We start from the raw sequence: 57,671 nt of genomic DNA, 5'->3' as shown, positions 1-57,671 counted from the left end.
TGGCTTTCAATATATTTTTACTATCCTGTCCTTGTCCTTGCTCCAATTCCTGTTTTGTAAGTGCTGCGAAAGTTGCTAACATATCTACATTACAGATCAATTGATTAGACACCTCACCACCATCAATTTTATTGGGCCAATGCGCTATAAAAGGAATACGATGACCACCTTCCCAAGCATCAAACTTAAAACCTAATAAATCACCATTTAATTTGTGTCCATCTTTCCAAGCTTTTTGACCAGTAGCATTAAACATGCCGCCATTATCACTTGTAAATATTACCAATGTATTATCGGCTTCATCCATTTCTTTCAAGGTGTTCATAACCTCACCAACAATCCAGTCTAGCTCATGAACAAAATCGCCATACAAGCCACTTTCACTAGTTCCTATAAATTGTGGTGCTGGCGTAAACGGATGGTGAATGTTTGTTGTAGCAAAATACAGAAAGAAAGGATTGTCTTTTTGCTCCTTCATCCAAGCCATTGCTTTCTCTTTTAAATGGGTTCCAACCTGATCATCAACATATAGGGCATGCGCCTCATCTGCTCCACCAATATGATCCAAATTCATTTTTTCAAAAACGTCTTTTGTTTTGGCTTTTTCTCCATATACAAATGGGTCGTCTCCTGTTAGTCCAACCACATTATGATTTTCAACATATACAAAAGGAGGATGGCTATTTACCACTGGAACACCGTAGTAATAATCAAAACCAAGTTCGTTGGGACCGGGAGCTAATGGTTTATTCCAATCTACGGGCTCTGTTGTTCCAAAACCAAGGTGCCATTTTCCAACACAGGCTGTTGTATAACCTGCTTTTTTTAGCAAGGAGGCCAATGTTTCCTTTTTGGTATCAATTACGAGTTTGTTTTTAAGAAAAACAGGATTGTTTAAATCCCCGTGTCGAATAGGGTACTCTCCTGTTAGTAAAGCATATCGCGATGGGGTACAAACAGCAGAAGCCGAATGCGCATCTGTAAACATTCTTCCTTCTTTAGCTAATTTATCGATGTTTGGTGTTTGAAGTTTTGTTGCTCCATAACAACTTAAATCTCCGTACCCAAGATCGTCGGCATTAATCAACACAATATTGGGCGGTTGTTGATTTACTTGTGCCAAGCATAATGGACTCCATATTGAAAGTATGCATAATATTAAACTAGCTTTTCTAAGGTTTTTCATATCCTGTGAAATGTTATAATTCTATAAGTTGTGTTGAAATAATAAATCCACGCTCATCCTCCAAATTCACATAATAGGTTTTACAGTCTTTTGGAAGTTCTACCACTACCGATTTATCTTTTGCATGTAATTTTAATGGTTTAGAAAACCAAGTGCCTGAATGCGGATGCTTTTCACCTTCTAATTTTGTATAGGTTAATGGCTCTTTTTGATAATACAAAGTGGCTTTCAAAACAGGTACTTCGGAAGCATATTTCACCACACTTTTTCCTTCTGAAGGTTGTTTTGTGATACGGCCTAAACCTGGTGATTTTCCTTTTAAAATATAATCTGCAAAGGCATAAATCTCTGGAACTTCATTGGGTCTCCACCCCGGAGGATGTCCATGCTTCATACCGTGATGAATACTCATAAACGCGTGGTCTTTGGTAACATCAAAGGAATGTGATGTAATATTTAATGAAAAATGAGCATCGCTATCACCATTTACCCAAAGTGTTGGTACCTTAGCTTTAGAAAATTGACGCGCAGGATCCCAGAATTTTTTCTTTTCAATAACTTCCGAACTATTATCGCCTTCATCTCCAAAATGTCCTTTTGACTCATATAGAAACCCCGCACCGTAAACCGGTATGGCGCATTGTAATCGGTTATCAACTCCAGATACCAAGCTGCTTAAAATTCCGCCCCAAGAGATTCCTGTTATACCAATGCGACTGGCATCAACCTCTGGCTGTGCTGCTAATAAAGAATGTCCTAATAAAATATCGGAAACGGCATGATACATCCATTGTTCCTTTAACGGTAGTTCTATATCATCAAAACGTCCTACACGTTGCGGGCCACTAAATTCATGCACAAATTTACCTGCGCCTTTATCGTCATGTACATGCCCTTCTAAACTCATCGCTATGGCTGCATAGCCTCTATCATTCCAAATTTTTACCCATTCGTAAAACGCGCGTCCGCCGCCACCATGTACCAAAACCATAGCTGGTACAGGTGTCTCACTTTCAGGAATCCCCATATAGGCAAAGGCTCTAGTGGGTTTCCCTTTATAATCGAGGGTTTCGTAAAAAAGCGCTTTGATATTGCCTTGGTCTAGTTCGGGTTTCCAATACAGTTTTGGTGTTTCAAAAACTGTAGCATCGAGTAATTTGGTTAATGGCGCTTCTTTATTTTGTCCAAAAAAAGTGGTACAAAACGAAAACACTATTATTCCTAATATTGATTTTAAATGGATATATTTTGATATGATTTTATTCATGTTCTGACTCTTAAAACGTCTTATTTATGTTTTTTTTCTATTATTATACTTTAGTGAACCACTAAATTAATCGGGTTAAAAACTTTTTTAAGTGGTTTTTTCATAACTTAAATTATACACATTAAATTTCTTCAACTTCAGTAAAATAGGCGCCACCAACTTCTTCTTTTTCATTATAAAGATAAGTTGTGAGCTGAGTTTTCCCCTTTGGAAGTTCGATTTCAAAAACAACACCCTTACTTCCAAATTCCACTTTTGATTCTCTTTCTAAACCAGCAATTTCAATTTTTGCTCGAACTGCTTTTACGACCTTATCAGCTTCCTCCGGAAACTGCCTAAGTGTAAGACGATATTTTCCCGCTTTTTTCACATTTATCATCCAAGGTCCCGTTACTTTTGGAAGTTTTTTGATAGAACCAAAATTCCACGGCGGATTGCCACTGGACATATACCAATCTTGAGAACATAACACCACTTTCTTTTCTGCTGGATTCCCAATATCAATTGAAACAGGAGTCATCCTAGGCGCAACAGACTCCCAAAAGGGTGGGTACAACTTACGTAGTTCTGCCACAATCTTAGGATTTTCTATAGCAACATCATTTGTCTGTGCTAAATCGGTCTTTATATTGTAAAGTGCTTTGCCATTTATAAGTCGCCAATCGTCTTTAATTATACAAGAATCATCCCATGGTTTGGGATCAGTTTTAAAATACGCCCCACCTTGAAATTGAACGATAAGGTGATTACGACTTGCTTTAGATTTTGGGTTTTCTAATACCGTTTTAAAAGAAATTCCATCTGGATGATGCGTCTCTGGAACAGATATACCACATAAATCTGCTAATGTTGGTAAGACATCAATATGAGCTGCTAAAGCATTTATATCCCGGCCACCCGTTAACTTTCCTTTAGGCCAATAAATGAAAAAAGGTACACGATGCCCGCCTTCATAAATCGAAGATTTTTTTCCACGCATCCCAGCATTATAACCTTGAATGGACTCACTATCAAGCCCTTTGAATTTACCACCTTTGGCTGTTCCATTATCAGACATAAATATAAGAATCGTATTATCGGCAATTCCCATAGTTTCAAGCTGGTTACGAAGCAAGCCAAGATTATAATCAAAATTAGCTATCATTCCATAAAATTCTGGCCCATTGGCCCAACTTGCTTTACCTTGGTAAGGATCGCTCCATTTTGAATCGACGAAATATGGCCCATGAGGTGCGTTTGTGGCCAAATAAAGAAAAAAGGGGTCTGTTTTATTTTCATTTATAAAACGTTTCGCTTCGTCAAACCAAACATCGGTACAATACCCTTTTAACGTTTCAAATGTTCCATTACGCTCATAAGTATCATCAAAATAATCATTCCCCCAATAGTCGGAAGCTTGCCCAACACCACCACTACGATGCCATACCACATCTTGAAACCCTTTATCTTGTGGACGATGAGGTGCATTATCTCCAAGATGCCATTTACCAACCATTCCTGTTTTGTATCCGTTCTCAGAAAACACGTTCGCAATGGTCTGCTCATCGGTATGTAACATCGTTCTTCCAGAACTCGTACGATATGCTCCAGTTCGTGCTGGATAACGCCCCGTCATTAAAGCTGCACGTGTTGGTGTACAAAACGGACTTACATGAAAATTGGTAAATCGAATAGATTCACTATGCAACCGATCTAAACTGGGTGTTTTCAAAACGGAATTGCCATGACAGCTAAGATCGCCATAACCTTGATCGTCGGTCATAATCAAAATCACATTAGGTTTACTATTTTTAAGGGCTTTGTTTTGGGCTAAAACGGAGCTCGGTATTATGGTTGTAAAACCTATTAAAAAGCACAAAAATCTAAACATCTTTTGCATCTTACCCATTATTTTTTGATTCCATTTTTAAAATACCCATAGCCTATTATTACTAATTTTAAAGTTGAACTTTCACGACTTCTCCTTTAAAAAGAAGACTTTGTTCATTTCCAATCCCTACTATTACAAGGGCATCATTCATTCATAACTAATACTTCAATCTATTTTCATTGGGATTAATTGTATACTTATTACCTTCGGACTTAATTCTGTAAAATTAGCAGTAACCTCGGCTGAAAGTGTATGCATACCAGCATGATTAATGGTTACTGTTCCTAGAATGGATTGTACACACTTCATTTCGGTAGCCATTCTTTGATTATCCCAACGTTTGTCCTCTATAAGTTTATTTTCAACCGAGTGTCCAGCAACAGTTACTTTCATTTTACCTTTAGGATTCCAGTGTTCTTGGTCTTTAATACTGCAAATCACCGCTACTTTATATGTACCAGGATTCATAATTCTAAAATCCCAATGCAACGCATCGCCCATCTGATTTAACCCAACCGTCATACCTCTAGCAGGCATTACACCAACTCCCTTTTTTGGAACGGTAAAAAGCCTGTGACCTATTGGACGCCGTGGCTTATTTGAAACCAACACTTTATCATGTATAGTAGCTCTAAAAGCATCTAAAATAACGGTTCCATCTTGTTGCTGTATAAATGCTTGATCCACTACGGGAGTACCTTCTACAACCATTTTTATCACAGAAACATAGGAATTAGGGGCTTTTTTAGGAATTTCAATTTGTAGTTTACTTATACCAGCATCAGCATTAAAATACCTGCCAAAAAGGAGTGGTTCCCCGCTATCTAAAAGCGAAACATTTAAAACTTTATTAGATAAGCCGAATAAGTTGAAGTCACCATCCTTTGGCCAATTTGCAACACTTAAGTATAGAATGGTGTTAGTTTCCATTTGGCGTGTGGTCATGGACCCCCAGTTAAATTCATAGGGGTATGGACTTGCTTTAGTGCCATAAATGGCCTCTCCATTTTTTTGTAGCCATTCCCCAACTATTTCAAGTCGCGATTTAGATTCCTCTGGAATAACACCTTTAGCATCAGGTCCAACATTTAACAAATAATTACCGCCATTACCAACGATATCAATAAGTTTTTCAAGTATAAGCTTGGGCGATTTCCAATGATTATCTGTGGGATTATAATGCCAAGAATTATTCATAGTTTGAGCCGATTCAAAATCGACACCTATGTTTCCAGATGGCGCCATATTATCACCCATCGATAAATAATTCACATATTTCAACGCATCGTCATCTCCTAATCGACTGTTGGAAATGGCACCATAAGAATTTAATAAATCCACCATTTCTTGTTGGCCTAATAATCGTTTGCGGTTTGGGTTTCTAAATCCACTAGAACCATCAAACCAAAATAATTTAGGCTGATAATTTTCACATAATTCCTTTATTTGCCCATACATGTAGTCCATATATTTGGTGATATCTGCATCTTTATTGGGGTAAAAATGAAACCCCTTACGGTTGCTATATTTCGGGTCGTACTCCGGATGATGCCAATCGGCAATAGAATAGTAAAAACCAAGTTTTATATCTGCTGCCTTACAAGCCGCAGCTAGTTCTGCCAATATATCACGCTTAAAAGGCGTTTGATCTATAACATCCCAATCTGTTAATTTCGAATCCCATTTACAAAACCCATCATGGTGTTTGGTTGTAAAAACGATGTATTTCATTCCAGCATTTTTTGCAATGCCCACCCACTTATTGGCATCAAAATCTACAGGATTAAATGCCTTTACTGCTGCCTCATATTTTTGAGTTCTAGTTAAGTCACTATGTTGTAAATGTTCGGGAGTCTCTGCTCCAAAATGAATAAACATGCCAAACTTTGCATCTCTAAACCACCCCATAAGTGTGTCATTCGATCTTTGGGAGGTTGTTTTTTGAGCACTTAACAAACTAGTTGAAAGCAGTAATACTGAAAAAATAAAATATATAGCTCCTTTTTTCATAGTATTATGTTTACTTCTTCAACCCCATTTTTGAAACATCCAAAGGTTCTATTCCTAATTTTAAAGCGGGACTCTCTGGTTTAAAACCAAAGTTTCCACCTTGAGCATCTATAAACATGGGGTTCCCAAATAAGCTAGAGGTTTCTTTTCCAATGGCTCGCATTCTTTCAAAATGGGCATCCATCCAATGTGGGTTTGACGGATTGAAATACAAATTCGAATCTATATCGACATCTTCCAGGTTAGGCAAATTCGTTATCTGACCTTTTCGGGGTCTTTCATTATTGGCTATACCTCCATCTGGGTGAGACACAATAATATTATGATGCACTTTCGAGCCTGCTACAGGCACCCATTCATAACTTAAATATCCTGATTTTGGAACCACTCGAGGTGCGACAATAAAATTGTTTATGATATCATTAACCCCTTTTGAAGCTATTCCAGCACTAACCGCATAATTATTATATAATACATTACCATAAATTAGGGTTTCATGCTGATCGTCGTCGCAACGAATTGGAGCTGGCATAGAATGCTCTAAATTATCATGCAAATAATTGTAACGCACAATATTTCCCGTTCCTGCTCCAGACACGTAAATACAATTCCCATCAGAAAGCAATTCTACGGCATGTGTTATTTCATTATACTCAACAACATTATGTCGCGAATGATTGTATTTTTCACGTGCTTTCCAACTGGCGTAATCCTCTTTGGTATTCGCAATAATTTCTTTAGAAATTTCATGATGGCGTATGGTTCTTCCGCCTTCGCCATTTAATTTTCTATCTGGTTCAACACGATTCGTTATTAATACAGCGGCATAACCACTATTATGCAGAAAATTATTAGTAATATGATTATACCCACTTTGCCAAGCCCAAATACCAGGTGAATGCCAAGTAATTTCACTAAAATGATGAATATTATTATTTACGATACTATTATGATGGTTAACATCTTTGGTTCCCGGACCGTAACCAGCTAGTAATATTCCCGCTTCTCCAAGGTGTGCGAACTCACAATTTTCGACCCTATTTCGTTGGGCATATAAATCGAAACGTACTCCCGAGCCACCTGAATTTGTAAAAGTACAGTTGGTTACAATACAATTTTCTGCACCTCTAAAACGCAGCATAGCTGTAGGTTTATCAAACATGTCCCAATCGTGTTGCATACCCCAACCGAGTTGGTCTGCATCATCCGTCCAAGCACGTCTATCTGCATGCGAAAAAGTTATTCCATTAAAAGCAATACCATAAACAGGTTTATCGATAGCACCATCATAATCAATCATGCCTTCCACACGAATTAATTCATTAATTGTTGGAACAAGAATACCTATAGGAGCACCATTGGCATTGACATATTTAGGCCATAAATAAATTTTTCGAGTTGAAGAGTTAACCACCCATTCCCCTGGTTCGTCTAATGCGTCTATCGTATTTTCTATCCATGCCGAATTTCCATCTTTAGTATGTACCCAATGCGCTAATGGCCCAATTTGATAAGTCGCTGAAACGGCTGTTTTAGCCATCTTATTTTCTTCATCAACAGAATCTAGAGGCAACATATTAATCGCCCAAGCTCGACTGGGGCGCACTTGCAATTCTACATCTTTTAAATTATCCCAGTTTTTAAGTTTGCCTTCCGGGAAATATACTGTTCGTTTGTCGCCTTCTTGCGTTGGCACAAAACCTTCGGAACGCGCGCGATTTAAACGTTCGTTGGTGTCGTATAATGTATAAAAGGTGTCCATACCTTCGGGGATATCTGCCACCCAAACTTTTCCTTTTGCAGCAGCTGTTAAATCTTGTAATTCGCTTGAAACTAATTGCCACCCTTCAACAGGAATACCCGAACTTATCACTGGTTTTTCATCGCCATATGCTGAAAACGTTAAGTAGGCATCTGGTAATGTTCCAGCGCCTACTTTTTCAAAATCCTTACTTTTTTCTGGAACAACATTTCCATCTTCCAGACCTAAAACTAAAGTTTCATTAAGCAGATGACGTCCTTCTCGTATGTAAATCGTAGCTGGATTTGTGTTTCCTTTTTTACGCAGATCACGTACTTCTTCAACAGCTTTTAAAATTGTAGCAAAAGGCTTTGATAAACTACCGGCTGCAGTATCACTTCCTTCAACAGAAACATATATAGCTATTGGTTCTTCCTGTTTAGCACACCCTAAAGTGGCAACTAGAACAAATAAGCCTATCAAATTTCTTTTTATTTTAAAACTCAATTTCATCTTAAATCTGATTAAATTGAGTTTATTTCTCCTTTAGGACCACGTTGTCCCAATAGGCATGTCCATAAAAATCTTCAGTAGTTGTGCAACGTAAATTCACGCTTTTAAGGGCACCACTGTTAAATGTTTCCTTGAATTTCACCCATTCACCTGAATTTGTTTTAGCATCCAATTCAATCTTGAAACTGGCATCTAAATTACCAGTAGTATCAAATACCACTTTTCCTTTTGTTCCAGGTTTAGCTTTAAGCATAACACTTATTTCATAATTTGTGTTTGGCTTTAACGTTACTTTTTGAATAATATCTTTTGGCGCACCTTTTCCTTCATATTGAAGCGAATAATATCCTGCACCCGTATCATCTACTCCACTTGTACATTGTACCGATTTACTATTCCAATATTTAACCAATTTTTGTGTTGTAATCTCAAAAGATGGATTTTTCACTAAGTTGTTTGAAGTCACTTTAGAAATTTTAATAGAAGTGATTACATTATCACAGCCAATTTCATTTAGATTAATTCTATCTTCTTTAAAAGTCCAAGATTTCCCTTTAAAGTTATCTTTCTCAAAACATTCCACTAAATAACCTTTTGGAACTTGAATAGAAGATATGGCGTTTGCCGAAATACGCTTCTTTTTTAAATCCGATTTCGTATATGCACCCACTGGTAAAGTCCCAAACATTTTATTAAAATTAATGTCGTTGTGGAAGGTTGGTAATGCAACACCTTGTGACTTCTTCACCATTTGAATGGTACCATCTTCATTAAAATTAATAGGATCAAAACATACGGAACGATTCGTTTCTATACCTCCTGACAATTCTCCTGTATGATAAAAGATATACCATTGCCCTTTAAATTCGACCATCGAACCATGCATGGTTATAATACTATTGTGCGTCATGATTGCCCCCTTAGGCTCCCATGGTCCCAGCGGACTTTCACCTATAGAATACTGCATTTCATTATACGGTTTTTTATGATCTGGATATATCATATAGTATTTTCCCTTGCGTTTAAAAACAAAAGGGCCTTCACGATGTTCGTCAACCCCTTTTTGGTGCACCATCTCACCCTCAATTTCCATCATATTATCTTTAAGTTTAGCCGCATAACATTTGGCATCCACTACGGCATATAGGTAAACTTGACCATCGTCATCTATGAAAACATTGGGATCACAAAATGTCTTTCCGCCTTTAACTATACCTTGGAGTTTAAATCCTGAAGCTGGCTTTTTACTCGTTGCAACTCCAAGTTCCCACACCATTTTTTTATTCTTATGCGGAAAGAAATAATAGTAGGTACCATCTTTGTACACACAATCGGGCGCCCACATTAGACCGCCTTTATCGGTACCCCAATCCACATCTCTAGAATGCAGAAATTCGCCGTGATCTTTCCAGGTTATCATATCATCTGTAGAAAAGATGTGATACCCGTCCATAGTTTGATAGCCTCTGGAAGGGGCTACATCTGTGGAAGGGTAAAGGTATAAACGGCCGTCGTCCCAAACACGCGCTGTTGCATCGGCAGTAAACATATGACTGACTATTGGGTTCGAACGACGGTTTTGAGATTGCACTTGTAATACTGGTAATAATACAAGAATCGCTAATAGAAATTTCAATGGATTTTTCATTTGTTTTTAGTTTAATTAATGTGTTAGGCGTTTTCCAACTTCTTTTAAAGTTATAATATCATCTGGAAAAACAGAACCGTTTGGTAGCGGTCCAATATTTAGTAATAAATTGGCTTTCATTTTTTTGGTATGATCTAACATTTCCATTACCTCATCTGGTGTTTTATGTCCCACATCGTTATCACGATCGTAGCCCCAAGCATACGGTTGCATGGTGTTACAAATCTCTAATGGCACATCAGATTCGCCTGTAAAATGACGCTCTGGCGCTTTGAAATCTTCGGTTCCTAGTACACCTTGTTTGTACGATACTAAAACTTGCGGTTGTAGTGCATGAATATGATCGTATAATTCTTGAATTTTTAATTCATCAACTTTTTCAGGCGTCGAATTCGGTACTGCTCTTCCATCTAACCAAATGCCTGCAACTGGACCATAATTAGTGAGTAGTTCGGTCATTTGATTTTTCATGTACTCCACATATAATTGTAGATCATGTTCTTCCCCATACTTATAGGATTCCTCTCTAGGATTATAATTTGGTTTCGGATTCCCACCCCACTCTTCTCTATTTGGAGAATGTGGATGTTTCCAATCGCGCCCGTGTGAATAATAGAAGAAAATCCCCAAGCCTTTTTTCTGACATTGTTCGGCTAATTCTGCTACCAAATCACGCTTAGCAGCACTGTTTGTACTTTTAAAATCGGTGTATTCTGTATCGAATAAGCAAAAGCCATCATGATGCCTCGTGGTGATATTGATGTATTTCATACCAGCATCAACTGCCAAATCGGTAATAAAATCTGCATCAAAATTTTCAGCAGTGAATTTATCTGCTAGTTTAGCATATGCGTCGGGTCTAATTAATGCGCGTAGTTGTACCCATTCAGCAGGTTTAGAATGTACATCTCCCCAATAGCCTTCAGTTAAACTAAAGAGTCCATAATGGATAAACATACCAAATTTGGCTTCTTCAAACCATTTTAGTGCTGCCGCTCTTGGGTTTTCAGAATAAGCTTCTTCATAACCTTTAAGATAGCTTGGTATTTCATTTTTACTTTGCTTTTGACAACTAGTTATACCAACTAACAGGATTAACATCCCTACCAATATGCTGCTTATATTAATTATTCTTTTCATCATTATTTTTATATTCTGATTTCATTTTACGTTGCTCTTGTATTAATAATCCTTTACAATGCATATTTTATTCTATGGCTGTAACCAAATACCAGTAGCTCCACTAGTACTCTCACGACCATCTTTTCCAACCGCCGTAATCTTGAAAGTCATTTGATCAATTTGTTTCAAGTCTGAAGCCTTACATATAAAATGAGTTTCCTTAACGTCGGAAGCTAACAATTCGTAATCTGGTGCATTGCCTACAGCACGATATATTGTGTATGATTTAGCTTCGTTACTCCCGTTCCAAGAAAGTTTAATGGTTTTATTATTTAGGTTGGTATCAAACTTCAAATTAGAAAGCGCAGTTAAAGCAACGACTTTCGGAATATGGGTCATGATATAAGTTTCACCTGCTTTAGATTGGATACTGATTTGATCGGTACCGTTCTTTTGAAATTTCACTTTTTTACCTTCCGACGTTTTAATTCTCGCTTCTGAAACCTTAGGATACCTCAACACAAGGGTACCACCTGATTTTGAAAACACCTCTAACTTATCCGCATGACCACTTGACCATTGTGCTGACACTTCAAAATTCCCACGCGCCAACAAACCTGTGTAGCTTCCCGAAGACCATGATTTTGGTAGGGCTGTAAGTGGGGCAATAACATAATCTTGACTTTGCATTAGCATTTCGGCAACCCCTGCAGTCGCACCATAATTAGCATCGGCTTGAAATAAAGGGTCGCCACGGTGGTCGTTAAACAAGTTATGTAAATAGTTTTCACTTAATAATTCTTTATAATAAGAATACGCCTCTTCCCCATCGTGTACACGCGCCCACATGGCAATACGCTCTGCACGTGCCCAACCGATATTGGTTTTATGATCTCGCTTTTGTAAACTCACTTTGGCAGCATCTAACCAAGCTGGTGTATTATCATTAATCAATTGCCCTGGGTATAACCCTAGTAACATGGAAGCATGACGGTGATTAGGATCTCCAATATCATCGAAAAATTCCTCCTGACGAAACTCTTGAATTTGTCCTGACTTCCCTACTTGAATTGGATCTAGTAAAGGCAATTGCTTTTCAAAAATTGGTAAACGTTTACCAGATTGCCCTAAAATTTCAGCACTCTTCATGGTGTTATGATGGTTTTCATAAAACATCTGCTGATCGAAGGTTGTACCAATCGTATTTCGTAGTTTTTGTTCCGGACTTGAAGATGGTTTCGCTAAAAGAGCACCATCGATTTCTTGTACAAAACGGGATACAAAATTTGCCTGATCGTAAAGTACCGGATAAACCGTTTTTTCTAAAAGGTTTTCGTCTTGCGTAAAGTCGTAATAATCCCAAAACAATAAGGAAATCCATGATCCTGTACCAAAACCAGCAACAGGCGATTTCTTCGGCACATTATACGGATTGCTCCAAAATGGTCCTGACCAACCATTATCGCCATTTGAATCAAGTTCAGAAGGGTTAAATTCTTTAATATACTGTGTTGCATATACACGTTGTCTAGCTTCAAAAGCCTTAAAATAATCGGCATAACAGGCAAACAATTCCGATAAATTGGTAGAAAACACAGGCGCATACGCCATTTGTAAATTCGTATCGTGTAGGTACTGAGAAGACCATGGTGGTCTTTCATAAAGATTCCAAATACCTTGTAAATGCGGTGGTAATGTCCCTTTTCTTGAAGAACAAATCAACATATAGCGCCCGTATTGAAACGCAAGTTCTTCTAGGTATAAACTTGTTTCCTTTGATGGATATGTATCAATGATTTTATTAGTAGGCATCGATGGTTCGATAGCACCTAAATCGAAATTCACACGATTATACAATGCTTTATAATCCGTTTGATGGTTTGCTAATAAAGTTTCAAAAGATTTAGCTGAAGCTTCTTTTATATAATTAGTGACCTTCTTATGTGGACCATCAAACCCGTCTAATTTTTTAGCAGGATCTTCGGTTAGAAAAACTTTAGGATCCAACTGATAATTGGTTCCAACGGCTATTAGAATTACGGCTTGATTTGCTTCTGAAACTTTAATTGTCCCACCCTTTGTTGACTGCATTTTTCCTCCTTCAGGAATCACTTTAAATTGCCCTTCAAATTTGATATTGAAATGATGCATCAAACCAGAAAGGGTGACTATATCATCTTTAGCCGTTACAGTTCCCGACTTTCCTTCTCCTATAAAAGGAATTGTAGGGCGCAGCGTGAATGCTAATTTTCCTTTTTTAGAGGCAGTCAATCGAATCGCCATCACTTTGTCCGGGTAACTCGTAATGTATTCTCGTTTGTACGTTACACCATCTTGCTCATATTCTACGAAAGCGGTTCCTTCATCTAAATTTAATTCGCGCTTGTAGTTTTTTGGCGATTTATGTCCGAAATCCATATAAACTTCAGCAAAGTTATTTAAACCTCTACGTCGCAGTCCACGATCGTTATCGCGTTCATATAAACTATTCTCTGTAATCTGAATACGCTCCGTTTCCGTTCCTCCGAATACGTTAATTCCCATATAACCATTTCCCATAGGGATGGAGCTATTAATCCAGCCTTTATCAGTATCTGGAGCTGGGGCATTATACCACAATCGCAGTGTTTTTTTAGCTGATATAGATTTCGTAGCCTCAACCTTATTGCGTTTCTCAGAATAGTCTTTAACCGATACTACAGCATCACCGCCTACCTGAGCACTCACAAAAATGGTAGCATTGAATATAAATACCATTAATAACCTTTGAGTCCAATAATTCCTTCTCGTTTTATTTTTCATAGTTTATTTGTTCACTTAAATTTTGTACTATTTTAATCATCTTACTTCCAATCCATTTTAACCTCTCTTTTATCTGTTGCAGGTTTAATGCCTATTTATTTATTAATAGGAATTAGTTCCACACCATAAAGTCTAGGCTTCGCTACATTAAAATTAGAGCTAACCTCTAATGTGAGTTTATATGTGCCAGAATTATCAATTTTCACAGTTCCTAAGCTAGAATATGACTTCATTGATTTAGGCATGGCTATTGACTTCATACGCTTGCTTTCTATTAATAGATTTTCCACAGACTGCCCTGCTACATTTGCCTTCATTTTACCATCAGACTCCCATTTTTTATTTTTAGGCACATGCGTAACAACTGCCACGTCATAACTACCCGGCTTATATATTTTGAAATCCCAGCTTAGCGCTTGCCCCTTAGTGTGGAAGCCTGAAACGGTAATTTCTCTGCTTGGCATAATCCCTTCATTCGGCTTCTTATACATTTGATAATCCCACGCACCCGTATAATTATCAGCAAGCAGTGGCCGTCTATCTGCCACAGTAAACATTTTCATATCTATTGCTTTGGTTGGTTTGCCAGGCACAAATTCTAAATCATGAATAGAGGCATTATACGCATCCAATAACACCTTGCCATCTGTAAGTTGTAAATGATTCTGATTCATTTTAGATTTACCTGATATTTGCAGTTTTATCACTGTAACATGGGCATCAGGCTGATTTCTTGGTATATCGAGTGTCAGGATTTTTTGACCGGATGCGGCATCGAATTTTGATTCAAATCTTAACTTTTCTCCAGTAGCTAGAAGTGATGCATTAAGCACTTTATTTTCTAATCCAAACAAAGTGAATTCTCCAGTATCCGGCCATTCAAGTACATTCAGATAAAGGTTGGTGTTCCCTGCTTCCTCACGCTGAGCGATTGACCCCCAACTTATTTGATAAGGATAAGGTCCTGCCTTGGTTCCGTAAATTGATTCTTCATTTTTACTAATCCAGTCTCCAACTTCCTTAAGTCTTGCTTCCGTTTTTGCAGGAATGACCCCATGGCTATCTGGCCCAATATTTAGGAGTAAATTCCCGCCATTTCCTGTAGCATTAATAAGTCGTTCTAAAATTTCTTCTACCGATTTCAACGTCTCATCGTAAGAGCGAAAATGCCATGATTCACCCAATTCTACAGCCGATTCCCAGTGTACCCCAAGATTTATTTCGGGAGCCATGTTATCATTCATGGTTAGGTAATCAACAAATTTTAATGCGTCATCATCGCCAAGTCTACTGTTAGAAAGTGTTCCAAAAGAGTGCAGCATATCAACCATGTCTTGTTGACGAAGTAATTTTTTTTGATCAGGGTGTCTGAACCTACGAGAAGCATCAAACCAAATAAGGATAGGCTCGTGTATTTCGCATAGTTCATTGATTACCTTATGTAGGTACTCGACATAAGGTTCAATTTCGCCCATAACATTAGGTTCATTATACAACGGGTTACCAGGATCCGCGATTGCATAATATGCTCCCATGCGCAAGCCTTCTTTCTTGCATGATTCTACCAATTCCTTTAAATAAGGTTGCCTAAAAAGTGTAACATCTGTAACATCTCTATTTGATACTTTCGAATCCCACATTTGGATGTAAGAAGATTGATGTGTGGTAGGCACCATGTATTTCATGCCAGCCTGTTTGGCTATACGTACCCATTCATCGGTATCTAGATTGTCTGGATTCCAATTGGTATGGTCTCTTCTATCCACATCAAAATGAATAAACATTCCAAATTTCGCATCCTTATACCAAGCTAAAGTACTGTCAGCTTTGGTCATTGGCGATTGTGAAAAGGCTAAAGTATTACTATATAAAAAGTATAGTGCAAAAAATAGAACTAGTCTCAATATGTTTATGTGTTTCCTTTTCACTTGTTTGGATTTAAAGTTCGAACAACTAAATTACGATAAGCCACTTGCATAACCGAACCATCATGAATTTGAAAGCCAATGCTTCCTTTTCGAGACCCTTTCGGATCCGTATCCACAAAGTCTAAAATTTTCACCGCGTTCATCCAATATTCTATGCGGTTACCTCGTGCTCGAATGGTTAATCGGTTCCAATCGTCCGCTTTATATAATTCGTTAATTAATTTTTGATCTGGAAATACGCGCAACTTAGGTCTGGCATACCAATCACCAAGTGTGCCACGCATGTTCTTTTTACCAGGGTGATGATAACCAGCATCAAATTCGTAACCCGAAGCCGCTACATAAGTTTTATTGCCTTTCTTTTGAATAAAATTTATGGGATGCATACGAAAATATAAGCCCGTGTTTCTCCCTTTATCTCCCGTTAATTTCATTTCACAGGTGAATTCAAAGTCAGAAAATTGTTGTTTCGTATAAATCCATTCAGGGGCAAACAATACTTTTCCTCCTGTATTTCCAATGATCGTTTTATCTACCAGCGACCAGTGTTTTGAAGGCACTTTCCAATCCGCTAATGTTCCGGTTTCAAGTAAATCAATACTATTTTTACCTTTCATATTTGGCTCGATGGCTTCATTTATATTTTGAGACCAAGAAGCCACTGGCATCACCCAAATAATAAGGAACGCCACAAATGTGGTAGCATTAAACAAGTTTTGGCTTTGTTTTACCATCTTAATTGCATTTTTTGTCCAGGAGAAAGTATTACGGTTTGTTCTTTATTTTTATATTTCACCGTAGTCTCACCACCTTTTTTTGAATACACACTCGACGCAATTAATTGTCCGTTTTTCCAGTCCATAGAAACTTCAAAACCACCACGAGCACACAGCCCTTTAACAGATCCTTCTTCCCAAACATCAGGTAAGGCTGGCAATAATTGAATACTTCCTTCATGCGATTGTAATAACATTTCTATCACACCAGCAGCACCTCCAAAATTCCCATCAATTTGAAATGGTGGATGGGCATCCAATAAATTCGGGTAAGTTCCGCCACCTTTACTATAGTTTGTATATAAACCTGAAGGCTCCACGTAATGTAACAAGGTTCGGTACATTTTATAGGCGTGATTACCATCTTTTAACCTTGCCCATAAATTGATGCGCCAGCCTTTAGACCAGCCTGTAGATTCATCGCCTTTGATTTCCAATGCTTTTTTACAGGCTTCGGCCAATGTTGGGGTTAATTCTGGGGTAATGTGATTTCCGGGGTGTAAACCAAATAGATGTGATTGGTGGCGATGTTGTGGTTTAGCATCTTCCCAATCGTGATACCATTCTTGTAAATTTCCTTTTTTCCCTATTTGGTAAGGATGCATGTTTTCTAAAGCGGCTTCTAATTCCGATCTAAATTTCGCATCAATATCTAGCGTTTTGGAAGCTTCAATAAGTTGTAAAAAGCTCTCTCTAATCATCGCCAAATCTGCAGTTCCTCCATACAAAGTAGCACCTTTGTATCCTTCATTTGTTACATAGGTATTCTCTGGTGAGGTGGCCGGAGAAGTGACTAACTTCCCTTTACTATCTTCTACCATCCAGTTTAAACAGAATTCAGCAGAACCCTTCATTAAGGGATATGCTTTGTTCTTAAGAAAATCTTTGTCTTTTGTAAATTGATAATGTTCCCAAAGATGAGTGACCAACCATGGCCCACTCATGTTCCAAGTTGCCCATTGTGTTCTTCCTTTACCAAAATCCCCTACAGGATTTGTCATGGCCCATATATCAGAATTATGACAAGAAGCCCATCCTTTATCAACACCATAAAAGGTTTTTGCAGTAACCTTACCCGTCTTAGCGAGGTTTTCTATAAAAGTTAATAATGGGGTATGCAATTCGGAAAGATTAGCAGTTTCTGCCAACCAATAATTTTCCTCTACATTAATATTCATGGTATAATTGCTACACCAAGGAGGTTGTACATAAGAATTCCAAATACCTTGAAGAGTTGCAGGCACATTTTTTGTTCTGGAACTTGAAATCAATAAATAGCGCCCATATTGAAAATACAATACTTCTAGATTTTTATCTTCTGCCCCTTTATAATACCTCTTCAAGCGCTCATCTGTTGGCAGGTTTGGAGCTTTTGTTTTCCCTAAATGTAATGCCACACGACCAAAAAGGTTCTGGTAATCGATGAGATGCTTTTCTTTTATTTTATCAAAGCCATGATTAATAGCCGTAGACAGTTGCTCTTCTGCTATGGTTTTATTGTTTAATCCCTCTTTAACGGGATCTTTGTCGAAACCATTAAAACTTGTTGCTATCGAAACATAAAGGGTTGCATCGGTAGCTCCATTCACGGTTAGCGTACTATCGGTAAAAGTTACATTTCCATCTTTATTTTCTATTTTTAAATAAGAAGAAAAACGGGTACCACGATTATTATCAAAACGCACAGGATCTTTTACATTCTTTTGAATGGTATGTGCTACATGGTATGGTGCATAGCCGTCGGCTTTTAAAATATTATTTTCAACACGTGTATTATATTTAAGTAAACTATTGAATTTCACACTAAAATTAAGCGCTTCTTTTTTATCTGCTGAAAGTTTAACCACCATGATTTGATCGGGATGCGACACCAAATATTCACGAGAAAAATTCACCCCATCCACTTGATAATTTACTTTTGAAATGGCTTTACTAATATCCAATTCCCTGAAATAATTTTTGGCCGTACCACTGTGTTTAAAATCAATAAATAAAGTTCCTAAAGGCGCAAAGGATTGCGAATATTTTCCTTGTACGTTTCTATTTAATTCATCGGCCAACTTGTAATCTTCATTTGCTAGGGCTTCTCTTACCTTAGGGATAAATTTATAAGCATCCGGATTCATGTTTGGGTCGACTGGCTCCCCAGACCATAAGGTCGCATCATTTAAATAAATTTGATCGGATAAAACACCTCCAAATATTGAGGCGCCCATTTTACCATTTCCCATAACAAGACTTTCCTCAAAATAAGTTGCGGGATTATCAAACCATAGTTTAGTTTCAGATTGTGCCCTTGCCAATTGCAAAGTCCCAACAAATAAAATAAATAAGAAGCATTTTGTGTTTTTCATATTAATACCCTTTTACAGCTTTGCGAACTTGTTTCATAATTTCTATACACTCCGGATTAAAAATGGGGTGCGCTTTAGTAACATCTGGCGTCATGGCTAGATTAATCGTAATAGGCATATTCGCCCGATCGGCATCTTTAAATATTTGGATGTATTTTTCTGCTGAAAACTTAGGTTTTTGGGTGAAAGTTCCGTTTCCTGTTCGGCTAGACCAGCCATCCATATAAAACCAACTCGCTGGATATTGCCCTTCTAATTGTCTGCCTTCTTCAAATAAAAATGCAGGCTGAATTTCAGGAACTCTTCCCGAACCATCAGACACAACCAAATCACTAAACGGTGTTAAGTTTGGAAATAAATTTTGGCTAAAGCCTATAGGAGCATTAGGGTTTCCCGCTTTAATCGCTTTGGCTAGTTTTTCCCACGGTGGATCCAATTGGTATACTTTCCAACCACCATCGTCAATATAACCTGCTGTTGTAGCTAAATCTTCGCCATAGCGTAAACTCACTTCGCGAAAATGATCTTCTAAAAATTTAAAATATCCAGACGGATCTGGTTTCTCTCCATTACCATAGGTGTTTCCGTATAAATCTTCCATACCGCTGTTCGGGTTGTAATACAACATTAAGCGAATATTGTGTTTTCCTAAACCATCTATAAGCTCTCTTATTAAATCTCTTTCGCAAGTAAACCCTGGTTTTATGGCATCAATAGTTTTGCTTGGGCCAGGCCAATGTTGTGTACCATGGGCACAGGTAAAAGTTACCCATGAAGCACCTATTTCGACGACATTTTTAACAAAAACATCCACATCAAAATCATTGACTAATTTTTGATATTGATCCCCTAATTTTGGTCCGCCGTTAAACGGTACCGAACCTGACGAAAAGTGTATAAACAAACCATATTTACCATCAACCATCCATTCTACATCAGCTTTCATTGCTTTTGCACGTTTTTTTATGGCTACTAGCGATTCTGGGCGTACCAATTCTATAGACCAAAAGGCAAAAGGGTTGGGTTTGATGTTGGCATTGGCTTTAATTTCGGCAAGCTCGGCTTCCGTCTTTTCTTTAGCAAAAGTGACGAGTCGAAAACTTATTTTATTGCCCCCTTTTTTTAGCTTCAAGTTTTGTTTTAGGTAATGCCTTTGCACAATAGGTCTTGTATCCCAGTTTTTAATATTGGCTTTTTCGACTATAGTTGTGTTTCCTGAAGTCACCTCAAAGGTGAATTGCGATAAGATTTCGTTACTGCCCGTATATAATAGGGCGATACTATATTCTGCTTCTTCAGGCGCTTCTACTTCCCAGGTCATCACATCATTCTTGGTATAAAATCCACGAATAAAGGCATTGTTAACCACCATAGGAGTTGGGCGCTCTAGGTGATTTAAACTCCCAGTTAGTTCTGCACGAAACCCCATAATGGTGGTGATATCATCCGCTCTTAGCTCCCAGGTTTTTGGCGCCCAATACGGATGACTCCCCCTGTTATTTTCTTTGACTAGATTCTGAGCTAATAATTTTGAAAAAGAAAACAATAGCAGACACACTAGAATTCCAATGGTTTTATTTCTATTTAAATTGCTCATATAGTAAATGTGGTTTTCTTGTTGAAATTGATTCAGAGTATAATAATGAAACCCTGTAATAAATTCAGGTGAACGAAAATCGCTATTTGCGTATAACCAGATTAATTGATAATAGATTCAATTTGCGTCCATCCTGCCATGCCTTCATTGGCTTGAATTTCTCCTGGTGTACTTCTACCATCAAGGATGATTTTCTTTAAGGCCGCTTTTAGCTGTACTGCGACTTCAGGATTTTCGTCAATAACATTTTTAGTTTCACCAATATCATCCTTCAAATTGAATAATTGTAAAGGCGGCAATACCAATTTATTTTTTATAATATCTCTTGGTCTTGGTGCACTCCATCCTCCAGAACCTGGGCAAAAGGCTAATTTCCAATCCCCTTGTCGAATAGCAAATCTACCGTCAATAGAATGGTGCACGGTATATTCTCGAATGGCATTATTACTTTCTCCAGAAATAAGAGGCAGCATACTATAGCTGTCTTCACCTTCAGAATCTGGCATATTATATCCAGCAATCTCAGCACATGTGGCAAAAAAGTCTGTGGTACAAATAACCTTATCTGAAGTTTTATTTTTCAATCCTTTTGCAGGCCACTCCACTATAAATGGCACACGATGTCCTCCTTCATAAATATCTGCTTTGTGTCCACGCAGTGGGTTACTTGGGTCATGACCAAAGGTTTCTAGAGTTTTAAAGTCTGCCTTAGGAGAGCAGCCGTTATCACTTGTAAATACCAAAAGGGTATTTTCTGAAATACCTTGCTTTTTAAGGGCTTCACGCACTTGATTAACCACATCATCTACCTGCATCACAAAATCGCCGTAAATATTCGTTTTACTTTTTCCTAAAAAGGCTTCGGTAGGTAGTATAGGTGTGTGCGGTGCTGGTAATGGTAAGTATAAAAAGAACGGTTTGTCTTCTTTTGCTTTATCACTAATATAGGTCACTGCTTTATCGGTAATATCTTGTAACACCTTAATATGTGAAAAATCATCGGCGGTTAAGCCTTTTCTCCATGATTTCATTCCCTTAGACCTGGTATATTCCGTAGGAACCATCGTTGGCATTTCATTTTCAATATAAACATATGGAGGCATATCTAAGGAACCACAAAACCCAAAAGCATAATCAAAACCATGTGTGGTAGGACCATTTTTAACAGGCTTAGTAAAATCTACACTAAGACCATTAACCTTTAGGCTATCTTGGTCTTTCAATTCCCAATCCCAACCTAAGTGCCACTTGCCAATAAATGCAGTATTGTACCCTTGACTTTTAAGCATATCTGCAATGGTAGTACGCTCTTGTTTTATAAGGGATTTTGAATACCCGTTTAAAACATGTTTTTTAAGCTTAGAACGCCAGTTGTATCGCCCTGTTAATATCCCGTAACGTGTTGGTGTACAAACGGATGACGACGTATGCGCATCTGTAAAAAGCAACCCGTTTTTTGCCATATTATCTAAATGAGGGGTTGGTATTTTACCTTCTGGATTATAAGATTGCACATCACCATAGCCCAAATCGTCAGCTAAAATGTATACGATGTTTGGTTTCTTGGGTGTAGATTCTTTAGGGGATTCTGATTTACATGCTGTAAATAGAATAACCATAAATAGGGCATACAGATTTATTTTTTTCATCATTAATTTAGTTTATAAGCAGTACCTGATTTATAATCAGATTATTTAGTTTTTATTTAGTTGGTTGGTTAGTTGGTTGGTTAGTTGGTTGGTTATCAAATATTACATGTTTTATTTAGTTTCTGGATTCCATTCAAACCAATCTAAGTATACGAGATTATCATCTGGTCCCTCATAGGTTATATATATGGTTTGACTGGTTCTAATTCTATTTAATTCGGTTGAAAGTGTTTTATATTGCTCTAATCCACCAGTGCTAGTAACTGGTATCGAACCGATAACTGTTCCAGATTCACTGTTTATTCTCAGGACGATTGATCCCCCCGCATTTTTTGCTGAAAGCCGAATTCTAAAAGTAAAAGGCTTAGGACTTTTTCCAAAAGTAAGGTCTGAAAACTGCAGCCAATCTCCATTTTTCAACGGCGCAAATTTCTTTTGATTTTCTGCGGAAGCTTTCATGCTACCCTTTGATTTTTCAGAATAAGATTCGCCTTCATAACGTAAATAACCATCAGGTTGTTCAGAAGCGCCTATATTCGTTTCTACCTTTTCCTTTTTTACTCGAGGCGGATAAACAGGTGCGGTAATTTCGACATCTGCATCTAAAGTATAGGTGATTGGTTCTACCGTGCCATCTGCACGAAAGGTCATTTTATCAAAACATACCGAACGCTTATACCGATTACCATGATTCACATCACCCCTATGATAAAACAAATACCACTCATTGTTAAACGCAATAACCGATGTATGATTTGGTGATTCGGGAGAATTTGGGGCAAGTTCCCCTTTTAAATCAGCGTACTGTGGTAAGGGCGAATCTGCCATCCAATATTTGGTGACCGGCCCTACGCGTGCACTGAAATAATATATGCCATTACGCTTAAAAACATGAACAGCTTCATTCACTGTTTCTTGGCTTAAACGTACCCATGGCCCATCTAATTCTACCATATTATCTTTTAATTTGGCTCCCATAATATGTGAGCCTTCATCTCCAATATCGACCCAATGATCGTTACCGTAAATATAGGCTTGGCCGTCGTCGTCAACAAAAACAGTAGGGTCGAAAATTGTCGCTATTTCATTTTTTATTGCTGATTTCCACGGTCCAACGGGAGTTTTGCTTTTTGCCACGCCAACATGAGTAATATCACTAGGGAAATACCAATAGTACCAACCGTCTTTGTAAGCAGCATCTGGCGCATTCATATTAGATTGGGCATACTCAAAGCCTTTATCCAATTGCGGGTCTAAAGAAACGCTATGATTAATCCAAGTTTTTAAATCGGAAGACTCTAAAACCACATAATCTTTCATCGATTCATAGTTTATGGCATCGGGCTGATCATGTGAACAGTACACATATACCTTACCATTAAAAACCTCTGCTGCTGGATCGCATACATAAAGAAAATTAGAATCGCCTTCTTTAAGAACTGGGTTTTGGGCAAGGCCTAATTGGCCAATAATTAAAAAAAATATTATAAAATTAGTCTTCATATTAACGCGCGAGTATTTACTAGTTTTCAGTTATAAATGCTGTTTGTAACCAAGGTCTATCTATTGGATCATTCTTTTGAATTTTCCCTGGTGTACTTCTACCATCTTTTATCTGTTTAATAAGCAGTCTTTTTAATTCTTCAACTTTTTCTGGATACTGTTGTGCTACATTTACTTTTTCTCCTACATCATTTTTTAAATTATATAGGATATGTTCAGGACGTTTTTCATTAAGTTTTTCAGGCCTTCCATTTGCAGTAACTCCAGAATTTGGAGATTGGATTAATTTCCAATCGCCTTTTCTAATAGCAAAAATCCCTGTTTTACTATGATGAATAGTGGCTTCTCTTTCAAAGCCTTTTTCTTGATTAAAAATAGGTAACATGCTGTAACTATCTTCTGCCTCGTTGTCTTTTAATTGATAGTTCACGATTTCAGCACAGGTTGCCATAAAATCTGTAGTACAAACGGTTTCATTAGACACTGAATTTGCTTTTATTTTTTCAGGCCATTTCACCAAAAATGGCACACGATGTCCGCCTTCTAAATAACTACCTTTATTTCCGCTATAAATATAACTTGGATTATGACCTTTTTTCGCCAGTACAGAATAATTGGCATTAGCTGCACATCCGTTATCGCTTGTAAAAATGATGAGTGTATTATCTTCAATACCACTCTCTTTAACAGCCTTGAAAATATTCCCCATTAAATCATCTATCATTAAAACAAAATCGGCATAAGGGTTAATCTTACTTTTACCTTTCCAAGGTTCGATTGGTAAAATAGGATTATGAGGCGCCGGTAATGGTAAGTATATGAAGAAAGGTTTTTCGCCACCCGCGTTTTCTTTGATATATGAAATAGACTTATCTACAAACACTGGTAACACTTCCTCGTGAACAAAATCTTCTGAAATATCACCTTTAATCCAATAAGCATAATGGTTTTTAGCTCTTTTTTGTTCTGAGATTCCAGTTGGCACCTTCACTACTTTATCATTCTCTATATAAACAAAAGGCGGCATGTTTAGTGAGGCCGCAAGTAAATAGGAATAATCGAAACCAAGATCATTGGCGCCTTTAACTAGCGGTTTAGAATAATCGATACGATCAAAATCATATTTATCCTTAATACCTTTATAATACTCATAATCTTTAACCCCGTCTTTGGTTGCCCAATTGAGGCCGAGGTGCCATTTTCCAATATTAGCCGTTTTATAGCCATGTTGTTGTAGTAGGTCTGCAACCGTATATCGGTCATCTTTAATTAACATTGGTGAAGTTCCCCATGTTACAAATTGTTTTAGGGGTGTTCGCCAATTATAGCGCCCTGTTAAGATACCATAACGTGTTGGTGTACATACTGAAGAGGACGTATGCGCATCGGTAAACACCATACCTTCTTTCCCCATTGTATCTAAATGAGGTGTATGTATTTTGCTGTTTTCATTATAAATACTTAAATCTCCAATACCTAAATCATCGGCTAGAATATAGATGATATTGGGTTGACTCTTTTTTGAAGATTTATTTTGTGCTGTACTTTTAAGTACACATACACTTACACAAAGAAAAAGGGCTATCTGTTGTAATTGACTCATATTATCTTAAATTAAAATTAATTCTTGGGTGATGCATTTTATTTTGAAACTGTAATTCGAAAACCATTTACTATTTTACCAGGCAAATGTGATGGCAATTTTATATTTAGCCCTTGTTTAGAGCGTGACCATTTTACTTTTTTCTTACTTCCCATAAGTTCAACGCTGACAATATCTTGATCTAAAACACCATTTTTTGCCAATGCTGTTATAAGAATATCGTTAGTTGGTATGGCTAAAACAAAGGCGTATAGTATGCCATCCTTTGTAGTAAACCTTATATCTTCTTGCGAATAATCGTTATGATTTTCACCTTGGCGACCATCTTTTACTTCTAAAGGTCCCTCTCCAAAAATTTTCCATGGACGCGAACCATAAATACCATCACCGTTAATCTTTAAAAAATCACCAAAAGCAGTAAGATAGCCCAATTGTTTTTCTGGGATTGTTCCGTCACCCTTTAATGCAACATTAAGCATGACGATACCATTTTTACTAATGGCATCAACAGCATTACCTACCATTACTGGAACACTCATCTTATTAATGGAGTTTTTATTATAAAACCAATCACCTGAAAGATCTGTTGCCCATAACCATGCCTCTTGCTTGATTTCTCCTGCGCCACCACGTTCCAGATTATAAGTGAAAGCCTTTCTATCAATCGTTTTATCTTTAAGAGAAAGCACTACGGTTTGTTTACCGTTGTTTTCTTTTAAATCACGATTTAAATAATCTGAAAACAGTTTTACACCTAATCCTTTCCCTGGTCCTATTTTAGGGAAAGGCGCATCATTATTAAACATATCTGGATCGTACTTTTCAATAATTTCCCAGCAACGGGCATACCAGTGTTCGTTCCAACTGTCTTGAGAGGCATATCCTTTTGCGCTATAATCCATATTAAAAAGCGTCCACTCTGGAGTCCCTTCTTTTTGATATCTACGTGCCGGCGACCACCAACCTGGAGACCAATACAAATGTGTTGATATCCCAAATTTTAAACCTTGTTTTCTTGCGGCTTCTTTCCATTCGCCTAGAACATCACGTTGTGGCCCCATATCTACAGAATTCCAAGAGTGTGATGAATCATACATATCGAAGTTATCGTGGTGTGTTGCTACGGGCATAATAAAACGTGCGCCATTTTCTTTAACAAAGGACACCAACACCTCTGGATCCCAATTTTCCCCTTTAAATAATGGGATTAATTTTTCGTAACCAAACTCATCGATTGGACCATATCGTTGTGTATGCCATTCCGATAATTCTTTTGCCAATTTTTTTCCTCCACCATACATGTTTCGACCGTACCAAGATCCATCTAATGGTCGATCTTCATCTACTGCAGAAGGAATCCCCCAATGAAACCAAACACCTAATTTACCATCCTGTAACCATTGAGGTACATGATAATTAATTGACATGGATTCCCAATTGGGTTCTATGTTTTTTGAAATGCCACTGCTTTTTGTTTGACCAAAAGTGACAAGTTTACAGAGTAAAAAAATTACTACTGAAATTTTAAGTTTATACATTGACGAAAAATTATTACTAAATATTGTGGTCTTTGTGAAGTATCACGTTAGATACTGGAAAGTACTATACTACTTTTCATTAATTTAATTATTTCGTTTAAATCACTTATTCCTAATAAAAACAAATGCATTGAACAACAAGTGTCCAACGCATTTATTTATCTTAAATATTAAATCATATTACATGATCTTAAATGAACATTTTAAGTCTATTCCCAAAGTGGGTTTTGCGTTAAAGCACCACCAATATCTCTACTTTGCTCTATTTCACTTAGAGGTATAGGTAATACATGGTATTTCCCTACAGGAGCAGCTGAAATTATTGCCGCTTCTGCTTCAGCATATTCAATAGCTGTAGCATTTGCACCGGCAGCAATTTCTTTAGCAGGTAATTCGATAACCGTTTTCTCAAGAATTCCCCAACGTACAAGGTCTTTTTTACGACCCCAGTACCCATCTGAAACTAATTCCCAAGCGCGTTCGTTACGAATATCTTCCATTGTTATTGAAGTATAATCTGCTAAACCAGTTCTTTTTCTTACCGTATTAATAGCGTTAAGAGCTGCTTGAGTAGATCCATTTAACATAAACTCAGCTTCTGCAAGCAATAAATAAGCGTCTGCTAATAAGAATACACGAGCGGGCTCACTTGAATTATTATTTGCCTCAGAAAATGACAATAAAGGATCTACTGTTGGCACTGGAGCACGTTGAAATTTAGGAATGTATACCCAGTTGAAGTTAGCCACTGTAGTACTATCTTGTAATAGTTGACTATCCCAAACGTTGTACAATTTTCTTTTATCATTATTATCAAAAGTAATGGCAAAACTTCTTCTTAAATTAATTTGAGAAGCACCTACATTAACACCTATTTCTGTCATAGCCGTTCTAGTATTACCATTTTCAGATTGTCTACGGTAATGTGCTGAAACCGGGTTAGAACCATGTACATCTATCAAGTATTGTCTACCATAAATAATTTCATCATGCATTTCATTTCCTTCACGGTGCATGTCTGCGTAATCATTACTTAAAGCATGAGGTGAATTGTTTGTAAGTGCAAGAAGTTCTGCATGCGCACCTTTCCATTCGTTACGATCATCTTTAGCTAACCACACATGACAATGCGCTTTTAACATACGTGCAGCCCAAACTGTTGGTCTTCCTTCATTTTCATTCCATTTCTTCGTAGATAAATCCCCTGATGAAATGGCTTCTTCTAAATCTGAAATCAATCCTTTAACTATTTCATGTGCATCTGTTTTACCCAGTAAAGAAACTTCTTCAATATTAATCAATTCATCTCTCCAATAAGGTACATCTCCAAATTCTACTACAAGTTTTAAATAAACAAAAGCTCTAAAGAAAAGAATTTGAGCAATTGCATTCCCCTTAACATCGTCAGGTAACGAAGATCTTTCAATACTTGCTAAAAATGTATTCGCATCTCTAACTACTGTATAATATCCGCTCCAAGTGTTATTAACACGACCAGTATCTGGAAAATATTCATAACCACCAAATCTTCCTGCAGCCGACAAAGGTATTCTACCTGAGTTACCAATATCTGTACCTAAATGTTGAAGAAATCCTGCTGGACCAGAGGCGTCATCTGTTAATTTATTTAGAGCCAAAGTGACTTCTTCTGCATTTTTAAAGAAAGTATCAGGTGTTAATAAACCTTTAGGATCTTCATCTAAAAAATCGCTGCAACTCACCATGCTACCCAATAATATGGTAACTACGGTTATCATTATATATTTATATCTGTTTTTCATTATCTTATTTTTTAACAATTAAACTTGATTTAAAATTTAACATCAACACCTAAAAGGATTGATCTATTTTTAGGGTATGCAATACCGTCAAAACCACGAGCAAGACCAGATCCAGTATTTACATCTGGGTCAAAACCTAGGTAATCAGCGTCTTTCAATAAGAACAAGTTAGTTCCTGTAATATAAGTTCTAATTTTACTAATACCAGCAACTAAATCATTAGGAAATGAATACCCTAATTGCATCGTAGTAAGTCTTAAATAACTTGCATCTTGTACATACAAACTACTAGAACGATCATAATTATAAGTATCAAAACCAGGGTAAAGTGCATTATCAGGAGTTTGAGGTGTCCACATATTGTTTCTCACATGAGCAAAACTATTTACTGTAGTTTCAATAGATCTGAACATTTCTTCGTTGTAGTTTTCATTACCCACACTAAATGTAAAGAATGCTGCTAAATCAAAGTTTTTGTATTTCACACTTGTTTGAAAACCTCCATAAAAATCTGGGTTAGCATTACCAATAATTGTGTCATCATACTCTGCAGTGTAAACACCATCTGGTTCTCCGTTTGGCCCACTAATATCTCTAAAAATAGCCTCACCAGTTGCAGGGTCAAAACCATCATATATGGCTCCAATAAAAACTCCAAAAGGTTGTCCTACACGTAATTCACTACTACGGTCATTTGCCGGAGCCCCTAACCTCTTAGTTTCTATAAATGTACTTTGACCTAAATCAAGTACTTCATTTTCATATTTAGAAATTGTAAGAGAAGCATCCCATTGGAAATCCTTTGTTCTAACAAATACGCCATTTAAAGAAACATCAATACCTTTGTTTTGAACCGCACCAATATTTGTTAATTGCGTATTAAAACCAGTAAAGCCCATTTGCGGCTCATTTAATAATAAGTCCTGTGTTTTTTTGTAGTACACATCTACCTCTCCAGAAAATCTAGAATTGAACAAAGAAAATTCTAATCCAAGATCGTACTGATCTGTAGTCTCCCATCCTAAATTAGGTTTTGCTAATTGCCCTTGCGTTACACCAGGAACTCTTACACCATTAACTACGATAGTATTATTTGTGATGCCAAAGTTTGCAAGAGTTACAAATGGATTTGCTCCTTGATTTCCTGTTTGCCCATAACTCACTCTAAGTTTAAGAGCATCTACAACGTCTAAATTCTGCATAAAAGGCTCCTCTTGTATTTTCCAAGCAGCACCTACTGATGGGAAGTTATTCCATCTGTTATTGATTCCTAATCTTGAAGATCCATCCCTTCTAATAGAAGCGGTAAGCAAGTATTTATCTCTAAACGAATATTGTACTCTACCTAAAATACCTATTAAGTGATCTTCAGTATAACCCGTAGATGTAGAAACCTGTTCTGCTGGTGCTAATTGAATGGCATTTATACCAACGCCATCACTTGGAATTTGACTTGCACTAATGTTTGTCGTTTCTCTACTATGTGTTTGGAATGTAACAGCTCCTAATAAATTCAAAGAATGGTCTCCAAATGTTTTATTATAATTAATACTGTTCTCATTTAAGAAATCTGCATCATAAAACGTATTAATATTACCCGAAGCTAAATCACCATTATTGTTGATTTTAGATGGGTTAACAGATGGTATAAACCTATGACGTTTGTTATAAAGGAAATCTCCACTAAACGTTGATTTTAAAACCAAGTTGTCTGATAAAGTTGCTTGAATGTATGTATTTATAAAAATTTTATCAAGGGTTGTATCATCTTGGTTTAATTGGGCATTTGCCAATAAATTATCTGTTTCTGTACCTAACAGTTCACTGCTTCCAGTAGTATAGTTTCCTTGATCATCAAAAGCTGGTTTAGATGGATCATGTCTTAATAAACCTTGAAAGTTAACATCATTATTGTCTCTATCGGTTCTAGAAAGTGCAATATTTACCCCAGCCTTAAAAACTTTTGATATTTTTGTATCAATATTAGTACGTAAACTATATCTCTTAAAATCTGAACCTAATACTATACCTTCTTGGTTTAAAAATCCAGCTGATACGTAATATTGCGTATTTTCACTACCACCACTTACAGATAATTGATAGTCAGACATAACTGCCGGTCTAGTCATTGTTTCTTGCCAATTGGTTTCAGTACCTGGAAGGTTATTCAAGTCGTAAGGCAAATTACTTTGGTCTGGATGGATATTATTACTCCATGTTGCGAACTCAAGTCTATCTTGTACATCTATCTCACCTGGTAACGTTTGGATCCCTGAAGATGCCTTAAAGTTTACAACTGGTTTACCTGTTTTACCTTTTTTGGTTGTAATTAAAATAACACCATTTGTTCCTCTTGCTCCATAAATAGCGGTTGATGAGGCATCTTTTAAAACCTGCATAGATTCAATATCGTTTGGGTTCAATGACGAAATATTTCCAGCACCTACAAACCCATCAATTACATATAGTGGTCCATTCCCACCTGTAATTGAGTTACCACCACGAATAATAATATCTGGCGTTGTACCAGGCGCTCCTCCATTAGAAGTCACTTGAACACCCGATGCTCTACCTTGAAGTGCATCCTGTACAGAAGCTACTGGAGCCATTAAAGCGTCATCAGTGTTAACCACAGAAACAGAACCAGTTAAATCCTTTTTCTTAACGGTTCCATAACCGATTACAACAACCTCTTCTAGAGCAGAAGCATCCTCTATCATAGTGATATTAATTGAAAATGATTCTCCAACTTTTACTTCTTGTGATTTGAATCCTACATATGATATAGTTAATACATCACCCGATTTAGCTTCTAAAGCATACCTACCATCAAAATCTGTAGTTGTACCATTGGTTGTTCCTTTTACAATTATGGTTGCTCCTGGCAACGGATTACTGAAGCTATCTGTTATTGACCCAGTAATTGTCTTGTTTTGAGCAAAGACAGATACTGATATCATAAAAACAATAGCAGTTAAAATTTTTTTCATAATTAATTTAGTTTAAATGTTTAATAATAGTTTAATTTAACTTTCGTTCAAATAATGAATCGTATTTCTTGTATCCATTATAATTTACACCTTCGTTTTTCCAGTGTGTTAGTTGTTTGTCATACAGTTTTCTCATTTTAGTTAGTTGTGATTTAAATTTAGTTATACTTGCAATATTTTCCAGTTCATAAGGATCGTTTACGATATCAAACAATTCTTCTGTTGGGTATATGTTATTGGCTTCATCTTTATAGTACCAATAGATGTATTTGTACCTATCGTCCATTACGGTTAAACAGTGTGTTGCTTTAGGCCCCCAAACCTGAATGATTGGAAGTGATGATCTTATTTTCGTCTTAGGATCTTCAACTAAAGGACGGATACTCTTACCATCATATATACTAGGAATTGAGATTCCAGCATAATCCAATATGGTTGCAGGAATATCTACATTCCCAGTTAACGCACTAGTACTTTGCCCTTTATCTTTCTGACGTGGATCTACAATTATTAGCGGTGTTCTAGCACCTTCTTCATAAGGTAAAACCTTAGAACCTAAACCGTGAGAACCATTAAAGTAACCGTTATCTGATGAAAAAATTATGATGGTATTATCATCAATATTCAATTTTTTCAATTGTTCTAACACCATACCTATCGAGTAATCTACACCATAAATAAGTTGATTGTATTTACGTAAAGCCTCTTGGTAAGTCTCTTCTTCAGAATACCCCCACTCTACAAATCTTGGGTATTGTCTTCCCATTTTTGATTGTTTGGCTAAATGCTCTCCATTTTCTCTACCATAGTTAGGAAGTTTATCGAATACCACATCTTTGTAAACATCATCAAACATTGGGTCTGGCTCAACCGGTCTGTGTGGTGCTTTAAAATACACACTCATACAAAATGGTTTATCCTTCTTAACAGACTCGTTTATAAAGTCGATACTGGCGGCGCCGTAGGCTCTTGTACTATGCGGGTATTCTTCTGCATATTGAACCATATATTTATTTTCAATGGTTTTGTATGAAGTTTGGTGCGAACCTCCACCCCAAAAATCAAAATCATGTTTTGCTACTTCGCCTTCTTTTTTCCAACCTCCGTTAGTATCCGAAATCGAGAAGCCAAACTTACCAGCAAAACCTACACGATACCCTGCCTGTTTTAATAATACTGGATAAGAGGTAGACCATTGTTTGGTTCCTAACGAACCATGATCGAAATTGCAACCCGTTTTATATTCAAACTGCCCCGTCATAACATTCGCTCTACTTGCCATACAAATAGCTGTTGTATTGTAATGTCTTGAAAACACAACACCATTGTCGGCTAAAAGATCCAAATTAGGAGTTTTAGTTACCTTGTTTCCAAAATCCCTTTGCGTATCATAGGATTGATCATCTGTAAAAAAGAAAATAATATTAGGTTTCTTCGCTTCTTTCACTTGTGAATCACAAGATTGAAGTCCGAATAGACTCAAGGTTACTATTAAAAAAAGTACATTTTTAAACATCATATTATTGTTTAGTAATTTTACTTTCATAAGCTTTAAATTTCGCTATAATCACATCTACCGACGGACAATCATTTGGTTCAATATCTAGGGCTTGTCCAATCATTTTAGCCACTTGAATACCTTGTAACCTAGAGCCTGTTGCATTATAATGAACATTCCCTGGTCCTTCAGCATATTGCTCTAATACTGGTTTTGAAAAGGTGTGTAAATCATTAATAATAATATCTGGATGATTTTGCATCACTTTCATAGCCACCTTATTATATTTAACCGCATCTCCTTGTACTCTTCCTTCTTCTCCTTCTGGAACTGGGGTTGTTGTAGCAAAAATTAATTTGGCTGTAGGATAGGTTGCTTTAAGGTATTTGATGATATTTTTTAGATTTGCTTCATAGTCTTCTAACGAAGAAACTTGCTCACCTTTTTCTTTATTTAACTTTCTATTGTATAAATATTTTAAATCATGTAATCCCACATTAAAGTGAATCACATCCCAAGAAAACGACCAGCCTTCCTTTAAAAAAGGTTGAAATAAAGCTTTTCTGAAGGCTTCTATTCTTTTAATGAATTCTGCGCTCGAATTTCCGTTGATATGCAAACGCATCACATCGGCTTTACCTTTTAAAGATGCTCTCACGTATTCGGTATACCCAATAGAAATAGAATCCCCATAAATAAACACTTTAGGTAAACCTTGGGTAGGTTCTAAATATCTAAAAGGGTAGCGTGTCGCATTAAATTTACTCAGGTTTTTCCAAGCGTGAGCACAAGCTTCGCACGATGTATTAATAACCGATCCCAACATGCGAACAGGTACAAATAGCGCTAAACCTAAGGCTCCAATTAATTTAAAAGACGATCTTCTATTCATTTTTTTTATAATCCAATTTTAAGTGCATATCCATTTGGATTCTCTTGTGCGGTACCTAAATTAACCTCTAAACCTGCTTCGGTTTGTTTCCATTCCAATTTAGCATCACTACCTAAAAGACTAACCGATTTTACAGTTCCTGCATCATTTTTAGTAACACTTTTAATTAACACAGCTTCTTTTGGCTTTGCTAATGAAATGGCATAAAGGGTATTTTCTTTTTGCGTAAACCAGAAATCACTTGGTGTGAATTCAAACTTTAAACCTGCTTTTTTAGCACGATCATGAGTTCCATTCATTTCTATTTTTGTTGGCCCTTCATGAGTTACTTTCCATTTTCTTGTGTTGTAAATCGCTTCACCGTTTACATCTAAAAACTTCCCTACTTCTAACAAATTTGCAACTGATTCTTGCGGTACATCACCCAAAGCATCAGGTCCAATATTTAGCATATAATTTCCGCCTTTACTCACAATTTCTGTTAACCAGAACAGTAATTCTTTTACAGATTTCCAATCATGATCGTAAGACTTATACCCCCAAGAGTTATTAGTTGTCCCAACAGTTTGCCATGGTTTAGTAATCGCTAAATGATCACTAGGAATTTTATTATCACCCGGGATATCAAAATCACCTAAGTCATTACCTACTCTAGAATTTACTAACATATTGGGCTGTAAATCGTAAGCTATTTTATAAAATTCTAAACTTTCCTCCGGCGTTACATAGTGTGGATAATCATACCACAATGTGGTCATGTTAGGAAATTTTGTTAGTATTTCCTTTACCTGCGGATACGCTTTATTTTCTAAATACTCCGTAAACGTGTTTGGGCTAGGATCCCAAGTATTCACTCCAGCTTTACGTTTTACACGATCATGTAATTCGCCTCCAGCAGCTAAATATTCTGCAAGACCACAGTCGTTGCCATCCATCCAATCGATGTTATGTGAATAATACAATCCGAAATCGATACCGTACTTTTGACAAGCATCATATAATTCTTGAACGATGTCTTTAGGATATGGGCTCGCATCAACGATATCATATGCACTTACTTTAGAATCGTACATCGCAAAACCATCGTGATGCTTTGAAGTGATTACTAAATATTTCATCCCAGCATCTTTAGCCAGTTTTGCGATGGCATCTGCATCAAAATGAGTTGGGTTAAATTGAGGTGCTAATTCGGCATATTCAGCTCTTGGAATTTGCGCTCCGAATTGAATCCATTCTGCCACTCTAGGACCTCTTAATTCCTCCATTTTTTTACCTTTCCAAATACCTCCAGGAATGGCATATAAACCCCAATGAATAAACATACCATATTTAGCATCATTAAAAGCTTCTTTAGCTTCACCTTTAGACGCATTCATTTCATCGTACGTTAAAGGTTTTGCTTCTTCTTGTTTTTGCACAACACTCTTAGCTTCCTTCTGTTTACAACTTGCAAAACAGAAAACAAGCACTAAAAGTCCTATTTTTATTCTATGTAACATGGCGTTTATCATTTCTAACCGTTCTTATCTTTTTTCTTATTTTCTAACAGAAGACAAACAACTTGGTCTTGGTTCTGTTGGTAAAGTTGCTTTCCATGCCTTAATTTCCTTTAAAAGTTTTTTGGCTTTTTTAGGATTACTAGTAGCTAAATCATGTTCTTCTTTCCAATCTTTTTTAAGATCATATAACTCATATTGATCTCCAGTAATATCTACAACTAATTTCCAATCCCCATCTCTCACACCTAAAGTTGGCCAAGTATATGCTTTACTAGTTCCGCCTTTCCATTCCCAGAAAATCGGCTTACTTCTTTTAAATGATTTTCCTTTAAAGGCCTCCATCATACTTTCACCATCTGGTTGAAAGTCTTTAGGCATCGTGATATTTGCAGCCTCTAAAAATGTAGGCAACAAATCCACTGCAGTTACCACAGAGGTATCATCTTTTACACCCTTTGGGATGACTTTAGGCCATTTTGCTACAAATGGAACACGAATACCTCCTGCGAATAAAGATCTTTTCTGTCCTTTAAGTCCGCCTGTTTCTCCTACTGAATAATATTTCCCTAAGCCTACAGGATCACCTTTATGTTGTTTTTCATCTTCTCCACCTTCCCATTCTGGACCGTTATCTGTAGAAAATACAACCAGTGTATTTTCATCAATATCTAATTCTTCCAATAATTTTGTTATTCTTCCAACAGCTTCATCACCTTCTGCTATAATTGAAGCATAAACTTGTTTCTGTTCATCTAACTCACCAAACTCATTCATAAATCGTTCTTGCGGATAATGTGCTGTATGCGCTTCATGTAACCATAAATTGATGAAAAAAGGCTTGTCTTTATGACGTTTGATAAAATCTTCAGCATAATCCACACCTATAGAACCAGCCTTTGGAATATCGATGGTTTTAGAACCATTAAATGTGGCATATTCATCGTAACCGTATTCATTCTCCTTTGGTGCATCTTTAGAAGACCATCCTAGATGCCACTTACCAAAGTGTCCCGTTACATAACCTGCTTTTTGAAATTCTCTTGGCAGTGATATATCATTTGGATCCATCCAATCTGGCATCCCTCTCTTTTCATGTGCTTTCCAACCTTGAAAATGTTGATGTACACTCTGCCTTGCAGGAAATTGACCTGTCATAACAGCAACTCGGCTTGGTGAACACACTGGGCTGTTTACCGTAAAATTGGAAAAGTCCATCCCTTCCCCTATCATATTATCAATGTGTGGTGTATCTACCCAAGTACTACCATGTGCACTTAAATCACCATAACCCCAATCATCTGCAAAAATGAAGATAATATTTGGCTGATCTGCTTTAGACTGCGCTTGTACAGCAGCAGTCCCAGCAGAAATTAAACACATTAAAAAAATAAATAATTTATTGTTCATTACTTTTATTTATGACTCCAACACTTTGACATGTTGTTATTAAAATTTTATTCAAATCGAAAACTGTTTTAGTTTACAACCGATTTTTCTACGTTTATATAAAATGCATTCGTTAATTCACCACTTTCTAACTCAAACCAAGCTAATAGTTCGGTTTTTCCTTGTGGTACCACTAATTTTAAATCTGCCGATTGGGTCGCATTATTAACGTCTATAGACACTTCTTTATCACCTATTTTCACGAAAGCCTTTTTAAAAGCTAAGGCTTTACCTCGTACTCTAGGGTCTGTTGTTTCGGTGGCTGGAATTTCGTCTGGAATTTCTGCGCCAAGTGATACACCACTCTCTGCTGGCCAACGTCTTAATTTAAAAGTATAGTTTCCTGCTTCAACAAAGTTCACGAAGAAAGGCGCTGGTTTCATTGGTGCACCTAATCTAATCATTCTTTGATTCCAAGGCGGATAAAAATCTATAGTTCTTGCATCATGACAGGTAATAACTTCAACCTCATCTACACCTAAATCAATTGTGGAATACTTAGTTTCTTTAATAACGCTTGCCCACCAAGTCTCATAAAAAGCATTCATAGCTGCAACGCGTTCTGGATGATCTTCCGCTATATTATTAGTTTGCCCTGGATCTTCGGCCAAGTTGTATAACTCGTTTCCTTTAATTAATCTCCAGTCACCCTGCATTACACAACTATTTTTACCTTTTTCTGGCCATGAAATACGTTGCGTATCTGTTACTAAATAACGTTCCTTAATATTAGAATTTCCTAATAGGTACTCACTAACATCTGTTCCGTCGATAATTTTCTCTGAAGTAAAATCGATACCCGCTAATGATGTTAAAGTTGGTAACATGTCTACGTGGGCCACCAAATCTGACAGTGATTTTCCACCTTCTATGTTTCCGTTTGGCCATCTAATAATAAATGGTACGCGATGTCCGCCTTCATATTCACTAGCCTTTGTACCACGCATTCCCGCATTATAGCCGTGAACCTCACCTGTTTCTTTATCTACATGGTAACCATTTGATGTTCCATTATCGGTAGTAAAAATAACAATGGTGTTGTCTGCTATTTTTAATTCATCTAGCTTGTTTAAAAGTGCCGAGAAATTATCATCTATATTAGTGATCATCCCATAAAAACGCTTTTGAGTTTCTATAAGGCTTTCTTCGTCTTTATATAAGTCGTAATATTCTTGAGGCACATTAAATGGTGAATGTGGCGCATTTAAACTTAAATAGCATAAAAACGGATTGTCCTTTTTATCCTCAATAAATTTTATAGCCTCATTGAACCAAACATCTGTACAATAGCCTTCAACTTTTTCTGGTTTTCCGTTTCTTAAATAAGTATCATCAAAATAATCGTTATTCCAATGGTCTGGTGTTTGGCCAACACCTCCACCTCCGTGGTAAAATGCTTCATCGAAACCACGTTCCTCAGGAACAAACGGATGGTTATCACCTAGATGCCATTTTCCAAACATTCCTGTTTTGTAACCATTATCTTGAAAAACATCTGCAATAGTTATTTCTTCTCTATTTAGCATAGAAGCTCCCATTATGGTGTGCCACACTCCATTTCTATTACAGTTTCTTCCTGTTAACAAACCAGCTCTAGTAGGTGCACAAGTGGTACCAACATGATAATTTGACAAACTTAAACCTTCGGTTGCAAATTTATCCATGGCAGGTGTTTTGATGATGGTGTTCCCATTATGGGCCATATCACCATATCCTTGATCATCGGTAATTACAACAATAATATTAGGTTGTGTTTTAACAGCCTCTGTCTCTTTCGTTTTACACGAAACTGTAATCGATAATAAGGCTAAAACACCTAAAAATTTGGTTAGTTTTGTCATGGTTTATTTAGTTCGTTAGTTCAATTTTGTTTAGAGTATAAAGCCTCTTGGTTTATTTTATTGAATAGGTTTTATTTTTATTGATTTTAAACTTGATTCTTCGTGATCTCTAGTTACTAATGATACCGATACGTTGTGATGCCCTGGTGTTTTAAATTCTAAAATACCCATTGGATACGATTCATACTTTTCGGTGGCAGCTTGTTCATTTTGAACCATGATACCCTCATCTGTTGTTGTTTTCCAAACCAATCGATCTTCTCCAGTATATTCCAATTCTAAGTAGTAATATCCTGGTTCTAGTACATTAACTTCAAATTCAGATACTCCATTTTTTCCCCAATTACTAACTTGAGTTGTTTTTTTCCATTCACCAAATTTCTCCATCCAACGAATCGATTTCTTTTCAGCACTTTCAACTGTCGCAAAATCGGTTAGAATGGTAGTTTCAATGTTTGGATAAATACCGTGGGTACCAATTACTTTTGGTTTATTTTTTAGTTTAACTTCAATTACAGCTACTGGAGAGTCTGGCTTTTTATAAGGCACATCAAAGATGATCCAGTTGTTTTTCTTATTATATTTAATTTTTTGAGCTTTTTTACCTCCTAAAATTTCAGCAGAAAGGATTTCATTTTCTAAACCAGGTAAGTAAAGCTTACCATCTTGAGGCCAATCAAATACAGATAAATACAGTGTGTTTTCATTTGTAGTAACATCTCCCCAAGGTAATGCATGTCCCCAAGGAGAACTTCCTGCACCATATATTACTTGCGGGTATTTTTTAATCCATGCGCCTGCTTGCTCTAAAAATTGAACTCCAATTTTTGGAACCACACCTTCGCCATTAGGACCCACATTAAATAAATACGTTCCTCCTCTACCTACCGTAGATATTAGTCTGTGTAGTATTTCTTTCGGACTTTTAAAATTATTGTCATACCAAGCGTAAGACCAAGAATCGTTGTTTGTATCACAACTCTCCCAAAGGATATCTAGATTTACAGGAGGCACCTCCATATCACCATGCGTTACATAGTCTCCTAGACCATATCCAACTCTACTAGACATCATTGTGTTTGGTTGTAACTCTCTTACCATGTCGGCAAGTTCAACCACGTATTCTTTTGGCATACCTCCTGGAGTATCGAACCATACAAAATCGATATCACCATAATTACTACAAATTTCTTTTACTTGTGGTTTACATTTATTGTAGAAATACTCTTTAAATGTGGCCTCACTACCATCTGCATTTTGAGTTGGACCACCTGCGGCACCTGGCGTTGTCCAATCTTGATAATGTGAATAATAAAAACCAAAACCTAAGCCTAACTCACGACAAGCAGCCGAAAGCTCTTTCATAGGATCTCTAGCAAAAGGTGTGGCATCAACAATATTAAAGTCGCTAGCATCAGAATCAAACATCGCAAAACCTTCATGATGTTTACTGGTAATGATAATGTATTTCATCCCAGAATTCTTAGCCAATTGCGCAATAGCTTTAGCGTCAAATTTTGTAGGGTTAAAATCATCTGCAACCTCCATATAGTCTTCAGGACGAATGTTAGCAACTCTTGGGTTCATTAACCACTCCCCGATACCATAATATGTTTTGTTGTTCCATTTTCCAGCCAAATCTGAAAACAAACCCCAGTGAATAAACATCCCAAAATTACTTTGGTCGAAATACTTACCACGTCCTTCTCTTATATTACTATCTACGACTGAATGTCCATCACCCCACATGTCATCCATACTTTCTTCACCTTTCTTATCTTGAGCAAGAACCTGAAGTGAGATGAACAATACTATAATAAATGGTAATAAGGGCTTTCTACTTTTAAACATGTTATAATTGTTATGAATTAAATCCAATTAAACTTAGATCACATGTTTCTGAAATCGGTTTCTATTTTACCTTAAAAGCTATTTTGTTGAAATAATTAAACTTAATTATTCTGTAACACAAATAGTTAGCGTAAAGTCAGAAGTTTTATTCAGTTAAAGTATTGATATTATTGACGTATTTTTTAATTATTCACAAAATACAATGTGTTTAATTATAGGGTGTCTAATTTTTCAATGCTTTAAATGCATTTTTAATTTAATTGGTTTTACAAATATGTTACCAAACAATGAAAAAATGCTTACTCACATCGTGTATTATTATTGCTTTATTTAATCTGAGCGATTTGAGCAACACTCTAAATTCTAAACCTCAACGAGTTAGAATAAATTTAAAGCTCTAATCAATCATAATGTTTTCACAAATTCTGATGGAGAAACACCATGAATTTTCTTGAAAGCCGAAGAATAATACGATTTAGACTCAATTCCAATTTCAAACATAACATCGGCAGCCGTTAAATTTTTATTCGCAGTTAATAACTCTGCCGCCTTTTGTAATCGGAAGTTTCTAAGGTAGAAATTGGGTGCTTGTCCTGTAAGCTCTTTCAACTTTCTATAAAAATGAGAGGTACTCATGCCTATATCTGAAGCTAATTCTTCTACTCCAAATACAGAATTCGACATATGGTCCTCTATAGAACGATTAATACTTTCTAAAAACTCTTTGTCTTTGGAAGAACTGATTAAAGAATCCTTAGGCATGAAGCTGTTTCGTGAGTAGTAATCAAAAATATGTTGCTTATTTTCAATGAGTTTTTTAACCCTAACCTCAAGGTATTTAATAGAGAACGGTTTTACAATATAATCGTCTGCACCTAACTCTAAACCTTCAAGTTTTTTAAAATTATCGCCTATGGCTGTTAATAGAATTACCGGTATATGACAGTGTTCGGTATCAGATTTAATTATTTTACATAATTCATAGCCATCCATTTTTGGCATCATTACATCACTTATTACCAATTGTGGTGTGTTTTCCTTTAATTTCAATAAACCATCTTCACCATTTACAGCCAATACAATATTGTATTTCTCTTTAAAGGCTTCATATAAAAAGCTTCTAATATCCTGCTCATCATCAATAATTAACAAGGTTGGTAGGGATGTATTAACAGGGCGATCTTGAATACTTTCCAATTCGGAAGGCAACCAATCGGTAACATTTTTATAATGCTTTTGAATATCGATCTCCTCTAATTGATCTCCTTTAGCCGTAATAGGAAGTGTGATTACAAATTCGGTTTTCTTATCTATTTCGCTGGTTACAGAAATGGTCCCTTTCATTAAATCAACTAAAGATTTACATAAGGCTAATCCAATACCGGTACCATTCCAATCCTGTTTTTCATCTACACCACGGTAAAAACGATCAAATATGCGTTCAATTTTTTCTGGAGATATTTCACCTCCTGTATTATGTACACGTAAACTTAATACCTCTTCGTCATTTTGTGTAACAATTCCAGCTTCAATACTTATTTCGTTATAGGAGCCTGAGTATTTTACTGCATTAGAGAATAAATTTAAAAGAATACGTTCTGTCTTATCAATATCAATTGTTATTAACTTATTAGGGTCGTCTACTTTATAATAAAAGTTTAGAAGTGATCTTTGAGCATAATCTTCAAAACCTTCCATTAAGGGGTAAATAAAATTCCCTAAGGTTACTTTAGAATATTCCAACTCTAGATGTCCTGTTTCTGCCTTTCTGTAGGATATTAATTGATCGATTAAGCGTTGTAGCCTTAAGATGTTATTTTGAATTATAGAAAAGTACTTTTGATTGTCGTCTTTTTTATATTGATCTGCTATTTTTTCTAAAGGACCAATTATAAGCGAAAGTGGTGTTTTAAAATCATGAGAAATGTTAGTAAAGAATTGTAATTTCGCTTGATTCATTTCTCGAACCCGTTCTTTTTCAAGCTGTTCGAATTTTAATTTCTGATTTAGTTTTTCTAAGCGCACCAAATATTTCATAATGGAATGCGCTACTAACAAACCTAATCCTAACCAAAGGATTATACTCCACCATTTTAAATACCAAGGTGATAGTACATTTATTTTAAAATGTGCTTCTGGGGTCCATAGTCCATCTCCGTTAGCGCCTTTATATAAAAACTCATAACTTCGCGGACTTAAATTCGTATAAGTTGCAGTTGTTTTACCTCCATTAATTTCTATCCAGTCCTGGTTAACCCCTACTAGTTTGTATGCCACTTTATTCTTATTTGGAGTAGCACTGTGCTGAACAATAATATCTAAAGATATGTTTCTATTATCATGATCTAAATCCAACTCCTTAGTGTCTGTAATAGACTGATTTAAAACAACTTTTCCATTTATTTTTTCACCAGAAATAATTCGTGCGTTATTTATTTTTAATTCTGAAATTAACACTTTAGGGGCGTTAATATTTTTAATAATTTGTTTCGGGTTAAAGATGGTTAAACCATCAACCCCCCCCATTAACATAATTCCTTTTTTAGTTTTTAAAAATGCCGATTGCCTAAAGTTATTACTTAAAACACCGTCATTAACATCATAAAAGTTAAAAACTTCTTCTTTAGGGTTGAGTACACCAATACCCATGTCTGTACTCATCCATAACATACCATCATCATCCTCTAAAATACCGTATATCACTTCATCCCGAAGGCCTTCGTTTCTATGAAAACCTTTTATATTTTCAGGATCACCAGTGGCATTTAACTTAATCTTCATTAATCCACCGCCATAAGTACCAAGCCATACCGTTTTGTCTGAGGCTATATGTACATTGAAAATATAATCATAGCTAAGTGCTAAATTTTCTTCATGATATGTAGTCGTTAAGTGCTCTTTAATTTGCCAAGTATTATTTTCAACTATAACACGAAACAGGCCTAAATTACTAGCAAACCAATGATTTCCAAAGCTGTCTTTTTTATAATCATTAATTTGATTAATTTTCCCTACATCAAACAATTCTGATTGCACTTCAACAGGTTCCCCATTTAAAATATGCTCCCAAGGGTTGTTTAACAAAAACACTTGAGGCCCGGCTAAAAGAATTTTATCGTCATCTATTTGTTCAATTACCCGACTAAAAATTAAACTTTCGGAAGTATCATCATTTTTTATATTAACTTTTTTTAATACATCTTGATTCTCATCATACAGATAAACACCTTTGTTTGTACCAATCCACCAGTAGCCTTTTAAATCTTGATACAAAGTGATCACCCAATCATTTTTTAATTGATGTAATGCGTTATCTGTACGATTAAAGGAAATTCTTTTTCCACTTTCTAAATCTAAAGGTGATGAGGACTTACTAATTTCACTACTAAAGAAAGACACCCAAATTTTACCGTTCTTATCTTCTACCAAGTCTGTAATTAGATTACTAGATAGCGACTGATCATCAAAGGCATTATGTGAATAATTTTGAAAATCCTTTAAATTTTTATCGAACTTATTTAAACCTCCCTGTGCCGTACCTATCCAAAGCACACCAAAATTATCTTCGTAAAAACAATTAACACGGTTACTAGATAGTCCGTTTTTATATTTTGAATCATTTTTAAAAATAGTAAATTGATTACTTTTAATATCATATTTTATGGCACCATAATTTCTAGTACCAATCCATAAGTCCTTACTTTTATCTATGTATAATGACTGAATGTTGTACGCAGCACTATCACCATCATCGTCATTCCTTCCAGTAAAATAAGACCCAACATTAAGTAGCTTACTGTTTTCGTAAAACGTTTGATATAAACCCGTATAAGTACCAATCCAGATAGAATTATTGATCTTGGTAACCGAGTTAATTCGTGTTATATTTTCATCTAAAGATAATTCTAAAACCCCTACTGAATAATTATCATTTGCATTGTAATCTACTTTGTATATTTTCTTCGATGTAGAAACAATTAATTCTGAGTTAGAAAGAAATTCAATATCTCTTATAACACTTTCCTCTAAAATATTTGTAAGATCAATTTCTCCTAATTTAACAATGGTTGGTAAATCATCGCTACTGCCGTCAAATATTTGAATTTTTTGAGCGCCACCAACCCAAATTCGGCTCTGGCCATCCTCCTTAATAAAACCATCTTTTTTAATTGAATTTTCTACTGGTAAAAACAACTCTTTATCGGTAATATATAAACACACTCCACCTCTAGTACCAATCCATAATCTGCCTTTCGAATCGGTTAAAAGTTTTGAAATAAAATTATTAGGTAAAGAATTTTTATTTTCGATATTGTGATAATAATAATCGAAGGTATAGCCATCGTACCGAACCAAACCATTAGGCGTAGCCACCCATAAATAACCGCTGGCATCTGAAACTATGGCATGCACGGTATTCTGAAAAAAACCCTGCTCACTGGCGAAGGACTCAATACGCTGGTTACCAAGCTTTAATTGCTTATTTTGTGAAAAACTAAAACAGACAAAAAGAAATATCAGAAATTGAATGACTCTTACTTTCATAGGCTAAAATTAATTGAAAAACCTATTCTTAAGAACATAAAAAACTTAATATAATCTGCTCTAAAAAATAATTTAAGAATAGTTAAATTAATTGAAATTAATGCCCAAAAATACAGTTTTTAAATTTAATTAATCTGATTATCCGTAATGTGACATAATTGTTATCGTCAACCTGAACTTGTTTCAGGTTGACGATAACAATATATTAATTATCAGCTTTATGAGATTCCGAAATAAATTCGGAATGACGTAAATACAATGTTTAGGTTAAAAAACGGACATACAATTAATTAATATCTAATATAAATATTCGTTGATTTTTATAAAAACTAAATATATTGATTACGTATTATTACTTGTTACTATAATTTATTTTAAAAATAAAGTTAAACTTAAAGCGCCATGTGCACCAATTACTAAAGACTGTTCGATATCTGCTGTTTTAGATGGCCCCGCTAAAAAGACTCCAAAATCATGGTCTTCACCAATTAATTTACCGTAGGCTTGATGCATGAACGGCACAAGATTCTCTTTGTTTAAAACGATCACTAAATGTTTAGTAATAAAAGGTAATACACGCATTGGTAATGTTGCATCTTTAAGCCAAACAGCGCCATTCTCGGCAACACCAATTTCACTTTCCAAAATTAAAACGTCTAAATCTTCCAATTCTTTCGGGCTCTTAATAGCATCGAAATCGACTGTATTAAAATCTGCTGTATTTTCAAGCGTAGAATATTTCACTTTACTATCAGGAAACATAGTATTAATCTGATCCAAAACAGCGTCGTTAGAAGCCGCTTTTAATACTTGTCCACCTGCAACTTCAACTTTTAAAATAAACTCATCCTCTACATTTCTAGAATCTGAAAATACATCCACATTAATTGTTGGAAGCTCTAATAAATCTGGTTTATTATCTTTTATTTTTGATAAAATTGCATCTCTACTACTCATCTTTTTTCCTTTTTTTATACCAATCATCAAAACTCTCTTTCGGACCTGTAGGTAAATCGCGTTCCTTACCCCAAACATTAGGTTTAGAATTTATAACACCCTTAGGTAAATTTCGTAATGACCAACGTGCCATTTTACCTACTTTTTCAAATTTTGTAGGTTTAGCGAACATGTCACCCATCATTTTCATAGATGCCTTTTTTACAAAAGGTTGTTCGGTTTCTTTAGTTATAATTTGTCGCCATTTATACAACTGTGCATGAATGTCGATCTTTACCGGACAAACATCTGAACATGACCCGCATAAAGTAGAAGCAAAAGGCAAACTGCTGTGTTTCTTTAAATCTTTTCCTGGTGATAAAATCGAACCTATAGGACCTGGAATGGTTGCATCATAACTATGTCCGCCACTACGTCTGTAAATCGGACAGGTATTCATACAAGCACCACATCTTATACACTGTAAAGATGCTCTAAAATCAGGACGGCTTAATTGCTTGGTTCTGCCATTATCAACGATTACTATATGCATTTTAGCACCATTTCTAGGCTTTTTAAAATGCGATGAATACGTTGTAATATGCTGTCCAGTTGCACTACGACCCAATAACCTTAGAAATACCCCCAAGTGTTCTTGCTTCGGAATAATTTTTTCTACGCCCATACAAGCAATATGTACTGGTGCTAAATGCGCACCCATATCGGCATTTCCTTCATTGGTACACACCACAAAACCTCCAGTATCGGCAATAGCAAAATTAACGCCGGTAATAGCAGCATCTGCACTTACAAACTTTTCTCTAAGATGCTTACGCGCCTCCCCTGTTAAATATTGTGGATCACCATCACAAGGTTTAGTTCCTAAATGCTCTTGGAATAATTCGTCTACATCCTCCTTGGTTTTATGAATTGCTGGCAAAACAATGTGACTTGGCGGTTCTTTAGCCAGCTGCACAATACGTTCACCTAAATCGGTATCAATAACTTCAATGCCATCGGCCTCCAAAAATGGATTTAGGTGACATTCTTCGGTTAACATCGATTTACTTTTCACTACTTTTTTAGCATTGTGCTCCTGTAAAATACTATGCACAATCCTATTATGTTCATCGCCATCTTGAGCCCAATGTACTTGAACTCCGTTTTTTAAGGCGTTTTCTTCAAACTGTATTAAATAATTGTCAAGATTAGACAACATATGCGCTTTAATGCCTTGTCCTAAATTACGTAACTCTTCCCATCCTTCTACAGAATGCGCAGATTTATCACGTTTATGACGTACAAACCAAAGTGCCTTATCATGCCAATTTACTTTCTTTTCGTCTTTATTAAATATAGTTGCCGCTTTTGAATGACTCATGTTTTAATTCAATTTACACTGTTTAAAATTTCGGCGATATGAAGTATTTTTAAGGGTTGATTATTTCTATTAACCAAACCTTCCAAATGCATTAAACAAGAGGTATCTGTTGCTGTAATCACTTCTGCTCCGTTATCTAAATGGTCCTGAACACGGTCTTTACCCATCTTTACAGAAATAGCTTCCTCGGCAACTGCAAAGGTTCCTCCAAATCCGCAGCATTCATCCTCACGGTTTAATTTTATAATTTCAGTTCCTGAAACACCAGCCAATAACTCACCGATATACGAATATTCTGGAGTCATTTTTTCCGAACATGAGCCTAATCGTAAACCTCGTAAACCGTGACAACTTTTATGAATCCCTACTTTATGTGGGAAACGTGCTCCAACATCCTTAATTTTTAAAACATTCAGAATAAAATCGCAAAGTTCGTATACGTTATTTCTAACTTTCGTGACTTCTTCGGTTTGTGGAATCACATCAAAATGTTTTTTAACGTGATACGCACAACTTCCTGAAGGTGTTACGATATAATCAAACTCATTAAAATTCTTTACAAAATTATTACATGCTCCAACAGATTCACTTTCATAACCAGAATTTGCCATAGGCTGTCCACAACATGTCTGCCCTGAAGGATATACAACTTCAACTTTTAATTTTTCTAAAAGCTCTAATGTTGCCTTACCTACCTGCGGATATAATTGGTTGATATAACAAGGAATAAATAATCCTACTTTCATTTTGAACAATTTTTTATTTTTAGACAATAGCGGTTTCATAGCCATTTTCGAAGCGTCTAATAAAGAAATATTAGGGCCTCATCTCAAAACGAGACCCTGTCTTTAACACTTTTTTTAAAGCTTCAAAACCTAACTCATCAATACTAATGTCGTTAACTTCAATCTAAATTACCTTATAAACTAACCTTAATTAGAATATACTTTTAAAGTTCTGTAGGCATAAATAGCGATAAAACAGAAGCAGATAAAAGGTAAAATAAAAGATACATTAACCGCTGCAAAGCTTCCAATGGTACCTTTATCAATAATAGTTCCTTGTAAAATTGGCATCAAAGCCCCTCCTACAATCGCCATTACTAATCCTGCAGCTCCTAGAGTTGAATCTTCTTCACTAAGACCTTTAAGCGCTATCCCATAAATAGTAGGGAACATTAATGACATAAAAGCAGATGTAGCAACAAGACAATACAAGCCTAACATACCATGGATAATAATAGCACCTGCAACAGTGGTCATAGCACCAATAGCAAAGATTAGTAATAATTTTTTAGAATCTACAAAACGCATTAAGTAGGTACTTATAAATCGGCTAGTTAAAAAGATAACCATGGCCACAATATTAAAATTCTGTGCTGTTGCTTTAGAAATACCTAAATTATCGGCGTATTGAATAATAAATGTCCAACACATAATTTGAGCTGCCACATAAAACAATTGTGCAAAAACACCTTCTCTATACTTACCGTTACTAAATAACCTCTTAAATGATTCTTTCGCAGGCCCGTGTTCTGTAGCAGTTGTGGATTTTGGCATTTTAGATACCGAAATCACGATTAACATAAGAATTACAACAGCCCCAAGAATAACATAAGGATTTCTAATAATAGCTAAATCATGTGTTCTAATAACCGCTTTTTGAGCTTCATCTAAAGTGGTGAAAATTAATTCACCCATTTCATTTCTTTTATCCGAATCTAAAGCCGTTAAAATAAATTTTGACGCGACGAACATTCCAAAAATTGATCCTATTGGATTGAAAGCTTGCGCTAAATTTAAACGTTGTGTAGAGGTACGTTCATCTCCCATAGAAAGGATATATGGATTAGCCGTTGTTTCTAAAAATGCCAATCCGAACGTTAAAATGTAAAGCGATCCTAAAAAGAATCCAAAAACCTCATACTTAGCAGCAGGAAAAAACAGTAAGGCTCCAAAGGCATATAATGAAAGACCTAATAAAATACCTTTTTTGTAACTATATTTCCTTACAAAAAGCGCTGCTGGTATAGCCATAGTTGCATACCCACCATAAAAGGCAAATTGTACTAAAGCCGCTTTGGCTGTAGATATTTCCATAACAGTTCCAAATGCAGCAACCATTGGGTTAGTAATGTCGTTAGCAAAACCCCACAATGCAAACAAGGATGTAATTAAAATAAATGGTAATAATACCTCTTTTGAAACTACTGGAACTTTTTCAGTTTTATTCATGTTGATAGTTGGTTATAGGTTAATTGGCTTTTTGAGTTGTAAAAAAAAAGCATACTATATTTCTAAGTTTATCTTATTATTATAGTACACTTTTTAAAAAACTAACAAATTATCTTATACTAAGATCTATACTGAGCGTATACCACCTTAGTTTGTAAATATTCTTCCATACCGTGTTTCCCATCGGCTCCACCTAATCCAGATTTTTTCCAACCTGCATGGAATCCTTGAATGGCTTCAAAATGTTCTCTATTAATATAAGTTTCACCAAAATCTAATTCTTGGCTAGCATGCATTACTTTATTGAAGTTTTCTGAGAAAATTGAAGATGTTAATCCGTACTCACAATCGTTAGCTAAAGCAATAGCCTCATCTAAAGTACCAAATTTCATTACTGGTAATACTGGTCCGAATACCTCTTCTCTTATTATTTGCATATCCTGCTTTACGTTAGTAAGTAAAGTAGGTTGGTAAAAATACCCTTTATCAAAACGATCTGATTTATTTCCTCCTAAAAGTACTTCTGCACCTTCTTTCTTAGCAAACTCCACCATCTCTGCTACTTTATCTATTTGATCTTTAGATACCATCGCACTCATGTCTGGGTTGTTACCTGCAAAAGCATCTTCTACTTTTACTTCGTTCATTTTAACAGTAACTTTATCCATAAACTCATCGTAAATAGAATCTTCTACATACACACGCTCTGCACAGTTACATACCTGTCCACTAAAGATAACCTTAGAAGAAACAACTGCATTTACCGCTAAATCTAAATTAGCATCGGCACATACAATCGCTGGTGCTTTACCACCTAATTCTAAAGATACTTTTGTAATGTTTTCGGCTGCGGCTTCCATGATCTTTTGACCAGCAAACACACTACCTGTTAAACTTACTATTCCAGTTAATGGACTTTTTGTTAATTGATTCCCTACAACTCTACCAGTTCCACAAACAAAGTTTAATACGCCTGCTGGTAGTCCGATATTTTGAATTAATTCCGCAAATTCCATAATAGTATTCGGAGCTACACAACTAGGCTTAATAATACAAGTGTTACCAGTCACTAAAGACGGTGCAATTTTACGAGCCGCTACAAAAAGTGGAAAGTTCCAAGGACAAATACCTACAGCAACTCCAATTGGCGATTTATGTAAAAAGATGTGCTCCTTTTTTCTATCACTCTGAATAATTTCTCCTTCAATACGTCTTGCCCATCCAGCGTTATAATCAAAATAATCAGCAGTTACATCAACTTCTACCTGCGCAAGTCCAATAACTTTCGCTTGCTCTTTAGCTAAAGTTTCCGCTAAAAACACTCTGTTTTCACGAATTGCATCAGCCATTTTATGTAAATACCCCGCTCTTTCAATAGCCGTTAAAGATCTCCAACCATGTTGTGATGCATGTGCTGCTTCTAAGGCGTTATTAGCATCGGTTATAGATCCTTGTGGAATAATTGACAAAACCTCTTCTGTACATGGGTTTAAAACTTCTGTCATTTCAGGTGACGTAGATTTTACAAACTTCCCGTTTATGTACTGCTTAAATTCTTTCATAATAGTATGTTTTATTACTGTTAGTTTAATTAGTGTTTAAATATAAAACTTAATAATTAGTGGTTCTCCCTTAAAGTTCTAGTAAACTTTTGAATGCTTAGTTAAACACATGCATAAAATAGAACCTTTGCGGAATCACAAATTTAGACAAGCAATCGAGTTAAACATTTATCCATATCAAACTACTTTATGTATAATTTAAACATCGATAAAACCAAGCCTCGAAAAAGAGAATATTTTACCTACAAAAATCAAGACGTATACCTCCCAGACTTATAAAGCGCGGGGGATATCCCGGTTATCGATTTAAAAACTCTCGAAAAATGATAGCGATCTGAAAAACCTAATGCAAAGGAAATACTCTCTATAGTATCATTAGTATGTTCAAAAATCTCACATGCTTTAGCTATTTTCCTATTCTGAATAAAGCTATGTAAGGTAATATGCATTTCATCTTTAAACAATCTGGCGAACGAATTGGGTGCCATGTTTACAATTTCTGCCAATTCAGAATTACTTAATTTCTCACCAATATTAGCTTCAATAAAACGGAGTACTGCTAATACCCTATCATCAATATTTACCGTTTTCCACAACTCGGCTCCGATATTAGATATCGCCTCCTTAACAAAGGCTTGTAGTTTTAGATTAAAAGTTAATTTAAAATCATGATTCTCTATTTTTAAACGTTCAGTTAAATAAACTAATCGCTCTTTTAAGTGATCGGTTAAAGCCACTCTAAATATACCTGGATACACGTTATCAAAAGGGGTTCCCAGGTTAAAATGTGCAAAAAAATGTATTAAATATTTACGCTCAAAATAAGCTTCATTATGTCTTTCTGATAAATTTTTTCCTGAAACATGAATCCCAGAATCGAACTCATGACGCTTTATATATCGTGTTGAAAAAGATGAAAAAGGAGATATAATGTATAAAAAATCGGGGGCCATTTTATAGACTTTATTCTGAAGCGTAAGCTCGCCGCCTTCATTTTTATTCCAATATATACGCCAAAACGGAAACACCATATCATGACAATCCCACAAATCCAAATACCAATACCTGCAACATAATAACTTTAAATTAACATCAACAAAATTTTGATTTTTAGTTGAAGGATCTCCTAATTCAATTTTATTTACAAGCTTCGCCATATCTCATGTTTAAATTATACACAAATATACAAATTTTGAATATGTTGTTTCCTGAAGGCATATTCTAATTTTACCATTCAAGAATAATTAATAAACTATCATTATTATGAGCAATATAAAACTTCCTAAAGAAGTAAAAAAAGAGCTAAAAAAAATATCCAAAGTTGCTGGTTATTTATGGCAACGTGAATGGGCAGAAAGAAATGCTGGAAATATCTCAATGAACTTAACATCTTTTTTCGACAAAAAAGATATTATTAAAGAAACGAAAGGAAAAACATTTACGCCTTTTGAATTCCCTAAAGGAACTGAAGGCTTTATATTGTTTATTACAGGTACAGGATGTTACTTAAGAAGCTTAATAGACGACATTGATGAAGCTGCTTGTATTCTTTATATTAACGAAGATGCCACAGGATATACCATTATATGGGGCGGTAAAAGAGAAGGATTCAGACCAACTTGTGAATTAATTTCGCACGCGAGTATTCATTTATTCAACGCTGAAAACCACCCTGAAAATTTAGCTGTAGTACATACGCATCCTTTAGAGCTTATCGTAATGAGTCACCACCCATTATTTGATAACGAAGAAGAATTAAACAGACAAATTTGGATGATGTGTCCTGAAGTTCGTGTGTTTGTTCCTAAAGGAATTCACTGTACACCATATGCATTATCGAGTACTGCTGCTTTAGCTAAAGTAACTATCGATGCTTTTAAAACTAGAAACGTTTCGCTTTGGGAAAAGCATGGTGCCACAGCAACAGCTCCAGATGTTGAGCAAGCTTGGGACTTTTTAGATGTTGCAAATAAAGGTGCTAAACTCTTATTAATGAGTTGGGCTGCAGGTTTTGAACCAGCAGGGTTATCTAATGAGCAATTAACTGAATTAGAACAATTCACATAAACCACTAACCTAAACACAAAATAAATGAGCAGACTAATTGGTAGATTACCAAAAATAGGAATTCGTCCAGTTATTGATGGACGCGAACTTGGCGTTAGAGAGTCTCTAGAAGACCAATGTATGGCTATGGCGAAAGCTGCAGCTAATTTAATTGAAAGTAATTTACGTTTCCCTAGTGGCGAACAAGTAGAATGTGTTATTGCAGACACAACCATTGGTGGTGTTGCAGATGCTGCCGCTTGTGCAGATAAATTTAAACAAGAAGGTGTTGAAGTTTCATTAACTGTTACACCTTGCTGGTGTTATGGTACCGAAGTTATGGATACCGACCCACTAATACCTAAAGCTGTTTGGGGCTTTAATGGTACCGAGCGCCCTGGTGCTGTGTACCTTGCAGCTGCCTTAGCAGGTTACTCACAAAAAGGATTACCTGCATTTGGAATTTACGGTAAAGAAGTACAAGATGCTGGAGATTTAAGCATACCAAAAGATGTTGAAGAAAAACTACTTCGTTTTGCTAAAGCTGGATTGGCTGTAGCCCAAATGAATGGTAAATCATATTTATCTATAGGATACAGTTCTATGGGTATTGCAGGTTCTATGGTAGATGTAAACTTTTTACAAGACTACCTAGGTGTACGAGCTGAATTTGTAGAATCTATTGAATTACTTCGTAGAATGGACGAAGGTATTTACGATCAAGATGAATACAAAAAAGCCCTAGCTTGGACTAAAGAAAACTGTAAAGAAGGAAAAGATTACAACAGCCCTGAGGCTCAAAAATCTGCCGAGGTTAAAGAACAAGAATGGGAAAAAGTTGTTAAAATGACCCTTATTTGTCGTGATTTAATGGTAGGAAATCCGAAATTAAAAGCACTAGGTTTTGGTGAAGAGTCTAAAGGAAGAAACGCTATTATGGGTGGATTCCAAGGCCAACGTCAATGGACCGATTACCAACCAAATGCAGATTTCACAGAATCTATTTTAAATTCGTCATTCGACTGGAACGGTATTCGTCAAGCTTTTGTTTTTGCTACAGAAAACGATTGTTTAAATGGTGTTTCTATGTTGTTTGGACATTTATTAACAAATACGGCACAAATATTCTCGGATGTAAGGACGTATTGGAGTCCAGAATCGGTAGAGCGTGTTACAGGAAAAAAATTAACTGGCATTGCCAAGGATGGTATCATTCACTTAATTAATTCTGGATCTACAACGTTAGATGCTACAGCCCAACAATCGGATGCCGATGGTAATCCAACAATGAAACCATTTTGGGATATTTCTGAAGAAGAAGCTCAAAAATGTTTAGATAACACAAAGTGGCCTGCAGCAATTGCAGAATATTTTAGAGGAGGAGGTTTCTCTTCTCAATTTAAAACTAAAGGCACAATGCCATTAACCATGTGTAGAATCAACCTTGTTAAAGGTATTGGTCCAGTATTGCAAATTGTTGAAGGATGGAGCGTAGAATTACCTGAAGATATCCATACTGTTTTAGATGAAAGAACAAACCCAACTTGGCCAACAACATGGTTCGTTCCTAGAGTTACAGGAGAAGGTTTCTTTAAAGATGCTTATACTGTAATGGCAAAATGGGGTGCCAATCATGGTGCGATTTCTTACGGGCATATTGGAGCAGATTTAATTTCTTTAGCTTCATTACTAAGAATCCCTGTGAACATGCATAATGTTGCCGATGAAGATGTTTTCCGTCCAAGTGCATGGTCTGCATATGGTGAAAACTTAGAATCTGCAGATTATAATGCTTGTGCAACTTATGGCCCTTTATACGGGTTTAAATCATAAAAATCTACTGGAAAATATAAATATTGACGCTATCCAAGGTCATAATTTATAAACATTTTTCTAGTACAACTACTTATTAAAACTTCCCCTAGGAATCTCTTTCTAGGGGGAAGTTTTATACTATCTACATAAATATTTAACATATGAAAAAGGTTATTGCTGTTTTTGACATTGGAAAAACTAATAAAAAAATATTCTTATTTGATAAAGACTTCAATGTAGTTTATACAAATTCAATTCGTTTTGAAGAATGCGTAGATGATGATAATTATCCTTGTGATGATATTGAGGCGATCGAAATTTGGATTCGAAAAGAAATAAAAACCATTCAAGACAATAAAGCGTTTTCAATAAAAGCCATTAACTTTTCCACACATGGAGCTACCTTGGTTTATTTAGATGAAGCGGGCAAAAGGATTACGCCATTATACAACTATTTAAAACCTTTAGATCTTGATTTCACACCTTTTTACGATGCCAATGGTGGCGTAGAAGAATTTTCTAGAAAAACGGCATCACCGGCTTACGGTATGCTAAATGCAGGTTTACAAATATACTGGTTAAAACAAAGTAAACCTCACTTCTACTCCAAAGCAAAAAACATACTACACTACCCACAATACTTAAGTTATTTATTTTCAAACAAAATAACTTCAGATTTCACTTCAGTAGGTGCACATACTGCTGTTTGGGACTTCGACAACATGCAATATCACGAGTGGTTAGAAAAAGAAAACATCTCGTTACCACAACCTAAACCAGGTAAGAATGCTGCACTTTCAATTGTAAACGGCCAAGAAATGGCTATAGGTAAAGGCCTGCATGATAGCTCATCTTCCATTATTCCATTATTAGAAGAACATGAAAATTCCAATCGTGAGTTTATTCTGTTATCTACAGGAACCTGGATTATTTGTATGAATCCTTTTAGCAAGGAAACTTTAACCGATGAACAATTAAAGAGCGACTGTTTATGTTTTATGACGCCTGATAAAAAACAGATTAAATCATCTATGCAGTTTTTAGGTCGCGTTCATGAAGTTAATGCGATTGCACTTAGTGAGTATTTTTCGGTTGAAAAAAACCACTATTTAGAATTACAACTTAATAAGGATTTGTGTTCAGAAATATTAAATAAAGGGGAATCTATCTTTTTTCCCGATACTATTGCTGATGATTTTAAAGGCGATTTAAAACAACTTAGTACTTTTGAAAGTTACGAACTCGCTTACTATCAAATTATATACGAAATTGTACAGCGTGTACACCAAGGTATTAGCCGCATATTAGATGCCGATAATAACCTTAAAGATGTTTACATATCTGGAGGATTTAATAGAAACGACATTTTTGTTGAATACCTTCAACAACTTATGCCAGAACAGAAAATTCAATTCCCTAAGGGGAAAAACGCAAGTGCTTTAGGCGCTGCATTATTAATGAAAAGCTATATCAACGATTAAAATTATTAAAAAACTACCAATCCCATGGTAGTTTTTCTTTTTAGTCAATACACATCGAATGATAACTATATTTATGTAGACTGATGAACCAGTTTCCCAAAACGTAGTTATCATTTTTTATAAAACATTATTTCTCTAACCCACTAAGCACAATCAATATTATGGAAAACATCACAACTTTAGGTGAATATATAATTGAAAATCAATCCGATTTCCCTTATTCCAGTGGAGAACTATCCAAACTACTTAATAGTATTAAGTTAGCTTCTAAAATGGTGAATCACGAAGTAAATAAAGCGGGATTGGTAGACATTATTGGCGGGATTGGTGATGTAAATGTACAAGGTGAAAATCAACAAAAATTAGATGTTTTTGCCAACACAAAATTTATCCAAGCCATAACAAATAGGGACATCGCCTGTGGTATCGTTTCAGAAGAAGTTGAAGATTATATCTCCCTTCACGGTTCGGATAACACAAACAATGGTAAATATGTGGTTTTAATGGATCCTTTAGATGGTTCATCTAACATAGATGTTAACGTATCTGTAGGAACTATTTTTTCAATATTTAGAAGAATTACCCCTGTAGGGACTCCCGTTGAATTGAAAGATTTCTTGCAACCTGGAAGCGCACAAGTCGCTGCCGGATATATTATTTATGGAACTTCAACCATGTTGGTTTATACAACAGGTAAAGGTGTAAATGGTTTTACATTAAACCCAGCAACAGGCTCTTTTTATTTATCACACCCTAATATTCAAAT

The 57,671-nt window shown here is 35.9% G+C and carries 35 protein-coding genes (2 of these 35 cut by a window edge); 4 read left to right on the top strand and 31 right to left on the bottom strand.

Translation table 11 applies throughout. The features are described from left to right. The 31 genes from KO493_RS09275 to KO493_RS09125 all read right to left on the bottom strand — a co-directional run. Positions 1-1,186 carry the 5' portion of a sulfatase family protein gene (locus KO493_RS09275; protein ID WP_216067678.1) on the bottom strand. 350 nt of this gene lie to the left of the window's left edge, so 1,186 of the gene's 1,536 nt are visible here — the first part of the coding sequence; the start codon lies at positions 1,184-1,186; its stop codon lies off the left edge, out of view. A 13-nt stretch (positions 1,187-1,199) separates the two neighbouring features. Then, positions 1,200-2,453 carry an alpha/beta hydrolase family protein gene (locus KO493_RS09270; protein WP_216067677.1) on the bottom strand — a complete coding sequence of 418 codons (1,254 nt, stop codon included), beginning with the start codon at positions 2,451-2,453 and terminating at the stop codon, positions 1,200-1,202. A 121-nt stretch (positions 2,454-2,574) separates the two neighbouring features. Beyond that, positions 2,575-4,323, bottom strand: coding sequence for an arylsulfatase (locus KO493_RS09265; protein WP_216067676.1), 1,749 nt, complete (start codon positions 4,321-4,323; stop codon positions 2,575-2,577). A 165-nt stretch (positions 4,324-4,488) separates the two neighbouring features. Beyond that, positions 4,489-6,333, bottom strand: a complete 1,845-nt coding sequence (locus KO493_RS09260; RefSeq protein ID WP_216067675.1) for an alpha-L-fucosidase — start codon at positions 6,331-6,333, stop codon at positions 4,489-4,491. A gap of 10 nt (positions 6,334-6,343) precedes the next feature. Continuing rightward, complete coding sequence (locus tag KO493_RS09255) at positions 6,344-8,587, bottom strand: right-handed parallel beta-helix repeat-containing protein (RefSeq protein ID WP_216067674.1); 2,244 nt, start codon at positions 8,585-8,587, stop codon at positions 6,344-6,346. Positions 8,588-8,609: 22 nt separating this feature from the next. Beyond that, positions 8,610-10,235 carry a family 43 glycosylhydrolase gene (locus KO493_RS09250; protein ID WP_216067673.1) on the bottom strand — a complete coding sequence of 542 codons (1,626 nt, stop codon included), beginning with the start codon at positions 10,233-10,235 and terminating at the stop codon, positions 8,610-8,612. A gap of 15 nt (positions 10,236-10,250) precedes the next feature. Next, positions 10,251-11,378, bottom strand: coding sequence for an alpha-L-fucosidase (locus KO493_RS09245; protein WP_216067672.1), 1,128 nt, complete (start codon positions 11,376-11,378; stop codon positions 10,251-10,253). A gap of 69 nt (positions 11,379-11,447) precedes the next feature. Further along, entirely contained in the window at positions 11,448-14,114 is a 2,667-nt protein-coding gene (locus KO493_RS09240) for a glycoside hydrolase family 95 protein (protein WP_216067671.1), read from the bottom strand. 140 nt (positions 14,115-14,254) lie between these two features. Further along, positions 14,255-15,994: an alpha-L-fucosidase gene (locus KO493_RS09235; RefSeq protein WP_216067670.1), complete on the bottom strand. Its 1,740-nt coding sequence runs from the start codon at positions 15,992-15,994 to the stop codon at positions 14,255-14,257. Positions 15,995-16,083: 89 nt separating this feature from the next. Next, on the bottom strand, positions 16,084-16,821 hold the full coding sequence (locus tag KO493_RS09230; protein ID WP_216067669.1) for a 3-keto-disaccharide hydrolase: 738 nt from the start codon (positions 16,819-16,821) through the stop codon (positions 16,084-16,086). Continuing rightward, complete coding sequence (locus KO493_RS09225) at positions 16,815-19,217, bottom strand: glycoside hydrolase family 95 protein (RefSeq protein WP_216067668.1); 2,403 nt, start codon at positions 19,215-19,217, stop codon at positions 16,815-16,817. Before KO493_RS09225 ends, KO493_RS09230 begins: the two co-directional genes overlap by 7 nt. 1 nt (position 19,218) lies before the next feature. Next, positions 19,219-20,814 (bottom strand): alpha-L-fucosidase, encoded by a 1,596-nt coding sequence (locus KO493_RS09220; protein WP_216067667.1) that lies wholly within the window; start codon positions 20,812-20,814, stop codon positions 19,219-19,221. A gap of 101 nt (positions 20,815-20,915) precedes the next feature. After that, positions 20,916-22,466: a sulfatase family protein gene (locus tag KO493_RS09215; protein WP_216067666.1), complete on the bottom strand. Its 1,551-nt coding sequence runs from the start codon at positions 22,464-22,466 to the stop codon at positions 20,916-20,918. Between the two features lie 108 nt (positions 22,467-22,574). After that, positions 22,575-23,966, bottom strand: coding sequence for a family 43 glycosylhydrolase (locus KO493_RS09210; protein WP_216067665.1), 1,392 nt, complete (start codon positions 23,964-23,966; stop codon positions 22,575-22,577). A 19-nt stretch (positions 23,967-23,985) separates the two neighbouring features. Continuing rightward, on the bottom strand, positions 23,986-25,569 hold the full coding sequence (locus tag KO493_RS09205; protein WP_216067664.1) for a sulfatase family protein: 1,584 nt from the start codon (positions 25,567-25,569) through the stop codon (positions 23,986-23,988). A gap of 38 nt (positions 25,570-25,607) precedes the next feature. Beyond that, positions 25,608-27,107: an alpha-L-fucosidase gene (locus KO493_RS09200; protein WP_216067663.1), complete on the bottom strand. Its 1,500-nt coding sequence runs from the start codon at positions 27,105-27,107 to the stop codon at positions 25,608-25,610. A 209-nt stretch (positions 27,108-27,316) separates the two neighbouring features. Continuing rightward, positions 27,317-28,888, bottom strand: coding sequence for a RagB/SusD family nutrient uptake outer membrane protein (locus KO493_RS09195; RefSeq protein ID WP_216067662.1), 1,572 nt, complete (start codon positions 28,886-28,888; stop codon positions 27,317-27,319). A 29-nt stretch (positions 28,889-28,917) separates the two neighbouring features. Further along, positions 28,918-31,878, bottom strand: coding sequence for a SusC/RagA family TonB-linked outer membrane protein (locus tag KO493_RS09190; protein WP_216067661.1), 2,961 nt, complete (start codon positions 31,876-31,878; stop codon positions 28,918-28,920). Positions 31,879-31,909: 31 nt separating this feature from the next. Continuing rightward, positions 31,910-33,424 (bottom strand): sulfatase family protein, encoded by a 1,515-nt coding sequence (locus KO493_RS09185; protein ID WP_216067660.1) that lies wholly within the window; start codon positions 33,422-33,424, stop codon positions 31,910-31,912. Further along, positions 33,399-34,268, bottom strand: a complete 870-nt coding sequence (locus KO493_RS09180; RefSeq protein WP_216067659.1) for an SGNH/GDSL hydrolase family protein — start codon at positions 34,266-34,268, stop codon at positions 33,399-33,401. Before KO493_RS09180 ends, KO493_RS09185 begins: the two co-directional genes overlap by 26 nt. Before the next feature lie 5 nt (positions 34,269-34,273). After that, entirely contained in the window at positions 34,274-35,767 is a 1,494-nt protein-coding gene (locus tag KO493_RS09175) for an alpha-L-fucosidase (protein WP_216067658.1), read from the bottom strand. A gap of 36 nt (positions 35,768-35,803) precedes the next feature. After that, positions 35,804-37,174, bottom strand: coding sequence for a sulfatase family protein (locus tag KO493_RS09170; protein ID WP_216067657.1), 1,371 nt, complete (start codon positions 37,172-37,174; stop codon positions 35,804-35,806). A 68-nt stretch (positions 37,175-37,242) separates the two neighbouring features. After that, positions 37,243-39,054 (bottom strand): arylsulfatase, encoded by a 1,812-nt coding sequence (locus KO493_RS09165; protein WP_216067656.1) that lies wholly within the window; start codon positions 39,052-39,054, stop codon positions 37,243-37,245. 57 nt (positions 39,055-39,111) lie between these two features. Continuing rightward, positions 39,112-40,905, bottom strand: coding sequence for an alpha-L-fucosidase (locus KO493_RS09160; protein ID WP_216067655.1), 1,794 nt, complete (start codon positions 40,903-40,905; stop codon positions 39,112-39,114). 405 nt (positions 40,906-41,310) lie between these two features. Beyond that, the gene (locus KO493_RS09155; protein ID WP_216067654.1) at positions 41,311-45,450 is read right to left on the bottom strand and encodes a hybrid sensor histidine kinase/response regulator transcription factor; all 4,140 of its coding nucleotides are present in this window, start codon (positions 45,448-45,450) and stop codon (positions 41,311-41,313) included. Positions 45,451-45,819: 369 nt separating this feature from the next. Continuing rightward, positions 45,820-46,407 carry a LutC/YkgG family protein gene (locus tag KO493_RS09150; protein WP_216067653.1) on the bottom strand — a complete coding sequence of 196 codons (588 nt, stop codon included), beginning with the start codon at positions 46,405-46,407 and terminating at the stop codon, positions 45,820-45,822. After that, positions 46,400-47,767, bottom strand: coding sequence for a lactate utilization protein B (locus KO493_RS09145; RefSeq protein ID WP_216067652.1), 1,368 nt, complete (start codon positions 47,765-47,767; stop codon positions 46,400-46,402). The genes KO493_RS09150 and KO493_RS09145 overlap by 8 nt, the downstream gene beginning before the upstream one ends. Positions 47,768-47,775: 8 nt before the next feature. Beyond that, the gene (locus tag KO493_RS09140; protein WP_216067651.1) at positions 47,776-48,513 is read right to left on the bottom strand and encodes a (Fe-S)-binding protein; all 738 of its coding nucleotides are present in this window, start codon (positions 48,511-48,513) and stop codon (positions 47,776-47,778) included. A gap of 186 nt (positions 48,514-48,699) precedes the next feature. After that, complete coding sequence (gene fucP, locus KO493_RS09135) at positions 48,700-50,001, bottom strand: L-fucose:H+ symporter permease (RefSeq protein ID WP_216067650.1); 1,302 nt, start codon at positions 49,999-50,001, stop codon at positions 48,700-48,702. A gap of 119 nt (positions 50,002-50,120) precedes the next feature. Beyond that, positions 50,121-51,563, bottom strand: a complete 1,443-nt coding sequence (gene aldA, locus KO493_RS09130) for an aldehyde dehydrogenase (protein WP_216067649.1) — start codon at positions 51,561-51,563, stop codon at positions 50,121-50,123. A 251-nt stretch (positions 51,564-51,814) separates the two neighbouring features. Beyond that, positions 51,815-52,720, bottom strand: coding sequence for an AraC family transcriptional regulator (locus KO493_RS09125; RefSeq protein WP_216067648.1), 906 nt, complete (start codon positions 52,718-52,720; stop codon positions 51,815-51,817). A 106-nt stretch (positions 52,721-52,826) separates the two neighbouring features. Between KO493_RS09125 and rhaD the strand changes: the two genes are divergently transcribed. The 4 genes from rhaD to fbp all read left to right on the top strand — a co-directional run. After that, on the top strand, positions 52,827-53,630 hold the full coding sequence (rhaD, locus tag KO493_RS09120; RefSeq protein ID WP_216067647.1) for a rhamnulose-1-phosphate aldolase: 804 nt from the start codon (positions 52,827-52,829) through the stop codon (positions 53,628-53,630). A 24-nt stretch (positions 53,631-53,654) separates the two neighbouring features. Next, positions 53,655-55,442, top strand: coding sequence for an L-fucose isomerase (locus KO493_RS09115; RefSeq protein ID WP_216067646.1), 1,788 nt, complete (start codon positions 53,655-53,657; stop codon positions 55,440-55,442). 143 nt (positions 55,443-55,585) lie between these two features. Beyond that, positions 55,586-56,905: an FGGY family carbohydrate kinase gene (locus KO493_RS09110; RefSeq protein ID WP_216067645.1), complete on the top strand. Its 1,320-nt coding sequence runs from the start codon at positions 55,586-55,588 to the stop codon at positions 56,903-56,905. Positions 56,906-57,066: 161 nt separating this feature from the next. Further along, positions 57,067-57,671, top strand: partial view of a class 1 fructose-bisphosphatase gene (gene fbp / locus KO493_RS09105; RefSeq protein ID WP_216067644.1) — the 5' portion only. It continues 388 nt past the right edge of the window; only the first 605 of its 993 coding nucleotides appear in the window; it begins with the start codon at positions 57,067-57,069; its stop codon lies beyond the right edge, outside the window.

Source organism: Pseudotamlana agarivorans (genome assembly GCF_018860245.1).
Taxonomy (GTDB): domain Bacteria; phylum Bacteroidota; class Bacteroidia; order Flavobacteriales; family Flavobacteriaceae; genus Pseudotamlana; species Pseudotamlana agarivorans_A.
Note: the sequence above shows the minus strand (reverse complement) of the source record. Positions and strands in the feature narration are given on the sequence as shown.

Bases quoted from the DNA above. Each gene is read 5' to 3' on its own strand.
- KO493_RS09270 (WP_216067677.1), bottom strand. From the start codon at position 2,453: ATGAATAAAATCATATCAAAATATATCCATTTAAAATCAATATTAGGA.
- KO493_RS09265 (WP_216067676.1), bottom strand. From the start codon at position 4,323: ATGTTTAGATTTTTGTGCTTTTTAATAGGTTTTACAACCATAATACCG.
- KO493_RS09260 (WP_216067675.1), bottom strand. From the start codon at position 6,333: ATGAAAAAAGGAGCTATATATTTTATTTTTTCAGTATTACTGCTTTCA.
- KO493_RS09255 (WP_216067674.1), bottom strand. From the start codon at position 8,587: ATGAAATTGAGTTTTAAAATAAAAAGAAATTTGATAGGCTTATTTGTT.
- KO493_RS09250 (WP_216067673.1), bottom strand. From the start codon at position 10,235: ATGAAAAATCCATTGAAATTTCTATTAGCGATTCTTGTATTATTACCA.
- KO493_RS09245 (WP_216067672.1), bottom strand. From the start codon at position 11,378: ATGATGAAAAGAATAATTAATATAAGCAGCATATTGGTAGGGATGTTA.
- KO493_RS09240 (WP_216067671.1), bottom strand. From the start codon at position 14,114: ATGGTATTTATATTCAATGCTACCATTTTTGTGAGTGCTCAGGTAGGC.
- KO493_RS09235 (WP_216067670.1), bottom strand. From the start codon at position 15,994: ATGACCAAAGCTGACAGTACTTTAGCTTGGTATAAGGATGCGAAATTT.
- KO493_RS09230 (WP_216067669.1), bottom strand. From the start codon at position 16,821: ATGGTAAAACAAAGCCAAAACTTGTTTAATGCTACCACATTTGTGGCG.
- KO493_RS09225 (WP_216067668.1), bottom strand. From the start codon at position 19,217: ATGAAAAACACAAAATGCTTCTTATTTATTTTATTTGTTGGGACTTTG.
- KO493_RS09220 (WP_216067667.1), bottom strand. From the start codon at position 20,814: ATGAGCAATTTAAATAGAAATAAAACCATTGGAATTCTAGTGTGTCTG.
- KO493_RS09215 (WP_216067666.1), bottom strand. From the start codon at position 22,466: ATGATGAAAAAAATAAATCTGTATGCCCTATTTATGGTTATTCTATTT.
- KO493_RS09210 (WP_216067665.1), bottom strand. From the start codon at position 23,966: ATGAAGACTAATTTTATAATATTTTTTTTAATTATTGGCCAATTAGGC.
- KO493_RS09205 (WP_216067664.1), bottom strand. From the start codon at position 25,569: ATGAGTCAATTACAACAGATAGCCCTTTTTCTTTGTGTAAGTGTATGT.
- KO493_RS09200 (WP_216067663.1), bottom strand. From the start codon at position 27,107: ATGTATAAACTTAAAATTTCAGTAGTAATTTTTTTACTCTGTAAACTT.
- KO493_RS09195 (WP_216067662.1), bottom strand. From the start codon at position 28,888: ATGAAAAACAGATATAAATATATAATGATAACCGTAGTTACCATATTA.
- KO493_RS09190 (WP_216067661.1), bottom strand. From the start codon at position 31,878: ATGAAAAAAATTTTAACTGCTATTGTTTTTATGATATCAGTATCTGTC.
- KO493_RS09185 (WP_216067660.1), bottom strand. From the start codon at position 33,424: ATGAAAGTAAAATTACTAAACAATAATATGATGTTTAAAAATGTACTT.
- KO493_RS09180 (WP_216067659.1), bottom strand. From the start codon at position 34,268: ATGAATAGAAGATCGTCTTTTAAATTAATTGGAGCCTTAGGTTTAGCG.
- KO493_RS09175 (WP_216067658.1), bottom strand. From the start codon at position 35,767: ATGTTACATAGAATAAAAATAGGACTTTTAGTGCTTGTTTTCTGTTTT.
- KO493_RS09170 (WP_216067657.1), bottom strand. From the start codon at position 37,174: ATGAACAATAAATTATTTATTTTTTTAATGTGTTTAATTTCTGCTGGG.
- KO493_RS09165 (WP_216067656.1), bottom strand. From the start codon at position 39,054: ATGACAAAACTAACCAAATTTTTAGGTGTTTTAGCCTTATTATCGATT.
- KO493_RS09160 (WP_216067655.1), bottom strand. From the start codon at position 40,905: ATGTTTAAAAGTAGAAAGCCCTTATTACCATTTATTATAGTATTGTTC.
- KO493_RS09155 (WP_216067654.1), bottom strand. From the start codon at position 45,450: ATGAAAGTAAGAGTCATTCAATTTCTGATATTTCTTTTTGTCTGTTTT.
- KO493_RS09150 (WP_216067653.1), bottom strand. From the start codon at position 46,407: ATGAGTAGTAGAGATGCAATTTTATCAAAAATAAAAGATAATAAACCA.
- KO493_RS09145 (WP_216067652.1), bottom strand. From the start codon at position 47,767: ATGAGTCATTCAAAAGCGGCAACTATATTTAATAAAGACGAAAAGAAA.
- KO493_RS09140 (WP_216067651.1), bottom strand. From the start codon at position 48,513: ATGAAAGTAGGATTATTTATTCCTTGTTATATCAACCAATTATATCCG.
- fucP (WP_216067650.1), bottom strand. From the start codon at position 50,001: ATGAATAAAACTGAAAAAGTTCCAGTAGTTTCAAAAGAGGTATTATTA.
- aldA (WP_216067649.1), bottom strand. From the start codon at position 51,563: ATGAAAGAATTTAAGCAGTACATAAACGGGAAGTTTGTAAAATCTACG.
- KO493_RS09125 (WP_216067648.1), bottom strand. From the start codon at position 52,720: ATGGCGAAGCTTGTAAATAAAATTGAATTAGGAGATCCTTCAACTAAA.
- rhaD (WP_216067647.1), top strand. From the start codon at position 52,827: ATGAGCAATATAAAACTTCCTAAAGAAGTAAAAAAAGAGCTAAAAAAA.
- KO493_RS09115 (WP_216067646.1), top strand. From the start codon at position 53,655: ATGAGCAGACTAATTGGTAGATTACCAAAAATAGGAATTCGTCCAGTT.
- KO493_RS09110 (WP_216067645.1), top strand. From the start codon at position 55,586: ATGAAAAAGGTTATTGCTGTTTTTGACATTGGAAAAACTAATAAAAAA.